Source organism: Nocardia sp. CA-135953 (assembly GCF_050955735.1).
Taxonomy (GTDB): domain Bacteria; phylum Actinomycetota; class Actinomycetes; order Mycobacteriales; family Mycobacteriaceae; genus Nocardia.
On record NZ_CP192082.1, the window covers coordinates 5,812,401 to 5,870,071 of the forward strand.

At 65.3% G+C, this 57,671-nt stretch carries 36 protein-coding genes and 2 pseudogenes (2 of these 38 cut by a window edge); 23 read left to right on the top strand and 15 right to left on the bottom strand.

Translation table 11 applies throughout. The annotated features are described in order from the left end of the window. Both ACQPXH_RS26735 and ACQPXH_RS26740 read right to left on the bottom strand, forming a co-directional pair. Positions 1-140, bottom strand: the 5' end (the start) of a protein-coding gene (locus ACQPXH_RS26735; RefSeq protein ID WP_433599231.1) for a glycosyltransferase. The gene continues 1,108 nt to the left of window position 1, outside the view; 140 of the gene's 1,248 nt are visible here — the first part of the coding sequence; the start codon lies at positions 138-140; its stop codon lies beyond the left edge, outside the window. Positions 141-143: 3 nt separating this feature from the next. After that, the gene (locus ACQPXH_RS26740; protein ID WP_433599232.1) at positions 144-1,433 is read right to left on the bottom strand and encodes a glycosyltransferase; all 1,290 of its coding nucleotides are present in this window, start codon (positions 1,431-1,433) and stop codon (positions 144-146) included. Positions 1,434-1,540: 107 nt separating this feature from the next. Here ACQPXH_RS26740 and ACQPXH_RS26745 point away from each other — a divergent pair, with 107 nt between their 5' ends. Further along, positions 1,541-2,542: a Gfo/Idh/MocA family protein gene (locus ACQPXH_RS26745; protein ID WP_433599233.1), complete on the top strand. Its 1,002-nt coding sequence runs from the start codon at positions 1,541-1,543 to the stop codon at positions 2,540-2,542. Here the strand turns inward: ACQPXH_RS26745 and ACQPXH_RS26750 are convergent. The 4 genes from ACQPXH_RS26750 to ACQPXH_RS26765 all read right to left on the bottom strand — a co-directional run bounded on the left by ACQPXH_RS26750 (position 2,525) and on the right by ACQPXH_RS26765 (position 16,664). After that, entirely contained in the window at positions 2,525-3,601 is a 1,077-nt protein-coding gene (locus tag ACQPXH_RS26750) for an alpha/beta hydrolase (protein WP_433599234.1), read from the bottom strand. The two genes, ACQPXH_RS26745 and ACQPXH_RS26750, sit on opposite strands and share 18 nt — an antisense overlap. Continuing rightward, positions 3,598-5,835, bottom strand: coding sequence for a thioester reductase domain-containing protein (locus tag ACQPXH_RS26755; RefSeq protein ID WP_433599235.1), 2,238 nt, complete (start codon positions 5,833-5,835; stop codon positions 3,598-3,600). Before ACQPXH_RS26755 ends, ACQPXH_RS26750 begins: the two co-directional genes overlap by 4 nt. Then, entirely contained in the window at positions 5,832-15,950 is a 10,119-nt protein-coding gene (locus ACQPXH_RS26760; RefSeq protein ID WP_433599236.1) for an HAD-IIIC family phosphatase, read from the bottom strand. The genes ACQPXH_RS26755 and ACQPXH_RS26760 overlap by 4 nt, the downstream gene beginning before the upstream one ends. A 339-nt stretch (positions 15,951-16,289) precedes the next feature. Then, positions 16,290-16,664 (bottom strand): hypothetical protein, encoded by a 375-nt coding sequence (locus ACQPXH_RS26765; RefSeq protein ID WP_433599237.1) that lies wholly within the window; start codon positions 16,662-16,664, stop codon positions 16,290-16,292. A gap of 230 nt (positions 16,665-16,894) precedes the next feature. On the opposite strand from ACQPXH_RS26765, the gene ACQPXH_RS26770 reads away from it, so the two are divergent. The 6 genes from ACQPXH_RS26770 (at position 16,895) to ACQPXH_RS26795 (ending at position 24,621) form a co-directional block, all read left to right on the top strand. Further along, positions 16,895-18,223 (top strand): cytochrome P450, encoded by a 1,329-nt coding sequence (locus tag ACQPXH_RS26770; RefSeq protein ID WP_433599238.1) that lies wholly within the window; start codon positions 16,895-16,897, stop codon positions 18,221-18,223. Positions 18,224-19,087: 864 nt separating this feature from the next. Continuing rightward, positions 19,088-21,568: a helix-turn-helix transcriptional regulator gene (locus tag ACQPXH_RS26775; RefSeq protein WP_433599239.1), complete on the top strand. Its 2,481-nt coding sequence runs from the start codon at positions 19,088-19,090 to the stop codon at positions 21,566-21,568. 747 nt (positions 21,569-22,315) lie between these two features. Next, positions 22,316-23,326: a sigma-70 family RNA polymerase sigma factor gene (locus ACQPXH_RS26780; protein WP_433599240.1), complete on the top strand. Its 1,011-nt coding sequence runs from the start codon at positions 22,316-22,318 to the stop codon at positions 23,324-23,326. A gap of 33 nt (positions 23,327-23,359) precedes the next feature. Next, positions 23,360-23,671 (top strand): EthD family reductase, encoded by a 312-nt coding sequence (locus ACQPXH_RS26785; RefSeq protein ID WP_433599241.1) that lies wholly within the window; start codon positions 23,360-23,362, stop codon positions 23,669-23,671. Continuing rightward, on the top strand, positions 23,671-24,177 hold the full coding sequence (locus ACQPXH_RS26790; RefSeq protein WP_433599242.1) for an SRPBCC family protein: 507 nt from the start codon (positions 23,671-23,673) through the stop codon (positions 24,175-24,177). Before ACQPXH_RS26785 ends, ACQPXH_RS26790 begins: the two co-directional genes overlap by 1 nt. Before the next feature lie 273 nt (positions 24,178-24,450). Next, complete coding sequence (locus tag ACQPXH_RS26795; protein WP_433599243.1) at positions 24,451-24,621, top strand: transposase; 171 nt, start codon at positions 24,451-24,453, stop codon at positions 24,619-24,621. Between the two features lie 244 nt (positions 24,622-24,865). On the opposite strand, the gene ACQPXH_RS26800 is transcribed toward ACQPXH_RS26795, so the two are convergent. Then, positions 24,866-25,459: an alpha/beta hydrolase gene (locus ACQPXH_RS26800; protein WP_433599244.1), complete on the bottom strand. Its 594-nt coding sequence runs from the start codon at positions 25,457-25,459 to the stop codon at positions 24,866-24,868. A 2,009-nt stretch (positions 25,460-27,468) separates the two neighbouring features. Between ACQPXH_RS26800 and ltrA the strand changes: the two genes are divergently transcribed. Together ltrA and ACQPXH_RS26810 are read left to right on the top strand one after the other, a co-directional pair. Continuing rightward, positions 27,469-28,866 carry a group II intron reverse transcriptase/maturase gene (gene ltrA, locus ACQPXH_RS26805; RefSeq protein ID WP_433599245.1) on the top strand — a complete coding sequence of 466 codons (1,398 nt, stop codon included), beginning with the start codon at positions 27,469-27,471 and terminating at the stop codon, positions 28,864-28,866. Positions 28,867-29,118: 252 nt separating this feature from the next. Further along, entirely contained in the window at positions 29,119-30,387 is a 1,269-nt protein-coding gene (locus ACQPXH_RS26810; protein ID WP_433599246.1) for an ATP-binding protein, read from the top strand. Here the strand turns inward: ACQPXH_RS26810 and ACQPXH_RS26815 are convergent. After that, on the bottom strand, positions 30,305-30,769 hold the full coding sequence (locus ACQPXH_RS26815; protein ID WP_433599247.1) for a hypothetical protein: 465 nt from the start codon (positions 30,767-30,769) through the stop codon (positions 30,305-30,307). The two genes, ACQPXH_RS26810 and ACQPXH_RS26815, sit on opposite strands and share 83 nt — an antisense overlap. A 269-nt stretch (positions 30,770-31,038) precedes the next feature. Between ACQPXH_RS26815 and ACQPXH_RS26820 the strand changes: the two genes are divergently transcribed. Next, entirely contained in the window at positions 31,039-32,175 is a 1,137-nt protein-coding gene (locus ACQPXH_RS26820) for a Fic family protein (protein WP_433599248.1), read from the top strand. Between the two features lie 731 nt (positions 32,176-32,906). Here ACQPXH_RS26820 and ACQPXH_RS26825 read toward each other — a convergent pair. After that, the gene (locus tag ACQPXH_RS26825; RefSeq protein ID WP_433603591.1) at positions 32,907-33,608 is read right to left on the bottom strand and encodes a hypothetical protein; all 702 of its coding nucleotides are present in this window, start codon (positions 33,606-33,608) and stop codon (positions 32,907-32,909) included. 108 nt (positions 33,609-33,716) lie between these two features. Further along, positions 33,717-33,857, bottom strand: coding sequence for a hypothetical protein (locus ACQPXH_RS26830; protein ID WP_433599249.1), 141 nt, complete (start codon positions 33,855-33,857; stop codon positions 33,717-33,719). 431 nt (positions 33,858-34,288) lie between these two features. Here ACQPXH_RS26830 and ACQPXH_RS26835 point away from each other — a divergent pair, with 431 nt between their 5' ends. Beyond that, entirely contained in the window at positions 34,289-35,269 is a 981-nt protein-coding gene (locus tag ACQPXH_RS26835; protein WP_433603592.1) for an MBL fold metallo-hydrolase, read from the top strand. A gap of 24 nt (positions 35,270-35,293) precedes the next feature. Here ACQPXH_RS26835 and ACQPXH_RS26840 read toward each other — a convergent pair whose 3' ends face one another. Beyond that, the gene (locus ACQPXH_RS26840; RefSeq protein WP_433599250.1) at positions 35,294-36,241 is read right to left on the bottom strand and encodes a LysR family transcriptional regulator; all 948 of its coding nucleotides are present in this window, start codon (positions 36,239-36,241) and stop codon (positions 35,294-35,296) included. A 561-nt stretch (positions 36,242-36,802) separates the two neighbouring features. On the opposite strand from ACQPXH_RS26840, the gene ACQPXH_RS26845 reads away from it, so the two are divergent. Genes ACQPXH_RS26845 through surE form a run of 6 tightly spaced genes read left to right on the top strand, consistent with a single transcriptional unit; the run spans position 36,803 to position 42,805 of the window. After that, a complete protein-coding gene (locus tag ACQPXH_RS26845) occupies positions 36,803-38,167 on the top strand; it encodes an ABC transporter substrate-binding protein (RefSeq protein ID WP_433599251.1) in 1,365 nt (454 codons plus the stop codon). Between the two features lie 60 nt (positions 38,168-38,227). Further along, positions 38,228-39,214, top strand: a complete 987-nt coding sequence (locus ACQPXH_RS26850) for a sugar phosphate isomerase/epimerase family protein (RefSeq protein WP_433599252.1) — start codon at positions 38,228-38,230, stop codon at positions 39,212-39,214. Beyond that, positions 39,211-40,122 carry a carbohydrate ABC transporter permease gene (locus ACQPXH_RS26855; protein ID WP_433599253.1) on the top strand — a complete coding sequence of 304 codons (912 nt, stop codon included), beginning with the start codon at positions 39,211-39,213 and terminating at the stop codon, positions 40,120-40,122. Before ACQPXH_RS26850 ends, ACQPXH_RS26855 begins: the two co-directional genes overlap by 4 nt. Further along, on the top strand, positions 40,109-40,924 hold the full coding sequence (locus tag ACQPXH_RS26860; RefSeq protein ID WP_433599254.1) for a carbohydrate ABC transporter permease: 816 nt from the start codon (positions 40,109-40,111) through the stop codon (positions 40,922-40,924). The genes ACQPXH_RS26855 and ACQPXH_RS26860 overlap by 14 nt, the downstream gene beginning before the upstream one ends. Positions 40,925-40,929: 5 nt before the next feature. Beyond that, the gene (locus ACQPXH_RS26865) at positions 40,930-42,120 is read left to right on the top strand and encodes an ABC transporter ATP-binding protein (protein WP_433599255.1); all 1,191 of its coding nucleotides are present in this window, start codon (positions 40,930-40,932) and stop codon (positions 42,118-42,120) included. Beyond that, a complete protein-coding gene (gene surE, locus ACQPXH_RS26870) occupies positions 42,095-42,805 on the top strand; it encodes a 5'/3'-nucleotidase SurE (protein ID WP_433599256.1) in 711 nt (236 codons plus the stop codon). The genes ACQPXH_RS26865 and surE overlap by 26 nt, the downstream gene beginning before the upstream one ends. Before the next feature lie 112 nt (positions 42,806-42,917). On the opposite strand, the pseudogene ACQPXH_RS26875 reads toward surE, so the two are convergent. Then, positions 42,918-43,061 (bottom strand): annotated as a pseudogene (locus ACQPXH_RS26875) (NmrA family transcriptional regulator); the annotation flags it as partial. 66 nt (positions 43,062-43,127) lie between these two features. Beyond that, positions 43,128-43,342: pseudogene (locus ACQPXH_RS26880) on the bottom strand (cupin domain-containing protein); the annotation flags it as partial. A gap of 324 nt (positions 43,343-43,666) precedes the next feature. Between ACQPXH_RS26880 and ACQPXH_RS26885 the strand changes: the two are divergent. The 5 genes from ACQPXH_RS26885 (at position 43,667) to ACQPXH_RS26905 (ending at position 52,348) form a co-directional block, all read left to right on the top strand. Next, entirely contained in the window at positions 43,667-44,059 is a 393-nt protein-coding gene (locus ACQPXH_RS26885; RefSeq protein ID WP_433599257.1) for a hypothetical protein, read from the top strand. Continuing rightward, on the top strand, positions 44,059-48,624 hold the full coding sequence (locus tag ACQPXH_RS26890) for an HAD-IC family P-type ATPase (protein WP_433599258.1): 4,566 nt from the start codon (positions 44,059-44,061) through the stop codon (positions 48,622-48,624). Before ACQPXH_RS26885 ends, ACQPXH_RS26890 begins: the two co-directional genes overlap by 1 nt. Positions 48,625-48,778: 154 nt before the next feature. Next, entirely contained in the window at positions 48,779-49,585 is an 807-nt protein-coding gene (locus ACQPXH_RS26895) for an alpha/beta fold hydrolase (RefSeq protein WP_433599259.1), read from the top strand. Positions 49,586-49,895: 310 nt separating this feature from the next. Beyond that, on the top strand, positions 49,896-50,810 hold the full coding sequence (locus ACQPXH_RS26900; RefSeq protein WP_433599260.1) for an MBL fold metallo-hydrolase: 915 nt from the start codon (positions 49,896-49,898) through the stop codon (positions 50,808-50,810). Positions 50,811-51,280: 470 nt separating this feature from the next. Continuing rightward, on the top strand, positions 51,281-52,348 hold the full coding sequence (locus ACQPXH_RS26905) for an alpha/beta hydrolase (protein ID WP_433599261.1): 1,068 nt from the start codon (positions 51,281-51,283) through the stop codon (positions 52,346-52,348). Between the two features lie 267 nt (positions 52,349-52,615). Here ACQPXH_RS26905 and ACQPXH_RS26910 read toward each other — a convergent pair whose 3' ends face one another. Beyond that, positions 52,616-53,059, bottom strand: a complete 444-nt coding sequence (locus tag ACQPXH_RS26910) for a zinc-binding dehydrogenase (protein ID WP_433599262.1) — start codon at positions 53,057-53,059, stop codon at positions 52,616-52,618. A gap of 341 nt (positions 53,060-53,400) precedes the next feature. Continuing rightward, positions 53,401-54,402: a hypothetical protein gene (locus ACQPXH_RS26915; RefSeq protein ID WP_433599263.1), complete on the bottom strand. Its 1,002-nt coding sequence runs from the start codon at positions 54,400-54,402 to the stop codon at positions 53,401-53,403. A 1,331-nt stretch (positions 54,403-55,733) separates the two neighbouring features. Between ACQPXH_RS26915 and ACQPXH_RS26920 the strand changes: the two genes are divergently transcribed. Continuing rightward, positions 55,734-57,671 carry the 5' end (the start) of an IPT/TIG domain-containing protein gene (locus ACQPXH_RS26920; protein WP_433599264.1) on the top strand. 3,777 nt of this gene lie beyond the right edge of the window, so 1,938 of the gene's 5,715 nt are visible here — the first part of the coding sequence; it begins with the start codon at positions 55,734-55,736; its stop codon lies beyond the right edge, outside the window.

Here is a 57,671-nt window from a genome sequence, read left to right on the forward strand (position 1 = left end):
GGTGCGGGAGGGCAGAATACGGTCACGCGATGACCGAGGCCGCGCAGGCCGTCGCACAGCGACCGCATCGCGGTTTGGACGCCGCCCAGCGTGGCCGGGTGGAAGTCGGTGAAGATCGCGACGTGCATCGAATCGGCCACGGCTCAGGCCGATGTCGAGACGGCGAGGCGTTCCACCGCGTCGACCGTGGCGCGGACACCGTTTTCGGCGGAGACCTTGCGGCCGAGTTTCTCGGCCCGGTCGAGCGCCTCGGGTGTCAACGCCGCAACCAGTGCATCGTGTAGCCGATCCTCGGTCAGCGACGGATAGGGGAAGTCGGCGCCGATCCCGAGCGCCGATATCCGCCAGCCGTAGAAGAATTGATCGCTGTGCACCCCGATCACTACCGCGGGCAGACCTGCCCGCAGCACGTCGTGGGTATTTCCACTGCCGCCATGATGGACGACAGCGCGACACCGCGGCAGGATTCGGTCGTAGTCGAAGGAATCCAGAACGTACAGTCTCCGGTCGTACCCGATACCACGCGGGTAGCCCTCTCCTTTCACGGTCACCAGGGCGCGGGCCCCGAGTCTGCGGCAGACGGCGTCAACCAGATCGCAGCAACCGACGGGATCGAGGATCGGCATGCCGGTCATACAGAAGTAGATCGGCGGCTCGCCTTCGTCGAGCCATTCGGTCAGCGCCGGGTCGACCACTGCCTCGCCCCACGCGTCACGCAGCCGGGCGGGCATGATCGGCGCACCGACGACGGTCGAGCGGTCCGGCCAGTCACCAGGTTTCGGCAACAGCACCGGACTCACCATGTGCACCAGCGGAATACCGTCTTCGCGCATGCGGCGGAACGGATTCCGGGGCGCACCGGGCAACTCCATCATTTCGCGCACCCGCCGGTCCACCCGGCGATAGGCCACACCGTAGGCGACCTCGAACGCCGAGTAACTGGCCAGCCGTAGTCGCCGCGACGACATCATATGCTTGACCATGAACGACGAAGGAAACTCACCGGTGCGCTCGAGCGGATAGGGCAAGCCCCCGATCACGGTCTGCCCGGTCTTCTCCCTGCGCTCCATCGCCCACGGCAGTGTCGAGGCGCACGACACGATCACCTCGGCCGATTCACATGCGTCGCTGAGCACCTGGTGCGTCCACTCACCACGCTCGCCGGCCATGATCTTGACGGTGTCCACCATGATCCGGACGAACGGCAACGTCTTACCAGAGGACAGGGCGCGTTTGGCCGCGGGCGATTCCAGCAGTTCCGCGGAGTTGAACGGAATGACGTGCGGCTCGAAGCCCGAACGTCGCACCACATCGGCGTAGTTCTCGGTGGCGGTCATCGCGACATCGTGTCCGCGCGAACGGAATTCATCGGCCAGGGCGAGATATGGCTGGTGATCGCCCCGGGTTCCCGCCGTCAACAACGCAATACGCATAAACTCTCGACTTCCGTTCGTGATCTGTTGTGAGTCATCCACATTCGGGATCGTCGCACTGTCGGAGCAGCCCAGCCGTGGTACGGCGTCGATGTTAGGGTCTGCTGGTGACCGAAGACACGCGCTCCGGACTCCGTATCGGGATTCTCGGTGCGGCCCGCATCGCCCCGGCGTCCCTGATCAAACCGGCCGAGCGGAATCCGGAGGTCGTCGTCGCGGCGGTAGCGGCCCGGGACCGGTCGGATGCCGAGCGGTTCGCCCGCAAGCACAGCATCGCGCAGGTCTACGACAGCTATCAGGACCTCATCGATGCGCCCGATCTCGACGCGGTCTATGTCCCGCTGCCCAACGGTCTGCACGGTCGCTGGACCCGCGCCGCGGTGGAGGCCGGAAAACATGTGCTGTGCGAGAAGCCGTTCTCCGCCAATGCCGCGGAGGCTCGTGAGATCGCCGCGCTTGCATGCGATTCCGATCGCGTGGTGATGGAGGCATTCCACTACCGCTACCACCCGCTGATGTCGGCCGCCGAACAGGTCATCGCATCCGGCGAATTGGGGACGCTGCTGTGCGTCGAAGCCGCGGTGTGTTTTCCCTTGCCGAAATTCTCCGATATCCGCTACGACTACGCCCTCGCGGGCGGCGCACTGATGGACGCCGGCTGCTACGCCGTGCACATGGCCCGTGTGCTCGGCGGCGAGAACCCGGAAGTGGCGGCGGCCAACGCCAAACTGCGCGAACCTCGGATCGACCGCGCCATGACGGCAGAACTGCGCTTCCCGTCCGGGCACACCGGCCGCATCCGGTGCTCGATGTGGTCGTCGGACCTGCTGCGCATCGGCGCTACTGTCGTCGGCGAACGCGGCCGGATGTGGCTGGTCAATCCGGTGCTGCCGCAGCTGGGTCATGTACTGTCGGTGCGTTCGCAGGACGGCAGGCGATTGCGGCGATTCACCCATCGCAGCTCCTACGACTACCAACTCGACGCCTTCGTTGCTGCGGTGTTGCGCGGCGAGCCGGTGGCCACCGCACCGAGCGATTCCGTCGACACCATGACCGTCATCGATGCCATCTACCAAACCGCCGGCCTGCCCCTACGCCTGCCGAGCTGACGTGTCGTCGAGGAAATCGACGATACGTCCGAACACGTCCAGCGCCGCGCCGCGGCCGATGAAGGTGTCGAGGTGGCCGTAGGAGGGGATTTCGGTGTAGCGGACATCGACTTTCGGATTGCGCGCCGAAAGCACCTCGTAGCACAGCTTATTGGAATCGAGCCAGGCCTTGTTGCGGCTGCCGGACAACAGCAGCACCGGGCAGTCGATGCGATCGGCCTGGTCGAGCGCGTTCTCCGGGAGCACCCGGTAGCGGTCGTCATCGACGTTCCACCGGAGGACGGCGTGCGCCAATTCCATCTGCCGCAAATGTGGCAGCACCGACAGCGGTATCGAGCCGAAGAGTTCGGCCAGCCGATCGTGGGTGCGTGCATCGAGGTGGTCGTGTTCGAACAGTTCGGCGCCCATTCCCCAGCCGTGGTGGACCATCCGGCAGGTCGGGTCGGGGCAGTTGCCCTTGCGTGAGAGCGCGGCGTAGAGCAGAGTGCGCCGGGACCACAGCCCGACCTTGCGGAAGTCGGATTCGACGTGGCTCATGCGCGAGCCGATCAGTTCGCTGCCGAGCAGCACTCGCATCCGCGCGGATGTGCTGACCTTCGGGGTCAGGAAGACGCCCTGCGCGACCACGCCCGCCAATGCGGGCAGCAATCCGGCCGTCATGCTCAGCGACAGAGCCAGCGCGCCGATACAGTGCGCCACGACGAACAGCGGGCGATCCCCGATTTGCGCCCTGATCTGCGCGACCGCCGCGGGGATGTCGTAGAGCGCGACATCGTCGAAGGTGTAGGGCGGGCCGGATTCGTTGTACGGCAGGCGGCAACTGCCGCGCCAGTCGAGCAGCCACGACTGGTAACCCGCATCGGCCAGTACGTCGGTCACATTGCGAATCTCGGGCAGCGCGAACATCTCCGACGACACCCCGTGCCCGTGTACCAGCAGCACCGCGGGCGCGTCTGCGGGCCCGACCCGGCGCAGTGCGAGGTCGACGCCGTCGGCGGTGCGGAAGGAAATCGCCTGTCCGGCACCGAGTTCGGGGCTGGTCGATCGCTTTTCGGTCAACGGCGCTGCTCCTTACGCATTGCTCGGCGCAGATCCAGTAGATCGATACCCACTCGGAGTACGGGTTCCAGCAGGCTTTTGCCGAGTTGACCGCCGAACCAGCTGAGCCACAACAGTTTCGCCAGCCGCCGCTGGCGTTCGGACAGCCGTGGATCGATCTCTATGCCGTCGATCTGGTCGGGCAGGTAGGTGTGCATCGGCACGGCGACCTCACCGCTATAGGAGGCGGGCTCCCCGATGCGTCCGATCTCGATCACCTGGGTTCGAAGCTGACGCACCAGCCGGCGCCGTGCCGCGGCGAATTTGTAGCCCTCCAGCCACCAGGTATCGCCGGACGAATCACGCAGCGTCAGTTGGTAATGCATGATCGGATGTCGTACTTCGTGGCGCAGCGGTGTCCCGTCGTGCGGCCGGATCGTCGCCGTGCCCTCGACCGTGAGGGGCTCGTCGTGCAACCGAGCGCAGGTGAGTTCGCCGCCGACCTCGAGTGTTCGCGCGGTGAACAGCTGCGCGCTGCTCGCGATGGACAGGGTCAGCCGCAGATCGCAGGGGATGTGGGCGCTATGGCCGATCGGGCCGACCGTTCCGGTGAGCGTTTCGTTGAACCGCAGACAAGGTCGGTCGCCAGGCTGCGGTCCGATCCCTGCCATGGCCGCGAGCATTCGGCCGCGTGCCGCCGGACCGGACGTGGCAGGCGCGGGCAGGCCGTTGGCGGATACGAAGGCTTCGGTACGCGCGGCCGATGCGGGCGGCGCGGTCACCATGGCCGCCAACTGACGCCGGGCCACGGGACTCTGCAGGACCTGCGCCAGCGATTCCAGTTCCCGCACCGGTTCCTCCCTGATCGCATGTACCACGTCATCGCACCACTGCTCCCAGTGCTGTACGCGAATCCCCATACCGCCCAGCGTGGTTTCGGCGACCACCTGTTCGAGTGAGGTGGGCTCGCCGGTGAGGTGATAGGTGTGGCCCCAGGCGCTCGGGGTGCCGACGATCTGCGCGGCCACCCGGCTGACCCAATCCACCGGGGCGGCGTTGAGGTACCGGAATCCCGGCGCGGTGCGAAATCGCATCAGCGCCGCGGTGATGCCCGAGTTCAGGTCGCGCGGGTTGTGGGCGCCGGTCTCCGGGTGGCTGCCGATTCCGCCGGGACGAAGGATGGTCACCACGAGTCCGTGTTCGCCTGCCCGGCGCAGTACGGCCTCGGCGGCCCATTTGGATCGGTCGTATCCGATGGGCAGGGCGGCCGCGTTGGCGGTCGGATCGTCCTCGCCCAACGTGGCGGCATCCGATCCGTTGAACACCGCCAGCGACGAGATGTGGTGCACCGGTTTGGGGCGGTCGGTGCAGGCCAACTCCGCAAGGGTCAGCGGGCCGAGTACGTTGGTCGCGCGCAGCGAGCGATAGCCGCGCAGGAAATCCACCGCGGCGCCCGCGTTGACGATCGAATCGACTTCCGCGGCAAGGGTTTCCCACCGCTGGTCGGACAGGCCGAGCCGAGGTCGGCGCAGGTCGCCTGCCAGCGGCGTCACCCGCCGCCGGACCTCGCGCGACCAGGGCAGCGCGAAGCGCCGTACGGCGTGCTCGAGACGTTGTGCGGCGCCATGATCGTCGTCGGCGCGGACCAGGCATACCACGTGGGCCTGGCTGTGCCGCAACAAATCCAGCAGCAGATGACTGCCGAGGAAGCCGGTGGCCCCGGTCAGCAGGATGCGACGGGGCGCGGCCCGCTCCGGCGCCGCCACGAGCGGTAGCCGGTCGGCGCCGGAGAGGTCGGCGAAGAGTTGGGCGAGGTCGTCGGTATCGGCCGTGGATTCCGCGTCCGGCCCAGGCCATGCGGCTTCGGGGTGATCGGCCAGCCAGCGGTGCGCCAGCCTGCGCGGGCGGGCGTCGAAGAACACCGTATCGAGATCCGGGTGGATGTCCAGCTCACGCGACAGTGCGGCGACCAGTTCCACCGCGGCGAGCGAGGTGCCGCCCGCGTCGAAGAAGTCGGTATCGGCGTCGATTGGCGTCTCGGTGAACCGATTTGCCACCGCGGTGACCGCTGCGGCCAAACCGTCGACGTTCCACTGACGCGCGCCGCGCGGTGCCTCGACCGGCGATGCGGTGCCGGTCCGTGCGAGCAGGGCTGCGACGTCCATTCCGGCAGTGCCTCGTTCGAGGCTCTCACCGCGTACGCGACGGTCGGCGGCCGAGTTGCGGACCGATGTCCGCTCGATAGGACCGGTCATGGCGTCACCTCCTCGCCATCCAGCTGAGTCTCCCAGGACCTGAACTCCCGCAGGCGGTCCGGCGTCACCGATACCTCCAGCCGCCGATCGTCGGAGGCACTGCCGCGCAGGCGCGCGGCCAAACGCCGAGCGGGTTCGTTGCGGGCGGTGTGCTCGACCGACATCCGTACCGTCGGACACTCGAGGGCATCGGCCCTATCCGCCGCCAAGCTCAGCAGCCGTTCCTCGACGCCGCGGCCGAGGGCACGGCAGCTGAGCTGCCAGCCGCGAATCCACAGGCTGTTCGCATCCGCCCGCAGTGCGAGCACCGAGATCAGGCCGTAGTCGCCGAAACGGTCACGCGCCGTCGCGGTCCACACCTCGCCCTCCTCGCGCCACCGGTCGAGATCGTCGACGGTGATATCGGCGAGGGTGAACTGAGTCGTCCGCCGCACCAGTTGTCGCGCCCGCTCGATGGTGGCGTCGGTCAGCAGCTCGACATCGACCTCGAGGTTCAACTGGTCGAGGAATTCCGCGAACTCCGCAGCGGCGCGAGCACTGTCGCGCTGGCGCTCCTGATGGTAGAAGTCGGCTCGGGCACGGTCTTCTGCCGTCGCCGCGACCGGCACCATCGGCCACAGTCGCGCGATGAACGATTCGAGTTCGTCAGCGGGGGGACAGGTCACCGACAGCACCTCGGGCAGCAGCGCACGCATGCGCGCCACTTCGACCGGGTTGTCGTCGAGATAGCAGAAGCCGTCGAGTCCCAGCCGCAGGGTGCGTGCGACCTCCTCCAGCCGCTCGGGCTTACCGCCCCAGCCCGCGGAGACGGCGGCGAAATCGTCGTGGCGCAGCGTGCTGTCGGGCCGGTCCAGAATCTCTCGTACGACATCGTTGTCGTTGTTGGTCACCAGTACCAGCAATGTTCCTGCGGCGCGCCACTGCGACAGCCGCCGGGCCAGCACCTTGCGTGGCTCATCGAAAGTCACAGCGGTGGAACCGATTTCGCCCGCCGTGCCGCTCCACAAGGTGTCATCGCCGTCCACGGCGATCACCTTCGGCGCTGGTTCGGTCACCGCGCCCGCGGTCGCGACGAGGGTGAGCGCCACCGCCGCCTGAAATTCGGGGGTGAAGGGCAGATGCGCCAGGATCTCGGTCCGGTCGTCGAAGGGATTGCCTACCGGATGGTGGCGCGTCCATTCGTTCGGTTCCAGCACCGCGACGCCAGGAATCTCGCGCAGGCGTTCGGCGACGAGGCGCTCCCATGCCAGCAACCGTTCCTCCGGCCGGGCCGAAGGCAGGATGCCGACGACGATCGGCCTACGCGTGCGTTCGGCCACATCGCGCATGGCCGCCGGATAGTCCGCGGCGAGCTCGGTGAGCATTTCGTCGGAGATCGCGCCGAACCGTTCCAGATCCGTCGCACGCAGCAGCACGAGGCCCAGGTCTGTCGACGGCTGCGCGAAGACACCCGACGGGTCACGCAGGCATGACAGCGCGTGATGATAGGGCGCCTCCGCGACGGTGATCGCGGTGACATCCGATGCCGCCGTTATCAATTCGGGCAGCCTACCCAGCGCGAATGTCGCACTCAGTGCCGCCCGAACACCGGAAACCGGCTGCTGCCCGGCTATTTCGGGCCGGGCCGGCGCTCCGGGGTCGGCGACCGCGGCCGCGACCGTCTCCAGGTATTCCGCGCCGAACTCCGTACAGGTCCGCGCGTCGATGATGTCACTGTTGTAGGTGAACCACACCTGGCCGGTATCCGGCAGGACCGCCACCATGAGATCGAGATCGGAGTAGCTGGTGCTCACCGGAACGACCTCGGCCCGCGCGACGGCGGAGTTGGCGCGCAGGTAGTTGAAGTACACCTCGATCATCGGCGCGTTGTCGCGGTACAGGTCTTCCCCGGCCAGCGCGGCCAGCGCATCGGCGAAGCCCGCACCGGGCGCGAGCAGATTCCGCAGCCGCTCACCGGTGCGCCGCAGCACGTCGGCGACGAGCTCACCGGCAGTAGCGGCCGCGGGGAAAGGCACGGGCACACCGAAATAGCCGACCGAGGCGGTGGCATCGGCGTGCATGCGTGTATCTACTGGAACCGCCAGGGCGAACCGATCGACCTGTTGGCGCCGTGCGAGTGCAACGGTCAGTGCACCGAGGAAGACTGCGGCGGGCGTGATGCCGAGATCACGCGCCCGGTCCGCGACCCGGTCGTGCAATCCGGCAGGCATGTCGAGCGCAAGCGATCCCGCACCGTAGCTGCGCTGGGCCGGACGCGGATGCGCCAAGGTCAATTCGAGCCGACGAGTTCCGGAGAACGCCTCGCGCCATCGCCTAACCGCGCCTTCGTCACCGTCGCGCCTGCTCGGCTGCGCCGCGAGCAGTTGATGCATGTCACGGTTGGTCACGGCGTCGCCGAGCCGCGCACCGGATAGTTCCGCGGCGAGTTCGCCCGCAACGAGCAGCATCGACTGCACATCGCTCATGCTGTGATGTGCGCCGAAAAGCAGTACCGGATCCGCGGACTCGGCGCTCAGTAGTTCGAAACGCCACAGTGGACCCGTCTCCAGGTCGAACGGCCGCGCCATCAGCTCCCGGAAATGTTCTCCGACGACGGCGTCATCGAGGTGGTCGAGGTCGCGCCAACCGACAAGCGCGCCGGGTTCGCGACGAATCTCGAGCTGCCGTCCGTGCTCCGCACTGGGCCGAATGGTAGTGCGCAGCGCGGCATGTCGACGTGCCAGTCCCGCCAGCGTCTGCTCCAGCAACGGTCGGGTGACCGGCGCGGATAGTCGCACCGCGATACCGCCGGTCTGCGCTGTGCTCGGGATACCGAGTTGTTCGGTTCGCAGCAGACGCATCATGTCCCGGGTCACCGGCAGCACTTCTACCTCGGGCACCTCGGCGTCCGCGGCATTGGAACCGTTGGTTCCGGCCGTCCGCAACACCTCGCCGACGAGATGATCAGCGAGGTCGGTGAGATTCCGCTCGGCGAGGATCGCGCCGAGCGGCACCGAGATGCCGGTGTGCTCGCGCACCTTGTTGCGCAGTTCGACCGCCATCAACGAGTCCAGACCCAGACTCTGGAAAGTCTCCTCGGCCGCGACCGTCTCGGTGACCGCATGACCGAGTACCTCCCCGGTCCACTCGGCCACCGCGGCCATCGCCAAGGCGATCGCCTCCGCTCGCGGTAGGGCCCGCAATTGTTCGGCGAAGCGCGATTCCGCCGCGACGTCGATGGTCGAATGGTCGGCCGCGGCACGGCGCCGCGGGCGGCGGACGAGTCCGCGCAGCAGCGGCGGAACGGCCGGTGCACGCCGCAGCACGTCGATGTCGAGCAGCAACGGAACCAGTACCGGATCGCCGAGCCGCAGGGCGGCATCGAAACAGGCCATCCCTTCCGGCACCGAGAACGCGCGGATACCCGCACGCGAGATACGCCGAATATCGGCCTGCGCCATGTGGTCGTGCACATCGACCTCCCACGCACCCCAGGCCAGCGACTGGGCGGGCAGCCCGAGCGACCGGCGGTGCAGCGCCAGCGCGTCGAGGTAGGCGTTGGCGGCCGCGTAGTTGGCCTGCCCGGGTGTGCCGAACAATGCGCCGGCCGCGGAGAACAGTACGAAGATCGACAGCTCTCGATGTGCCGTCAAAGCGTGCAGATGGTGTGCCGCATCAACTTTCGGGCGCAGCACAGAGCGGAGCTGCTCAGGTGTCAACGAGCCGAGTGTGCTGTCATCGAGCACACACGCCGCGTGCACCACACCGGCCAGCGGCATACCGTCGAGGAGCCGCGCCAGAGCCGACCGGTCGGAGATATCGCAGCAGGCGAATCGCACGAGCACCCCTCGGCTCTCCAGGTCGTCGTGCAACTCACGGCCACCTGGCCCATCGATGCCGCGGCGACTGATCAGCACCAGGTCTCGGGCGCCGTACACGTCGGCCAGATGACGGGCCAGTGCCGAACCGAGCCGACCCGGCGCCCCGGTGATCAGTACGGCGCCGTCACCGAGTGACACCCGGCCTTCCGGCGCTCGGCCCGCGGTTTCCGGCAGCCGAGCCAGACGCGGTACAAACGCCACGCCGTCGCGCACGGCCACCTGCTGTTCACCCGTGGCGAGGACGGCGGCGAAATCGACCTCGGGATCTGCGGTGTCGATCAGGACGATCCGGCCCGGATTCTCCGACTGCGCCGAGCGCACCAGTCCCCAGACCACAGCGCCCGCCGGATCAACGGTGCCCGTACCGGATACGGCCACTGCGCCGTGCGTACGCACAACCAGCGTCGTCTTCTGGAAACGATCGTCGCCGACGAACGTTTGCAGCGCGGCCAGGATCTGCTGGGCCGAGTCGTGTACCTGATCCGGCGAGTCACCTTCGGGCACCACCAGAATGATCGCGTCGGTGATCTCGGGTTCGCCGAGATTCCATTGGCACAGTGTGAGCGTCCGATCAGATGCGGGCAGCGCGAACTCGGACCACTCCATCCGGAACAGGCGACGGTAGTCCGGTGCGGTCGACACGGCATCCCACTGCGCGGCCGCGACCGGTCGCAACAGCACCGAACCCACCGATACCACCGGCCGTCCGGTCCGGTCGGTCGCGGACATGGTGACGGTGTCGGCACCCGACCGGGTGAGCCGAACGCGCAGCGCGGTGGCGCCGGAGGCCCATAGCGTCACATCGGTCCACACGAACGGCAGCAGGGCGTGCACGCCATCGGCGGCGAACATTGTGGTGGCGTGCAGCGCGGCATCCAGCAATGCCGGATGAATACCGAACCGAGCGGCGTCGCCGTCCGCGGATTCGGTGAGTTCAACCTCGACGAAGATTTCGTCGTCGCGCCGCCATGCCGCTCGCATCGCCCGGAATTGCGGACCGTAGTGGTGCCCACGTGCGAACAACGCGGCGTACAGGTCGTCGACATCGACGCGCACCGCCTCGGCAGGCGGCCACAACGACGAATCCGCTTGCGGGGGAAAAGGTCCGGACTCCTCGGCCAGGACGCCGTCGGCATGGAGTGTCCACCGGGCATCCGGATCGTGTTCGTCGCGAGCGTAGACGCGCACCGTCCGGCGGTCATCGACTCCTGCGCCGCCGACCACCGTCTGGATCTGCAAGGCTCCGCGATCGGGAACGAGTATCGGGGTGCGCAACACCAGCTCACGCACCACCGGGCTGTCCACCTCGTCACCGGCCCGGACGGCCAGTTCGACCAACGCGGCACCGGGCAACAACACCGCGTTCGGGCCGGCGTGTTCGGCCAGCCACGGCTGCCGTTGACGCGACAGCCGACCGGTCAACACGACGCCACCCGAATCCGGCTGCGGCACAACAGCGCCCAGCACAGGATGGCCGGCATCCTGGAGGCCGAGCGAGGTGGTGTCGCGGTTGGCTGCGTCGGTCCAGAACCGCCGCTCGTCGAAGGCATAGGTGGGCAGGTCCACTCGCCCGTATTCGGGAACCAGTCTGGTCCAGTCGAGTTCGTGGCCCGCGACATACAGTTCGGCCTGCGCCCTGGCCAGGCAGGTCGGCCCGTCTTGGTCGCGCACCAGCGAACCCACCGCCACCACTTCGCGCGTGAGGTCTTCCGACACCGTCTTCACGGCCGCGGTCAGCGACGGATGCACACCCAGTTCGACGAAATACCGGAATCCATCGGCGATCATGCGCTCGATCGTGGCCGCGAACCGCACGGTTTCGCGCGCGTTACGGTACCAGTAATCGGATCCGATCGGTTCGCTTGTCACCGGTTCACCCGACATCGTTGAATACCATGGCGTCGCAGGCGAATTCGCGGTCATACCGGCCAGCTCGGCCGTCAACGGATCGCGGATGGATTCGATCAACCGGCAGTGCCCGGCGAAACCGGGACCTGCGGCGCCGAGCCGGGTGTATATTCCCGCGCGGCCCAGATCGGCAAGCAGCTCCGCCACCGCGGCCTGCTCACCTGCCACGATCGTCGAACGTCGCACGTTGACCGCCGCGATCGACACCCGGCCGTCGAACTGCGCCAGCCGCCTGCCGACCTCGTCCTCCGGCAGGCCGACCATCGCCATCGCGCCCGGTGCGGTGATGGTCTGCATCAGGCGGCTACGCGCGATGACAATCCGTGCGGCATCGCTCAATTCGATGACACCGGCGCAGTAGGCGGCGGCGATCTCGCCCTGACTGTGGCCGATTACCGCGTCCGGGACGACGCCCGCCGCTCGCCAGGTGGCCGCGAGCGCGGCCATGGTCGCGAACAGAAGTGGCTGCACGGCAGTGAAATCACCGAGGTCCGCAGTGGTCATGGTGGTCAACCTCGCCACCAGCGACCAGCCGAGTCGTGCGCCGAAAGTCTTGTCGCACTGCTCGAATTCGGCACGGAACTCTGCGGAGCCAGCGAGCATATCGCGTGCCATGCCGACCCACTGCGTGCCCTGCCCCGGGAAGACGAACGCGGTCTTGGCGTTGGTAAGCACCGGTCCACTACCGAGGACGGCATTTGCCGACGACCGGCCGTCCACCAACGCACGCAGCGCACCGACCATCAAGTCTCGATCGGCGGCCACCACGACCGCGCGACGCTCGAACTGGGTGCGCTGCAATGCCAGTGCGTGCGAGACCGGCCCCGGTGCCAGTCGCGGATCGGCGACCACTCGGTCGAGCAGCCGCTCGATCTGGCCGTGCAACGAGGCCTGACTGCGAGCCGAAATCGGCAGCAGCGCCACCGCCCGGTCGTCGGTCGACGCGTCTGGCACGGTTGTGAGCTCGGGCTCGAGCGGAGCCTCCTCGAGGATCAGGTGCGCGTTCGTGCCGCTGAGGCCGAAGGCACTCACGCCGGCACGCCGCGGCCGATCGCCTCGCCGCCACGGCCTCGGCTCGGCCTGTACCGCCACACCGCTTCGCGCCCAATCGACCTGTGGTGAGGGCACACTCGCGTTCAAAGTGGCGGGGATCCGCTCGTGTTGCAGTGCGAGCACCAGTTTGACGACGCTGCCCACGCCCGCTGCGGCCTGAGTATGCCCCACATTGGATTTCAGCGACCCGATACTGAGCGGCCGATCCGGGTCACGACCCGGCCCGAACACCCGTGCGAGTGCACGCGCCTCGATCGGATCTCCAAGCGCCGTGCCGGTGCCGTGCGCTTCGACGTAGTCGATATCGTGCGGCGCCAGCCCTGCGGCACGCAGCGCCGAGCGCAGCACCTGCTCCTGGGCCGCGCCGTTGGGGGCGCTCAGGCCCTGGCTGCGGCCGTCTTGATTGACAGCGGAACCGCGAATGACCGCCAGCACCCGGTCTCCATCGCGGCGCGCATCGCCGAGCCGCTTCAACAGCAGCAGACCTGCGCCCTCGGCCCACACCGTCCCGTCCGCATCGGCGGAGAACGGCGCACACCGGCCCGTCGGCGACAGCACACCCAACCGGCACAGTTCGATATGGGCGGTCGGTGACATCAGTAGTGTGGCACCGCCCGCCAAGGCGAGATCGCATTCCCCCGCGCGCAGCGCCTGCATCGCCAGATGCATCGCGACGATCGACGAGGAGCAGGCCGTATCCAGGGTGACGGCCGGACCGTGCAGCCCCAGCGTGTAGCAGATCCGACCGGACGCGACACTCGGCGACAGTCCGGTGCCGACCTGGCCGTTCAGCTGTTCCGGCGCGGGATCGGCCAGATAGCCGGTGCTGTACACACCGAGGTACACGCCCGTCGCACTGCCATGCAGGGTGCGCGGATCGCGCCCTGATCGTTCGATCGCTTCCCAGCTGAGCTGCAACATGATGCGCTGCTGCGGATCCATCACCGCGGCCTCGCGCGGGCCGATACCGAAGAAGGCGGCGTCGAAGTGATCGATGCCGTCGACATATCCGCCGCGGAAGGTGTACGCCTTGCCGGTCGCGGAGGTGTCGGGGTCGTACAGTCCGTCGATGTCCCAGCGGCCCGCAGGAACATCGCTGAGCGCGTCATCGTTGCCGTCCAGCAGCCGCCACAACGCCTCAGGTGAATTCGCAGCGCCAGGGAAACGGCAGGACATCGACAGAATTGCAATCGCGTCGTCGTCGGTGTGGTCGTGGGTGTCCTCGTCCGCGTCGGTGCCCCCGGCCGGCTCGGCATCTGCCGCACCCGACTCGGTCCGCGCGTCGGGGGCCAGCACCGTGGCCACACCGTCGATCGTGGGGTGGTCGAACAACAGGTTGGTGTCGAGGAAATGTCCGACGAAATCCGATAGGTCGACCATCAGCTCGACCAGATCGGCAGAGCCCAAACCGAATTCGACCAACGGCCGATGTACATCGACACGTTCCGGATCCAGCGCCGCATGCCGCGCGACCGCCGTCACCAACCAGGATCGCAGCGCCTCCGCAGACGGCCCTGCTGTGGACCGCTCCGATACATCCTCGGTCGCCATAACCGGTTCGAGTTCATCGAGCTCGTCTTCCGACGACCGTACGGGCCCGGCCCGCAGCGTGAGCAACTCGCCGGACATATACGCCACCCGGCATGCCGAACGCTGAATCTTCCCACTGCTGGTCTTGAATATGGTGCCCGGCCGGATCAGCAACACCGCTGCGAGCGTGAGCCCGTGGCCGGTGGCCACCGCGCCGCGCACGCTGCCCTCGATCTCGGCCAGATCGCCGGGATCCTCGCTGCGCACCTCGGCCACCACGACCGGCTGCTCCCCGTCGAGTCCGATCTCCGCGGAGAAGGCCGCGACACAGCCGGCCCGGATATTGTCGTGCGCGGCCTCGACGGTCGACTCGATGTCCTGCGGATAGTGATTACGACCGTCGATGATCAACAGGTCCTTGTGTCTGCCGGTGACGAATAACTCACCACCGGAGAGGAATCCGAGATCCCCCGTGCGGAGGAAGCGGCGGTCGTCACCGAGCAGCGTCGCCCCGAACACCTCGGCGGTGGCCTGCTCATCACTGAAATATCCGGTGGCGACGCTGTTCCCGGCGACCCAGATTTCGCCTTCGTCTCCGTCAGCGCGTTCGGCGCCATTTTCGGGGTCGACGATCGCGACCGTCATTCCTGCGGCTGGTCGCCCGACACCGACCAGTTCGGCGTGTGCATGATTCCCGGGGGTCTCTGCGCCCGCGACCGCACGCAGCGTCGGTGCCGTGTCGGTGGACGGCGCGGTCACGATCAGGGTCGCTTCGGCCAGACCGTAGACCGGGTGGTGGGATTCGGCGCGGAATCCGGCGCGGCCGAAGGTGTCGGTGAACCGCCGTATCGTCGCCGCCCGCACCGGTTCGGAGCCGTTGAACCCCACCCGCCACCGGCTCAGGTCGAGCCGATCGATCTGTTCCGGTGCGATCCGGCGCACGCACAGTTCGTAGGCGAAATTGGGGCCGCCGCTGGTGTGGGCGCGGAAGGTAGAGATCGCCTGCAGCCACCGCTCGGGACGCTGCAGGAAGTGCCGCGGCGACATCAATACGGAATTGGCGCCGAGATAGATTGTGTGCAGCAGCGGCGCGATGAGTCCCATATCGTGGTACATCGGCAGCCAGCTGGCGAACAGGGCACCGTCCCATGAGTCGGCCAACGAGCGGTCGTGCCCAAGGCCTGCCGCGATCGCCTCCTGGTTGTGCAGCAAGTTTTCATGGGTGAGCAGTACACCGCGCGGCGCGCTGGTCGAGCCGGAGGTGTACTGGATGAACGCGACCGAATCCGGGCCGAGATCCGGCTCCCGCCACCGCGACGCCTGATCGCCCGCGACCTCGTCGGTGGCCAGCCACCGCACACCCGCCAACTCCGGAATTTCCGCACACAGCGCCGCCGAATCCGCGACCACCCGCCGCGGCGCCAGCACCACATCGACCTCGGCGTGCGCCACCATCCGCCGCAGCCGACGCAGCGAGCGGTTCTCCCATTCGGGCAGCGGCGCCGGAACAGCGACCACGCCGGCCGCCAGACATCCCAAGAATGCCTCGGCGAACTCCGGGCCCGCGGGGTACAGCAACAACGCCCGTCGCGGCATCGAATCCTGCAGTCCGGCACCGATCGCCCGAGCACGCAATCCCAGCTCGGCGTACGACATTTCGCGAACAACACCGTCGACGTCACCGCCGTCCAAAAAACGGTACACCAAGTCGGTCGGCCGATTCTCGACCTGAGCGAACAACGTCTCTACGAAAGTGTTGCGCACGGACTACTTCCTCCAACGATGAACCTGAGATTCAGCCGGGCCTGACTTCCCCGATCTGCGAGAAAGGGCACGCGGCACGTTGCGAATGAGCAGCACCCACAGAAACGTCGTCATCACGCATCTTTCCAGATTTAGCGAATCGACACCGTTGTCGTGCACTTCCGAAAGGTAGGGCAGCAGCCCCGACGTCCTTGTCGCAGCGCCTGTCCAGAAACTGCGCATTTCCGCTTGTGGGCGAGACGGCGGGACATCAGCATGATCATCGCCATGTGACCATGGCTTGGAGTGCTGGCTGCCAGTCGCCGCGTAGCTGTTGTCACGGTGACACCGAAAGTCGGTTCACCCGTGAGCGCCGATGTGCCAGCTCACGTTGATGTCGGTCGAGGCCCGGAGAGTCCAACCACGTCCAAGCGAAATCCCGGGTCGGCACGGTCGAGTTCCCGCGAAATGCCCCCATTGATCGAGGGATTCCGTACCACCGCACAGGCCAATGTTTTGCTCGTCTACGGCAAACCAAGAAATACTTCCATTGCTGGTGCCGTTGTTCACGACGATGTCCGCATACCAGGTGTCGCCGTCGAAGACGAAGCCGCTCAATGTGCAATCGCGGGCCCAGCACGAGGTGTCGGCAGCCTGTGCGCTGGCGGGCATCACCAGCATCGCACCCGCCGTCACTCCCAGTGCCAACAGGGCTCGAACTACCGTCGCCTTCATCTGGTTACCCGATCCTCATTATTTCTCGATGCCGGAGTTGTGAAATCCGGTATCGGTTGACATGGTCAGGCATCAACCGCCCGCCGAAATGGTGGCTGTTGACGCCCACCGAACAAGCCAACCAGCACACGGATGCACCCCGCATCGGTATTCCATAGGTACCGTTTACGCCCGCGTTCGGTGACGATTTCGGGTTTGCGAGTCGTTGAGCCACCAGCCAGGATGGCCACGTGTCACACACCCGGGTATCGCTCTGCGAACTTCCACACCTGCGCACCCGCCACCTCACGCAAATCGGTGGCCTGATGCGCCCTGGCACCCACCGCTCCCCCCTGCTGGAATTCGGGAAACGGTTCGTCATCTCGCCGCCAGGATTCCCGACCATGCTGGTCACTCACGACATGGACGATGTGCGAGAACTGTTCGCCAACCACGACGACTTCTCGATCGGGCAGGTGCTGAGCCGATTCAGCAGCCACGACATGATGTTCGGCAAGCAGACGCTGATCTTCCTCGACGGCGACGAGCACCGCCGCGAACGTAGGCTGTTCGCTCCGCCTTTTCAGAGCAAGGCACTGCGGTCCTACGAAGATCTCATGGTGGAGGTGGTCCAGCGCGAACTGCCAAGGTGGCCGATCGGTGAACCATTCGAGTTCTTGAAGGTCGGCTACGACCTCGCCATCGGGGTACTGCTCGGCATCGTCTTCGGTGACGTGGCTCCAGTCCGCCGAGACCGGTTGAAGCAGGCGGTGATCCGGTGGTTCGGGGAGATCGAAAGTCGCGGATTCCTCGCCGTCACCTTGATCACCCCGCTGATCGGCGGCTACACGCTGCCATACCCGCCGCTGCGCCGCCGCCAGTCCGAAGTCGACGCCGTCGTTATCGAGGAGATCACCGCACGCCGGGCCGCACCCAGCGATGGGCACGACCCGAAAGATGTGCTGTCCCGGTACGTCGGCACCGAACTGGATCAGCACGACGACGCCGCCCTGGCCCGCAACATGCGCGGCATACTGCTGGGCGCCTACGAGACCACCGCGATCACGCTCGGCTGGATCGCCGCCATGCTGGCAGGCCACCCGGCGGCCGTGGCCGAACTGGACGCGGCCGCCGACGCGTGCGACCGCGCCCGGCTCGATGCATACCTCGACGCCGTAGTTGCCGAAACAATGCGGCTGCGACCGGTGTCCCCGTTCACCGGACGGCGGGCGCTGCGCAATACCGTGATCAACGGCGTCCACATCCCCAAGGGTGCCATTGTCATCGTCCCGATCCTGCTGATTCATGAATCACCGCAGCATTACCAGGACCCGATGGTCTTCCGCCCCGAACGCTTTCTCGGCGAGCGGCCCAACGGCCAGACCTGGCTGACCTTCGGCGCCGGTTCGCATCGCTGCCTAGGTGCCCAGTTCGCCCTCGCGGAGGCGCGCATCCTCTTCCGCACAGTCCTCGAACATCGGCGTATCCACACGGCCTCCGGCCCGATTGAACCCCCGCGCCGCTACCACACCGGCCTGAGCCCCGCCGACAACGCCCGAATCACCCTCCTTCGCCGCTGACCCAAAAGCCCGAGACGGACCAATGGTGCACGAATCCCCGGCCTTGAATCACGTCGCGCGGCTGCAAGGCCGCCCGACACCAAAATCGACTGTCGCCGCCATCGCGTGCACACAACACACCACCATCTCATCGAGGTCGGGTTGGTCACCTCGTCGATGTGCCGGTCCGGCCACTGCCGTTCCAAGCGGTCGAAATGGGTGCCATGGGTGCGTTTGGTGCCCGCCTCGAGCGTTTCTCGGACCCGGGAGCGATCTCATCGAGATCGGCGGGGGAAGATGCCCATCTGGGTCAGCAGCTGTCGTGCAGCAGCGACGGTTTCCGCGCTGGCGTTCGGTGGGTTCATCGGCGAACCGCCTCGGGCAGCCGCAGGCTAGCTGCGCACAACCCATCGACCGCGGCAGGCGGATGGATAAACAACTGCTTGCGGGCGCGATGCGTGGTTGTCAGAGCGTGATCGGGGGTTGGTTGGTGAGTAGGGGGTGGGGGTTCTTGGGAGTGCTGATAGTGCTGCGGCGGTTTCGTGGAGGTTGGCTTTGTCGACAGGCTTTGACGTAGATGGCGGTGGTGCCGTGGGTTTTTCGGGTGTGGTGGCCTGCGCAGGTGCGGGCGGTGGCGTAGCCGAAGGTTCGTTCGACCCAGGTGGTGGTATGGCGGAGTCAGTGGGTGCTGATGTGTTGGGTGGCGATGAAGGGGTCGACGGAGCGGAGTCCATCACGCGGTCACCAATGCGCGGCGAATTCCCAGCAGTGGTGTGCGGCTACGCTCATCGCATGCCGGGCACGTTCCCGAAACAGCATCAGGCCTCGTCACCGGTGGTTCCTTCCTTTGTTGGCCGCGGGCCCGAGCTCGATACGATCACGACGTTGCTGCTGGGTCCGACTCGGTTGATCACGCTCGTCGGTTCGGGCGGGATCGGCAAAACTACGCTCGCCGGTGAGGTGCTCCGGCGCTTTCAGGCAGCGCGGCGTGTCCCGATCTATTGGGTGCGGCTGGCACGCCTTGCAAAGGGAGCCGATCGTCATGCGATCGAGGAGGAGATCGCGCACTCGATGATCGACATCGATTTCTCGCGGCGATCGACCCGAGAAGTCCTGGCCGACATGCTGACCAGCCAGCAGGAAGCGCATAGCGTACTGGTGCTGGACAACTGTGAGCATGTGATCATCGGTGCCGGCGAGCTGATCGCCGAGTTGCTCGACGCTGTGCCGGGACTGACCATTCTGGCGACCAGTCGAGAGGCGATCGGATGGGTCGACGAACACCGGATATTCGTTCCTCCGCTCACCGGACCAGAGGCACTGGCCCTTTTTCGCATGCGTGCCGAACTTGCCGGCCACCCGCTCGTCGGCAGTGATCAGATCGCCGCGGCCGAGCAGATCTGCCGGCATCTGCACAACAATCCGCTCTACATCCGCCTCGCTTCCGCACGACTGGTGCGTCAGCACCTGGAGATCATCTTGCGTGAGGTCAGCGGTGCGGCCGACGACGACAGGTGGATGCGGTGGACGCGCGGGGCGCGGGTGGGTGCAGATGAACGGCATCGCGGAGTCAGCGATGTCATCACCTGGTCCTATGAACTGTGTTCTGCCGAGGAGCGCCTGCTTTTCGAGCGCCTGTCGGTGTTCGCCGCCGGATACGACCCCAATCCCGAAGAGGGCGGAGACGACGCGAGCAACGATGTCGGAGCCGAGCTGGAGGCCATTGTGACGATCTGCTCCGATGGTCGCGCTGCCGGGCCGGAGGATGGGTCCGACGAGAATCCGAGATTGTCGACAGACAATATCGGGTCGGTGCTCTGGAGGTTGGTCGATCAATCGCTGGTGACCGCGCATTTCACATCGACGACGGTCCGCTATTCCATGCTCGAAAGCCTCCGGTTGTTCGCAGCGCAGCGTCTGCGGGAGCGTTTCACCGCCGAGGTCGACGAATCGGCGCGTCTACGCGCTCGTCATCGGCAGTACTACCGGGACAAGATTGTGTACGCCGCTACGCACTGGTTCGGGCCCAGTGAGAACGGACTGATGGACTGGGTACGAGCGGCATGGGACAACATTCTGATTGCGATCGAATCCAGTCTGGTCGCGCCGAAAGATGCTGTGCTCGGGTTGGAGATCTGTGCCGGATTGCTGTCGCTGAGGTCCCCCTTCTTCAAGGGATCGTTTCGAGAGATCCGACTTCGGACCGAGCGCGCACTCGCCGCAGCTCGGTCGACCGTGCCGCGCCCGCTCGAACTCGAGGTCGTCACCAGCGGCCAACTGGTCTGGATCATGTTCTGCCAGGGGCGAACCGACGATGCCGAGGAATGGCTCGAGAAGTGTGTTGCACTGGCAATCACGGACCCTGCGCGGAGACAGCATTGGCGGGACACCATCGACACCGACATCGGCCTGCCGCCACCGATCGAATTCGCCTGGGGAATCGAACTGATGCTCGCCCACAGCGACGCTCGGTCCGTCACGGTTCTGACGCGTGCGGGTAGGAAATACCAGCAGCTCGGCGACGACGCGATGGCGTCGAGGTGCGAGTTGTATGCCGCTATTTCCGCCTGCCTGCTCGGGCCGGCGCCGCTGGCCATGGAGCTGGCTACCGCGTATGCGGCCCGCGTCGAGGCATCGAATGCATCCTGGGTCATCGCGTGGGCACGGCTGATCCTGGCGCTCGCGTCGACCAAGAACGGCAGACCGGCCGACGCACTGGAGATCGGACGCGCCGCCCTCGCCGATCAGCTGGCCTCGCGGGACCAGTGGGGCAGCCTCTGGGCGGTGATCTTTCGGAGCTGGTCGTTGGCGCAAATCATCATCGACACGATTACTGTGAGGGCCGCCGACGAGGCCAGACTCGTCGCGCTGGCCACCGAAACCGCTCAACTCGCGGGCGGAATAGACGGCCTACGAACAAAATTGGCTCTCGGCATCACCACCGTGGGCCCATTCGTCGACGAGCATGAGCACGCGATGGCAGTCGCCCGGCACGTGCTCGGACCCGATCGGTTCGCCGCGGCGTATGCCCAGGGCACCCGGCTGAGTGAGGTGGCCGGCCAGGTGCAGCAACTCGCGATGGGCACACTGACGTTGGATCCACTCGAACCGGACCATGACAGCAGCAGCGTCACGACATCCTGGTCGAGTCTGTCGAAGTCCGAACGAGAAGTCGCGACGTTGGCCGCCGCCGGGTGGACCAATCCGGCAATTGCCGCGCGACGGGGCAATTCGACTCGAACGATCGACGCGCAGCTGTCGGCGATCCTGCAGAAGCTGTCGATCGCCTCACGCCACGAGATAATCAATTTCGTGCCCGCAGATCACATGACTGGTGCACCGACCACAAGCGACGAAATATCGTAAACGGGAGCACTGTCGGCATCGCCATCAACGGTCGCCGCGGCATCCACCCGATTGGTGCCTGGAGCATAGATATTCGGCGCGGCCGATAGCCGAATGCCTGAGCGACTCGCTTGGGCAGCCGTTCACCCGCCGCCTTGGTCGGCATGGCTCATGGCTTGCCATACGTCTTGCCTGCCATGTGCTGGTCGAGTCGGCGTTCGTAGTCGCGGACGCATCGGCGGTGCTCGAGGATCCAGCTGAAGGTTCTTTCCACAACCCAACGGCGTGGCAGGACATGGAAGACGGACATGTCATCGGTGCGTTTGACCACCTGAATCGTCAGTGCGAGAACATTTCCGGTCCACTCGACCAGGCACCCGGTGCACCGAGCACTACGACGACGACGGCCCGCATACGTTGCACCAGCTGCGAACTTCGCGGCTGCCCCACGCTGGGGCTGGCGGAGCTGTCCCGGGCAGCGGTCGGTGCGCAGCCTGGTTGAATACGCGCAGGTGTCCGACGAAGGACTGCGGGGCTTCCACGCCGACAACGACCCGGCCGCCCGGCGTCGGATCCGTTGAGCAGGAAGCCGGAATTCGGCTCGTCGCGAGTCATCACCCGGAGAGCATCGAAGCCGCCACCTATCCGCAGCATCAGGCCCTGCCGGATGAGGCAGTGCGGTGCGAGATCGGCGCGCCCCGTTTTCTGGGTAGTTGGTGTCTATATACGTGGGAGACGAATAGGCCCGATGATCGTAAGGACGGGATGATGGACGACTTCTTGCTGACGCAAGCGCGGCGGGGCGATGCGCAGGCATTCGGTGAGTTGACCGGCCCATACCGGCAAGAACTGCAGGTGCACTGCTATCGCCTGGTCGGTTCAGTTGCCGAAGCCGAGGATCTCGTTCAGGAGACGCTGTTGGCGGCGTGGCGGGGAATGGACCGTTTCGCGGGGAGTTCCTCGCTGCGTACTTGGCTCTACAAGATCGCCACCAATCGGTGCCTGAACGCCCTGCGCGATCACCGCCGCCGCGCGCAAGAGGTCACCGCGACTTCGTCGACCGAGCTTCCCCAGACGGGCCGGCTGTGCGAGGTTCCGTGGCTGGAGCCCTACCCGGACGCGGCAGAGGGATTTGATGCGCAGCCCGGCCCGGAGGCGCTACTGGAGAGCCGTGAAGCCGTGTCGTTGGCGTTCGTGGCCGCGGTGCAAACGCTGCCGCCTCGTCAACGGGCCATCCTTGTACTGCGCGATGTGCTCGGATTCCGAGGAGACGAGGTCGCGGGCCTGCTTGACACGACGTCGGACGCGGTCGCCAGTGGACTGAAACGAGCCCGACAGACACTCTCGACCCGGCAGTGGGCACCCCAGCGCCCGGTGCTGCCGAATTCTGTTGCCGAGCGGCGCGTCGTCGACGCGTTCGTCGCCGCGTTCGAGCGTTGTGATGTACCAGCGATGGTCGAGCTGCTCACCGACGACGCGATATTCTCGATGCCGCCTTTGACACAGGAATACCAGGGCCGTGACGCCATCGCGGGTTTCTTCACCGAGTGGGGCTTCGCGCACGGCACACGGCGATTCCGGCTCATACCCACCCGAGCCAACGGCCAGCCGGCATTCGCGCGTTATCTGCGAGATCACCACGCAGGCATAGCCCACGCACATGGGATCACGGTGCTGACGCTGGATGGCACCCGAATCGCTCAACTCACCGCCTTCCTCGACACCGGCCTGTTCCCCCGGTTCGGCATGCCCCGAACCCTGCCCATCGAGAGCGTCTGAGACCGATCCACAACCCGAAAGGATGAACGAGACATGGTCCGCTACCTCGTGCTGTACGCAACACCCGAGGACCCCGATGCATTCGAGCGGCACTACCGCGAGTCGCACATTCCGCTGATCAAGGTGCTGCCTGGACTGCGCCGATTCGCCTTCGGTCACTCCCCAACACCGGGTCGTGGTAAGCCGTACTTCTGGGTCTCGTCCTTGGAGTGGGACGACATGGCAGCCCTGAAAGCGGCATTCACCTCGCCCGAAGGTGAGGCGGCCGCGTACGACGTGGCGAACCTGACCAAGCCCGACATGCTTCGCAGCATGATCTTCGAATTCGAGGAAGTAATCCACTGATGGAAATCGACGGCTCACCCGACCACAGCGGAAGCGGCCGAGTAGCACTACACGACTCGATAGAGATATCCGCGCCCGCGCAGCAAGTCTGGGAGCTGATCTGCGATTGGGCCGGTATGTCGCGCTGGTGGCTGCCTGCCGAAGAAGGTGGACTCCAAGGCCCCCGACTGATCAGTTGCGAGTTGGTCGGCGCGCCGGGATCGGTACCCCGTACCCGGCGAATGGTGTTGAGCGATGGCGGAGTCGTCGAGGAAACGATCTTCTACCAGAACGACGAAACACGGCGAATCCACTACATCAAGGCTGACAATCAGCACGTCATAGGATATGTCGCCACCACGTATGTCGACGACCTAGCCGACGGAGGTTGTGTGGTACACATCGCATCGACATTCGACGCCACACAACCGGATGCCAGTTCGGCTGCGGCAGCCTGGTTCGCGGACATCTACCGATCCATGTTCGCGGGATACAGCCGATATTTCACACGACAATCGGCACACTGACATCCGCCGCGGGTGAACCTTCTAGCGTCGACAGCGAGCTGCGCCAAGTCAGAGTGCGACTCGGTGACCGGACAGCACCTCGAGCGTATCGGGCTCTAGTTTGGGGTGGACTCCTGGTACCTGGAAATTACCGAAGTCATGCACTCACCAGGAGTCCGCTGTGTCCTTCTCGCCGATGGCCGCGTGTGCGTCGTGCCCGACTCGCGAGAACGGCCGGGGGCAGCGAATCGGCGCGTATCCGTTGTCGGTCACCGACGATCATCGGGTGTTGCTTTGAGCCGATGCTTCCGCCGCCAAGCAACCGCGGGCGGTCAAGGCGGGCGTGGCGAAAAACATTGCCGGCGTGCGATTGTGGATGCGTTGGCCTATGCCGTGCGCGGCGGGATCGCGTGGGCGATGATACCGGCGGAATCCCCGCCGTACCAGACCGCCTCGGACACATAGTTTCAAACGCCTTCTGAGGGAACAACTGGCGACGGCTGCGGCCATCGCGTCGTAGTGCCGTTGGCCTTGCTGAGACAGCGCTATCGTAGTGGCCCTTGTTCCGGGAGCGGTTGCTGGGGCGTGCCAGGCGGAATTGTTATGGCGCTGTCCGGCGTCGTCAACCACCCCGGTCGACGCCACCGGGACGGAGATCGCTTGATACAGAAGGGGATGACAACATTCCGCACCCCATCACTTGTGGTCGTCACCGATCAGCTTCGGAAACCATCGAAGCGAGGAGGTGGCGGGCAAAGAAACGCTGTGAACTTTCCAACTCGAAGGACGGGGTCTGGCTGTGGAGTCCGGGATTCGCATGGAGAGTCTTCTCCGTGGAGGCAAACGCGTCGAACAGTGCGAAACCTGCATCGCGGGGCACCATTTCGTCGTCCCACTGGAGCAGGAACTCGATCGGTACCGTGATCGAGGCCGCGATATCGAGCAGGGCGTGTCCATGGGCCAAACCGAGGACGGCTGCGCTGATCCGAGGCTCGGCGGCGAGCAGACGGACACCGAGGGACGTCCCCAGCGACACGCCCCAGTAGCCGACCGGCTCGGCGATTTCATCGAGAGTGAGCAGTGCGTCCAGAGCTGCCCGCCATTCGGGGATCACTTGTGCCGCAAGTTCGGTGTTGTAGCGCCGTACATCGCTGGCCATGGGCATGCCGGCGGCGGCGTTCTGCCTTATCACAGCAAGCAGGTGCCGACCTCGCTCGGTCTGCGGGCGGTCGCCGTGGCCAGGCGCGTCAATCGCGGCGACGACGAAACCGCCGTTCGTAACGTAGCGGTGGGCTCGGGCCATCAATGCCTCGGAGGTCTTGTGCTGACCGCCTCCATGGCCGAGCAGAATCAGTGGTCTTGCGCTGGTTGCAGCGGCCGGTGACCAGACAACACCGCAGACATCCCCCACTGTGAACAACCGTTCGGTGACACCGCCCGACATCGTCTCCGAAGTGACATCCATAGCCGCGTTTTACACCATCGGTCGAACACCCCTGCATTCGGGCCAGGGCCTTCAAGCTCTCCGAATCCACCCTCGACCAATAGATTTCAACAATTCCCCAAATGTAGTTCGCCGTATTCTGAATTTGGGCTGGAACAACGGCACGGCCACCGAGAATTAATACAGTGCTGGGTCGAACGAACCTTCGGCTACGCCACCGCCCGCACCTACGCAGGCCACCGCGCCTGAAAAGCCCACGGCACCACCGCCACCTACGTCAAAGCCAACCTCCACGAAACCGCCGCAGCACTATCTGCCCTCACCCAAGTACCCCACCCCCTACTCACCAACCAACCCCACCCCATCACCCTTTAACAACCACGGTGCCGGGTCGCCACGAACACGCGACCGGCACCAGCCAGAGCAGCCTCGACCAACGATTCCACCAGCACCGCAACTCATTTGAAGCCCACAAAAGACCGAAACCGAACCGATTCCACCCCTGCCACAACACATTTGACTCAGACAACAACCCCAAACCGAACCACCCGACAAACCCGACGCCAGCCTCTTCCGCTCAGCTACCTCCGCTGGAATGCCGAAAAGTGTTGCATCTCAATAGAATACCGTCGCCACGACGTGATCACAGATTCTGTGCTACGCTCCAGCGACGCACAATAGAACCTACTCGTGCACACATCTGCACCAATATTGTTGCCTCCGTGTGATCGATTCCCCTCTCGCGCATTACTCGAGCACCGATTTGCGTCAAATATGACGCAAATCGGTGTTCGACCACCCACTCTTTCCCCTCTGAGTCGCTCACGGCCGCTACTGTCGTGGCGCACATGCGCCGAATGCAGCACTCGCACCACACATTGACGTCAGAAATGACCCCTCCCGCGTGTTCGAGTGAATTTCGCTCAGTTCTCTAGCACGCACAATCGGCGCAACTGCGCCATCTGCGTGCACGAGGGCTCCCTCGCGCCCCCGCTGACACGGGTCTCAACGACAATTTGCGCAGGTGAGCCGCGCGGAATGTTTGCTCAACAGCGTCGCCGAACCCCGTAGATCCTGATCAAGTCCCCTCGATCAGCTGGCAGGCCGGCCGCTGGGCTCGAAACACGTTTGGGGCACGTCGAGTGTCACCGACAGTCGAGCGGAGTCTGTCCAGTGAATGGCTCTGGCGCCCTTCCGGTTTGCGCCGTGAGGCGCTGTGATTCGAGTGGAGGTGAGAGACCTTCGCCGCCGTTCTGTCGTAGCAGGTCGGTGGAGCTGAGGGCAGCCTGATCCGGGTGGTGCCGGGGAGGGTGGGAGCAGCCCTGACAACGCCGGGACGTGGCCAGTACTGCCAGATGGTGCGGGTCCGGCAAGCGGGATGAAGAGGAGTACGTCAGGAACCGGCGTTGTTACGTCCCTCAATGCGACACCTGCTCAAACCTGGCGGATCTGGGCAGGATGCGGTGCGTACCAGTCGATTTCGGTCGACTGGGAACTTCCGGGCTGGTTTACCGAAGCCGGTCGGGAGGCCACGGGGAAGGTCTACGGCGTACCCGTTGGCGATGCCGCAGGGACACAGTCGGGCTCCTCCTTCGTCGAGCGAATCACAGTGAACACGGGAACCATCCGGTCCGGTTCCCCGGTGGCGGGCGATCCAGTTGCGCGGCTCGGGGATAGACGCACCGACCGTCGAACGGGCCGGGTGGGGCGGAGCCGCCGTAGTAGTCCGAGACCGGGAAAGCCGGTCACATGGCGAAGGGCGGCAGCGGTTTTCGAGAAAGGCGGAGACTGTAATGCCGAAAGATGCGCCACCGAATGGTGACGCCACGTCGGGTGACCCTGCGGGGCCGCGCCGACGGGTATCGGAGATGCAGGCCAAGCTTCACCGTTGGGCGGCGGCCGATCCCGGCCGTCGGTTCGACGACTTGTTCAATTTGGTGCATGACCCGGCGACGCTAATGGTGGCGTTCGACCGGGTCGCGGGCAACCACGGAGCCCGAACTCCCGGCGTCGACGGGATGACCGCCGCCGATGTCGAGGAGCTCATTGGGGTTCCGGGGTTTCTGGATGATCTGCGGACGTCGTTGAAAGACGGGTCTTTTCGGCCGTTGCCGGTGCGGGAACGTAAGATTCCCAAGCCGGGTGGGTCGGGGAAGGTTCGCCGTCTCGGGATTCCGACGGTGACTGACCGGGTCGTCCAGGCCGCGCTCAAGCTGGTTCTGGAACCGATTTTCGAGGCCGATTTCGAACCGGTCTCCTACGGGTTCCGGCCCAACCGCAGGGCGCAGGACGCGATCGCCGAGATCCACTACTACAGCACCCGAGGCTACCGCTGGGTGCTGGATGCGGATATCGAGGCGTGTTTCGACCGGATCGACCACGTTGCCTTGATGGAGCGGGTTCGATTGCGGGTCAAGGATAAGCGCGTTCTGGCGCTGGTCAAGGCGTTCCTCAAGGCCGGGATCCTCACCGAACTCGGCGACCATCAGGACACCACGACCGGCACGCCTCAAGGAGGCATCCTGTCGCCGCTGTTGGCCAATATCGCGTTGAGCGTGCTCGATGAGCAGGTGATGGCGCCCTGGAAGCCGGGCGGGACGATGGCCAGTGAGAGCAAGCGGGCATATCGTCGCCGCAAAGGAGCACCGACGTGGCGGCTGGTCCGCTACGCCGACGACTTCGTCGTCCTGATCCACGGGACCAGAGACGATGCCGAGGCGATGCGAGAACAAGTCGAGCAGGTGCTTTCACCTCTGGGACTTCGGCTTTCGCCGGAGAAGACCGTGGTGCGGCACTTGTCGGACGGGGTCGATTTCTTGGGATTCCACATCCAGTGGCGTCGCAAGCGGGGCTCGGACAAGCGGTTCGTTTATACCTTTGTCGGTGACCGGCCGATCCGGTCGTTGAAGACGAAAGTCCGTGCCCTGACCCATCGGGGGTCGCAACAGAGTCTGGACTACGTGATCATGCGGCTCAACCAGATTCTGCGCGGCTGGTCCAACTATTTCAAGCATGCCGTGGCCAAGGCCAGGTTCACCTCGTTACAGCACTTCGTCTGGCAGCGGGTGATCCGGATGCTACAAACCCGGCATCGCTGGGGATGGAAGGACATTCGCCGCCGATTCACCACCGCCAGTGGGCGATGGCTACCTATTTCGGCGGCGGACGGGACTGTGTTGTTCGATATGGGCAACGTGACAGTGAGCCGCTACCGATGGCGCGGCCACACGATTCCCAACCGATGGACGACCCTTCAACCAGCCTGACGATAGAAACCGTGGAGAGCCCGTTGCGTCGAGAGGCGCACGGCGGGTTCGGCGAGAGGTTCGGGGAAACGGACCGGGAGCAATCCCGACACCGCGCCCCGGGCCTACTCAGCGGCGGTCGGTGGGGCCATGCCAGGCGAGCGGATCGGCATAAACCGACACGGAATCAGACGGGCGCAGACGCGGAATCAATTCCAGGTAGATACGGAAAAAACGCTGTGAAAATGCGGAAGATCATGCCAAGATCTTCACATGGACGCCACTCTGACCGGTATCGCAAACCGACGACTGACCTCGGTTATCCGGTCTCGGATCACCGAGGAACCTGTCGTGGTGCTGAACGGGCCACGAACGGTCGGAAAGAGCACCCTACTTGCCCACATCGGCGACGCAATGCAGCGACCGGTGATCGACTGCGACGACCCCGCAACACGCGCGGCGGTGCGCAACGATCCTGGCCGCTTCGTCGCTGGGAACAATCTCGTCCTGATCGACGAGTATCAGCACGTGCCGGAACTGCTGGACGCGATCAAAGCCGAGTTGAACCGAGACCTGCGCCCCGGCCGGTACATACTCGCGGGATCGACACGCTACGCGACCCTGCCACAAGCCGGACAGGCATTGACGGGCCGGGTCGACATCGTTCAGGTACTCCCTCTGTCGCAGGGCGAAATCGATGGAACACCAGAATATTTCGTACACAACCTGCTCAACGGCGGACTGCCGCAGGACACCGGAGTTGCTTCTCGAACGGGACGAGACGAATACGCGCGCCGCATCACTGCTGGCGGTATGCCGGTGGCGTTACGCCGCCCTGCGGGGCGCTCACGGTCTCGGTGGTACGCAAACTACCTCGATCTGGTTCTGGAAAGGGACGTGATCGAGATCAGCCGAATCCGGCAGCGCGAAATGCTGCCCCGGCTGCTGAACCAACTGGCAGCGCGGACCGGCCAGGTGCTCAACATCTCCGCCGCGGCACAGGCCATCGGCATGGAGAAATCGAGCGCCGAGAACTACCTGCGGCTGCTGGAGGCGGTCTTCCTCGTCTACCGGCTACCGGCCTGGGGAACAACTCTCGGATCCAGAGTGGCGCGCCAACCGAAACTTCATCTGGTCGACTCCGGGGTCGCCGCGTGGCGCATGGGACTGACCCCCGAAAAGATCGCACTAGCCGATCCCGCGGCACTTTCCGAGTACGGCCACCTCACCGAGACATTCACCGTCGGGGAGATCCTCAAACAGGTCAGCTGGTGGGACGGCCCGGTCTCGTACGGACACTTCCGCACCGGGTCCGGCGACGAAGTCGACCTCGTCCTGGAAAGCGACGACGGACGCGTCATCGCCTTCGAAGTCAAAGCAGGCAGCCGAGTCCACGGCGAAGACCTCCGCGGAATCCGCGCCCTTCGTGACCGCCTCGGCAACCGACTCGCGGCAGCAATCATCCTCTACACCGGCGCGCACATGTACCGACATGACGAAGGCGCGTTTGTCGTGCCCCTGGATGCGCTATGGACCGGGTAGCCGGGTCCGCCGACACCGGCGCGGTCAACGGCGCCTTGTCCTCGTACGGCAGCGCCACCGGCTTGTAGGTGGCATGCGCGAGATCGAACTGCGGCGTGAGCGTCGCGGTGTGATCGGCGATATTCGCCGCGATCGGGAACTCGAAATCGTCGACCCGGAACCGCAATTCGGCGCCCGCGACGACGCTGCCATCGGCCGCCTTGATCTTCAGCGCGCCATCCTCGACAGCCATCGACCCGGCATCGGTGGTAATGATCGTCGACGACTCGGTAGCCCTGGCCGTGAAGCCGACGCCCTCGCTCGGAGCGGCCTGCGCCGGACTCGCGGTGATGCTCAGGGCGGCGATCAGCAGCGCGGTCGGCGCGCCCAATTTCCTCATCATTGCTTGGATTCCTCGATCCTGTGCGTGCGAACGTGTGGCTGCGCAGCCTCGAGGTATTTTAATGAAAATGATTGTCATTTGTATAGTCGGGCGGCCGAGAGTTCGCTCGGCGTTCACTCCGATCGCGGTGCGCAACGCGATCACATCGGGCAGATCCAGGTCGAACCAATGGCATGAACCGCTGTCCAGGCGGTCGAACCGACCACCCAGGCCCGCTATGGAAGGGGCGCATTCTTGACGTAATGATTACGTCACTCTATCATTGTCTTGTGCTATTTTCGACGCCAGCCCTGACCGCCGCCGATATCCATGCCCTCACTGACGTGGACCGGATGCGCGCGGAACTGCGCCATGAACTTCAGGCCAAACCAGGCAAGTGGGCAGGTGGCCTCCGTAAGTTCCTCACCGCGGACGCCGTCGCCGCGTCGAACTCCATCGAAGGCTTCAGGGTCTCGACCGTCGACGTGGAAGATCTGATCGCAGGCGAACGCGACGTCGAGGTCTCCGAGGAAAACAAGGCCGAGACGCTGGCCTACGAGCGAATGATGACCTACATACAAACGCTGCACGATGTAGACGATTTTGCCTACAGCAATGGCTTCCTCAACGCGCTGCATTGGATGCTGCAAGGGCACCGGCACACCGCACGCCGCCCGGCCGGGCAGTGGCGACGCGGCCCCGCGTACGTGACCGACGCCCGCGACCCGAGTATCGCCGCCTACACCGGCCCCGACGCCGATCAAGTGCCAGCTTTGATGGGAGAGCTCGCCGATTGGCTCAACTCCGATGACGACACGCATTTGCTCGTGCGCGCCGCGATGGCGCACCTACACCTCGTTTCCATCCACCCGTGGGCCGACGGCAACGGACGCATGTCACGATCACTGCAAACGCTGATGATCGCGCGGGAAGGTGTTATCGCACCAGAGTTTTCTGCCATCGAAGCGTGGCTGGGCAGACCTGGTAATACGTGGGAGTACTACCAGGTGCTCGGTCGTCGTGGCAGTACCTATCAACCGGATCAGGATGTGTCCGAATGGATTCGGTTCAGCTTGACCGCCTACCACCAGCAAGCCCAAACCGTGCATGCCCGTCGGGTTCGGTCCGGCACGGTGTGGGCGATGCTCGAGGAATACGTCGCGGGTATCCGCCTGGACGAACGAGTCGTCAGCGCATTGCACGATGTCGCGATGTCCGGCCGGGTCCGCCGGACTCGCTACGAACAAGCCGAAGGCCTGAGCCTGCAACAGGCACAACGCGATCTGCGCGACCTCGTCACATTAGGAGTGCTCGAGCCCGTCGGCCGCACCCGAGCGCGCTTCTACACTGCCGGACCGGGCTACCCGGTAGACGCGTTGGAAGTCGCCGGCACCCCGACCAGCCTCGACGACCCGTACCGGCGGTAGCGGCACGCACCTGAAGACCCACTGCAGATATTGATCTGATGCTCGTCTCCCATGAGCCGCCATCCTGTGGCTACGTCGACCATCGTGAGCATTCCGTTTCCACCGCGTGGTCGGCATCTACGTGGGCACGGGTGAGGTGGCGAAGCTGATCATCGTCCGGGAAACCCGGCCTGTCCTGACCGGAGTACGCAGTCGGACTGCGGATCTCGGAAGGTCAGCGAAAGGCGGGACCGCAGTCGGCGAACGGATAGCACGGGGGCGGAAACGGTTTCGAGGGGTGGTCCATGTGGATGTGGCCACGTATGTAGTAAGCCCCGAATTGCGATGCAAGCAGCCGCCAATGGTGCTGGCGTCGCCGAGGTCAGCGCCCTCGAGAAGGTCGTTCACGGATCCGCAAACTGTTCGGCCAGCAACACGGAATGTTCGTCGGGGCCGCGGCGACACCGTGAACATCGATGATGCCTTGCCGGTGCGAGTAGACCGGCAGCATTGATTTGCGTTGTGGGATAGCCTGTTTCATCAAGGTCAGCCAGGAGTAGGGCGCAGGTGCGTATTCACGGGCGCGGGGTTGATTCTGGCTCAGGGCATGAGGGGAGCTTGCCGACGATCTTGCCGACCCGGTTTCCGGGGAGGCGCTTGCGGGACCCTCGACAGCGAAGACCCCGTTCGGCCGGAGGGCCGAACGGGGTCGGGTGTCCCCCAACGAACGCCGCTGGGATCTTCTCCTCTACCTACTTCGCCGGCGTCATGGGCGGCTGGTTGATAGTGGCGAAGTACTGGATGGCCGCTCCGATCGCAACCGGGCCGGTCACGAGCAACTGGCCCGCGACCGTGCCGAGGGCGCCGACCCCGATGATGCCGCCGAGGCAGCCGATCGCCGCGGCGGGGATGAACGCGCCGAACAGGCCGACGATCGCCGCCGCCGCGACAGTTGCACCGGCGATGCCCCCCAGGACACAACCGACTGCGGCGCCGCCGAGGCCACCGATCAGGGTGCCGAGGGTGGCACCCATACTGATGGTGCTGGTCATGCGGGACCACGCGGCCTGCTCACGGTCGTAGTCGGTCTTCCACGGAGCCTTGTCCTCGAACGGGAGCGCCACCGGCTTGTAGGTCGTGTACGCCATGTCGAACTGCGGTGTCAACGTCGCCGTGTGATCGGCGATGTCCACGGCGATCGGGAACTCGAAGTCATCGACCCGGAACTTCAGCGGCATCCCCGCGACCGTGGTGCCATTGGCGGCCTTGATCTTGAAGATGCCCTCTTCGACGACCATGGAGCCCAGATCGGTGGTGACGATGGACTGGGTGTCGGTCGCGTGGGCAGTGAAGGCGACCGCGCCGTCATCACCAGCGGGCTGCGCGACGGCCGAGCCGGACGCGATACCGACTGTGACAGCCAGACCCGCCGCCACAGTTACGAATTTCCTCATCATTGTTTCTTTCTTCTCGGGTTCTCTCATGGGGCGGCAGACGGACGCGGATCGCGCCGGCAGGCCAGAGGTCCAGGACGTACGCGCCCGACATGGCTGCTCGTACCGTTATGTGGTGACCGCGACGAGCGCGATCCCCAATCGGGCCCGCAGGCCGTAGTGGTGGGATTTCATGATCGGCTTTCTCTGGAAAGAGGCATTCGGATCGGGCGGCGGCGGAGTCGGCGACTGTCGTGCGGTGGTCGTCATTTCAGGGTTCCTCTGTCTACCCGAATTCGATCGAAACACCACTGGGCCACATGATTTGCTGTCACCGAAATATTCGGAATTTGCGATGCATGCTTGGACGATGGACAAGGCATCGCCGCTGGTCGGTGTCAGGCCGCCACCTCTCGCGTACGGCACATCGGAGTCTTCCATCAGACCGCCGAGCACAGCAACGTGAAACCAACTATTGATCAAATGCCATTCGAGATGGATCGGACGCCTTTGTGTTCAGGTAGGCCGGTGAGGGCTAACGATTAGGCTGGACGTCATGTCGGCGTCAGGGGTTTCCGCAGCACAATGTTCACGGTGTTGTGGTAGTCGCGGCGAGAAGCGCGGGGATCATTTGGCTTTCGCCTACATAATCGGCGGTGCTCATGGTGCCGTGATCGCGGTAGCCGCGAAGTGAGGTGAATATGCCGGGCGGCGGCAGGAATTCGTCCAACACTCACCTGCCATTCATCGTCACGTACCGCGTCCGTGCACCGAGTATGTCGATCAATGCGGAATTTCTATATATGCATCGGCATTTCCGATACATCTCGGTGCGATACCGCCAGAAGATATCCTTGTCGCAGCAAATCCAGTTGAGAGAGGCGCGTCGAATGCGATTGACAATTGTTGGTAATCGAGCTGCGATGCCTGCGGATGGCGCAGCCAGTTCGGGGTATCTAGTCGAAACCAGTCAGTCGAAAATTCTTCTCGACTGCGGGCCCGGAATCGCCGTAATGCTCAGCAATTACATTCATGCGAGCCGACTCGACGCGATTGTCATCAGCCACATGCACATGGACCACTGCTACGACGTGTTGCCCATCGGAAAGCAAGTGATGCATCACGCCGAGACCCCGGATCGTCGGATCAAGCTCTTCGTTCCGGAAGGTGCCCGCGTGACGCTGGATCGACTGGCAGAACTGTTCCCGGTCAAGACCGTGTCACGCCTGAACAAGGCGTTCGAGCTGGCCTATGAGGTCATCGAGTACCAGCGCGACGGAATTTACGCCCTGGCCGATTGCACCGTCGGCTTGGTGCCGATGGTGCACAGCGAACCCGACTGCGGCGTCCGGATCGACAGTTCCGCCGGCAGCATCGGTTTCACGGGCGATACCGGATGGAACGACAATCTGGTTACCCTCGCCGCCGACGTCGATATCTTTCTTGCCGAAGCCACGCTGGTCGAGTCGGATCAAACCTCGCACGGCCATCTTTCGGCCACCGAGGTCGGGAAGGCGGCCGCTGCTGGGGGCGCACGCTCGGTGGTGCTGACGCATTTCGGCGCACCCCAGGACGAATGGCAACAGGCTCGACTCGCCGAGGCCGCCGCGGAATTCGACGGACCCGTCCACATCAGTCGGCCGGGCATGCGGTTTTGGGCTTCCGCCGAGAGTCCGCAGTAGCAGGTGCAATCCTGGTCGAGGTCTTTATCCAGCGCAGTTTGCCAGCGACTCGCTGCAGACCATGCCCCGGACGGTGCTTTCCAGGTAGTTCGTCGTCGCGTCGAGGCTGTCCAGAAATGCCAGCACCGCCTCGTTCGGGCTGTCAACGCGCCACGCGACCTGCAGCTCTACCACCGGCTCGGGGTCGACCAGCCGGACTACTTTGAGCCCCATCGGTCTCAGCTCGTCGGCACTGATGAACGACGCGAACCCCACGTATGGGCGGGCCGCCACGATGATCTCGGTGGCCGCGGAGTCGTTCAAGTATTCAGCGATTTTCGGAAACGTGCCCGCCTGCTCCGCGGCGGCCATGATGGCGTCGTGCATCGCTGGGCTGGCTCCGCGATTGAACATCACACACGGCATGTCGGCCAGCTCACTGACAGCGATCGACGACCGGTTGGCCCATGGATGCCGGTGACCGACGAGAGCGCCGATGCGCATCGGAAGGAGACGCCGAGACAGCAGCGACGCGCTGTTCGACGAGCTACCGTACAGAAGCCCGACATCCAGCTCGCCAGAGGTGAGTCCCGCGAGCTGGGGTCCGGAGCGACCCGAGCTGAGGTTTGTTGTGATGTTGGGATAGTTCGCGTGGAGCTGGGCTAACGACCTGGGCATGATCAGCTGGCCCGCCCGACCGTTGAAACCGATGCTGATCTTGCCCATGCGCCCCGCCGCGATGTCACGGACAGTGCTCGTCGCAAGGTGTACCTCACTGAGAATTCGCCGTGCGTCGGCACGGAACGCCTCGCCGGCGGGCGTCAGCTGGACGACCCTCGACGTACGCGAAACCAGCTCGACGCCCAAATATTGTTCCAGTCGCTTGAGCTGTTGACTTATAGACGGTTGTGTGAGGTGGAGCCGTGCCGCTGCCCGTCCGAAGTGCAGCTCATCAGCGATCGCGAGGAAAGCCTCGATATGCCTTGTCTCCATGGTGTGCCTCGCGTGATTCGTACGTGACTCGTCTGCGATACCGGCCTGTATAGCGGCATCGCGCATCATCGTGGTACGTGACGATGAATGGCAGGTGAGTGTTGGACGAATTCCTGCCGCCGCCCGGCATATTCACCTCACTTCGCGGCTACCGCGATCACGGCACCATGAGCACCGCCGATTATGTAGGCGAAAGCCAAATGATCCCCGCGCTTCTCGCCGCGACTACCACAACACCGTGAACATTGTGCTGCGGAAACCCCTGACGCCGACATGACGTCCAGCCTAATCGTTAGCCCTCACCGGCCTACCTGAACACAAAGGCGTCCGATCCATCTCGAATGGCATTTGATCAATAGTTGGTTTCACGTTGCTGTGCTCGGCGGTCTGATGGAAGACTCCGATGTGCCGTACGCGAGAGGTGGCGGCCTGACACCGACCAGCGGCGATGCCTTGTCCATCGTCCAAGCATGCATCGCAAATTCCGAATATTTCGGTGACAGCAAATCATGTGGCCCAGTGGTGTTTCGATCGAATTCGGGTAGACAGAGGAACCCTGAAATGACGACCACCGCACGACAGTCGCCGACTCCGCCGCCGCCCGATCCGAATGCCTCTTTCCAGAGAAAGCCGATCATGAAATCCCACCACTACGGCCTGCGGGCCCGATTGGGGATCGCGCTCGTCGCGGTCACCGCACTGCTGGCCGCCTGCGGTCAGAACAACGCCACCACCGCTCCCAGCGGTCCTGTGACCATCACGTTCCTGTCCTACACCTACGGCCAGGCCAATCCCGTCGGTGACGGGCTCAAGAAACTCATCGCCGACTTCGAGGCAGCCAACCCGAACATCACGGTGCACCCGCAATCGGTGCCGGTGGCCGACGCGCTGACCAAACTGCAGAGCGAAGTTGTCGCGGGCAACCCGCCCGACGTCGCGCAGATCGGCTGGAGCAAGGTCGCGCAGGCCTCGAAGACGTTGCCGTTGCGCTCCTTCGAGGACATCACCTCGGCGGATGACTGGCAGACGACCATGGCAGGTTTCGTCCCGTCGGTGCTGAAAGCCACCCCGACCGCCGGTGCGAAGAAGCCGGTCTCGATGCCATTCCTGATGGCAACCCCGGTGATCTTCTACAACGCCGACCTATTCCGCGCCGCGGGCCTGGATCCCAGCCAGCCGCCGAAGACGATGGCGCAACTGAAGCAGGCCGCGCTGGCTATCACGGAAAAGACGGACGCCGAGGGCGTGTATGTCTCCGCTGCTGACCCAGGCAAGTCCGACTATCTGACCCAGTCGCTGGTCAACAGCGCCGGTGGCGCACTGGTTTCGGGCAGCGGCGAGATCACGGTGGACTCAGCACCGGTGATCACTGCTCTGTCCACGGTCCAGGACCTGACCAAGTCCGGTGCGCAGCCCGCTGTTGACTTCGCGTCGGCGCAAAGCGCTTTCAGCTCTGGCAAGCTCGGCATGCTGATCACCACCGCGGGCGGGCTGCTGACGCTCGACCAGGCGGCCAAGGGCAAGTTCGGCCTGCAGGTGGCGCCGTTCCCCACCTTCGACAACCTACCGGCCCGGCCCACCTTCTCCGGCTCCGGCCTGACGATCCTGGCCAAGGACAGCGCCAAGGCGCAAGCCTCGTGGAAGTTCGTGCAGTTCCTCACCAATGACGAGAGCTTCAAGTTGATCGCCTCACAGATGGGCTATCTGCCGCTGCGCACGTCGGCCGCATCCGCTGCGGACCCACGTCTTGGATCGGCCGTGCACCAACTGGCCGATCTCGTCCCGTACACGGCCTTCCCCGGCAAGCAGTCCAACCAGGGCGTGGTTGTCCTCCAGGACGAGGCCGTCGAGCCGATCGTGTTGCGCGGCGCCGACCCGGCGGCAACGCTGCGTGCTGCCGCCGTGAAGATCCGCTCGCTCAACTGAGTCACCAAGCCCCGGCCCCGGGCAGCTCCGAAGATGCGCCCTGCTGCAGAGAGACATCAAATGTCACACCAACTTTCCACCGATACAACACCGTTCAGCGCCCCGAGTGACGGAGAAGTCCCGATCAAGATCGGTTTGACAGTCAACCCATGGGCGGGCAAGCAACTCCTGAAATCCGATTTCGAGGAGATGCGCTGCTACCTCGATGAAGTCGCGGCCGCGGGATTCGACTACGCCGAACTCGGCGGTTGCGGCCTCGGAGTTGTCATCGGCGGAAAGGTACAGCGCGCCCGGGTCGAGGAACTGCGGGACGCGCTGGCCGACTGCCCGCTACGGCTGACCCTGCACAGCTCGTGGCATTCCTCCGGTCGCACCGGCAACCTGCTCGACACCGGATCCGCTGCCACGCAGCGTCAGGGCCTGCTGGCGGATCTGCAGATAGCCGGCGCGATCGGCGCCGAAGTGCTGGTCTATCACGCCGGAGTACTGCCAAACCTGTACAGCGACGGTGACGCACTGACCACCGGCATGGCCACCGAGCGGACAATGCTGCGCGCCCTCGCCGACGAGGCGGGCACCCTTGGGATCATGATCGCGGTCGAGAATCGGGCCCCGACCTCGGCGGTACTCACCCGCCGGTCCTATGGAATGCGGCTAGACCTGGTCGCCGAGCAGGTCCAGGCGATCGACCATCCACAAGTGTCGATGTGCCTCGATGTCGGCCACGCCTATCTAGCAGCGCGCTACCTGCGCTACGACTACCTGGCGGCGGTGCAGGAGGTGGCACCGATCGTCGGGCATGTCCACCTGCACGACAACTTCGGCCGGATGCCGCGCCAGCCCGACGCCAATCCGTACGAACTGGAACTGCTCGGCGAAGGCGACCTGCACCTGCCGCCCGGATGGGGAACGATCCCGCTGGCAGACGTACTCGCCACCCCCTTCCCACGAGACCCGGCGATCATCATCGAAATGCGGCATGCCCGGTACTACGCAGAGGCACTCGCGACTACCCGGGGACTGCTCGAGGTGCGGACCCGGTCATGACGCTCACCGTGCTGTCCACACCGCGGCGCCAGCGCGCGGCCGAGTCGGCCGTGGCCTGGCTGTACTTCTCGCCGACAATGGTTTCGCTCTTGGTCTGGGTCTACGGTCCGCTCGTATTCACCGCGGTGCTCAGCTTGCTGGATTGGAACATGGTCTCCCCCAACATCGAATGGAACGGACTCGACAACTACGAAACCCTGATCACCCAGCCGGAATTCGGCAACGCAGCCTGGAACACCTTTCGATACGCGCTATACATACTGCCGTTCGCCACCGTCGTTCCCTGCGCACTGGCCATCGCGCTATGGAAGCATCCCGGCCGCACCAGCGAGTTCTACCGCACGCTGCTGTTCCTGCCGGTTGTCCTCGCGCCGGTGGCCAATGCGCTCGCCTGGCAGTTCATCCTCGATCCGTTGCACGGGATTTTGAACCAGGTGCTCGAGGGCCTGGGCGCGGAGCGCGTGAACTGGCTCGGTGATCCGGCCACCGCGCTACCAACTGTGGTGGCCGTCACGGTGCCGAAGGTGGTCGCGCTCAACACGCTGCTGTTCGGCGCGGCGTTGGCGAATGTGGACCGCCGGACCGTCGACGCCGCCCGCCTGGACGACGCCACTAAGGGGGAGATCACCCGGGCGATCATCGTCCCCCAACTCCGGCGACCGATCATATTGCTCGGACTGCTGTCCATGGTGGTCGTATGGCCATGGCTGTTCACCAATATCGGTGTCCTCACCAAGGGCGGACCCAGCGGAGCCACCGACAACGTGTACTACCGGCTCTACACCTACGGGTTCACCTTTTTCGACGCAGGCACGGCCTCCGCAGCGGCCATCGTCATCGCGCTCACGTTCGGGTTGCTCCTGACCACCTACTCCCTGCTGTCGAGGAGATTCCGTGCGACGCGATAACGCGGTGGGACGGCAACTACTGCTGATCACAGCAATCGTGCTGATGCTGCTTCCGGTGGCGTTGGCGTTGGCCACGTCGTTCAAACCCATGACGACGATCTTCGACCTGAGTCCGATTCCGTGGCCGGCCAGCCTGGAGAACTACCAGTTGGCGCTGGGCCGGTTCCCGATTGGCCGGTTGCTGCTCAACACATTGCTGATGGCTGCGGGTGTGACCATCGCGACAATGGTGGTGGCGCTGCCCGCGGCCTACGCGCTGGTGCGGTTCGACAAGGCGCGCGGCCGCGGTCTGGTGTTGGCCGCCGTCGGTGTCGCGCTGCTGATCCCGCCGCAGGCGCTGATCATTCCGCAGTTCCTGATGACGGCGCGATTCGGTTGGCAGGGCAGCCCGATCGGCTTGGTTATCCCACAGTTGGGGGTCAGCGCGCTCGCGGTGCTGCTGCTGCGCGACCACATCCGTTCGGTGCCGCCGTCGCTGATCGGCGCGGCGGTTTTGGAGGGCGCGACGTCCTGGGAGATCCTGTGCCACGTCGTGCTCGGGTTGCTGCGCCCGGGCCTGGGTGCCGTCGCGATCCTGCTGTTCATCAACACGTGGAACGAATACCTGTGGCCGCTGCTGGTGATGCCGAATCCCGAGGACACCACCATCCAGCCGGGTCTGGCGCTGTTCGTCGGCCCCGAGAACCCCCAGTTCGGGCCGATGTTGGCGGCCGCGATGCTGGCCTCGCTGCCAGTCGTAGTGATCTATGTTCTGGCGGCGCGACGGATTGCGGACGCCTTCCTTCATTCAGGATTGCGGTGATCGAAATGACCAGTGTCAGTCTGACCGAGCCTCACGTGCCGAGTACCGAGCTCGATCTCTCGGCCGGTGTGGTGCTCGACGGTATTTCCAAGCGATACGGCGACGACCACCCGGCCCTCGCCGTGGATCACCTGCACGTGCCGGGTAAGTCGCTGACCGTGCTGGTTGGCCCATCTGGATGCGGGAAATCGACTGCGCTGGGAATCGTGTCCGGTCTGATCAGTCCCACGACGGGGCGGGTGCTGATCGACGGCACCGACGTCACCGACTACGCGCCGGGGCGCCGCGGTGTCTCGATGGTGTTCCAAGACTTCGCGCTGTACCCGCACATGACGGTCGAGCGCAACATCGCCTTCGGCCTGCGGCTGGAGGCCAAGCACAACCGCAATTCCGGTTTGGACCGGACCGAGATAGAGCGACGCGTGGCGTATGCATGCGAGAGCCTCGGGCTCACCGAACTGCGCCACCGCCGTCCGGCGCAACTATCGGGTGGTCAACGACAGCGCGTCGGTCTGGCCCGAGCGATCGTACGGCAACCGAAGGTGTTGCTGCTCGACGAGCCGCTATCCGCGCTGGACGCCCAGCTTCGCCAGCAGGCGCGGGTGGAATTGGTCCGGCTGCACCGCGAGCTCGGCAATACAGTTGTCCTGGTTACTCATGACCAGCTCGAAGCCTTGTCGATGGCTACTCACCTGGTCGTCATGAACGACGCCCGGGTGCTGCAGGTCGGCAGCCCAGCCGAAGTGTACCGGCGCCCGCTCGATCTTTTTGTCGCGACGTTCCTGGGCAGCCCACCCATGAACGTGGCCGAGGTGACGATGAGCGACACCGGTGACGAGCTGACGGGGCCGGGTCTCGAGGCACGGCTCCTGAGCCCGATACCACATGCGCCGGTCGAAGTACGGCTGGGCTGGCGGCCAGGCGACGGGATGCTCGTGCCTGACGGTGCGAACCGGCAGCCGGGGTTGGTCGTCCACGGCGTGGTCGACCTCGTCGAGTTCACCGGGGACGCAAAAATCGTGCAGTGCACCGGCGCGTCGGGCCGATGGGCTGTGACGGTGCCCGCGACCGGCCCAGCACCTGCCGTCGGGCAGCGGGTCCAGGCGAGTGTTCCGGTGGACCGTCTGCACCTTTTCGATCCGGTGACCGGAGCCCGAGTGGAGGCTAGCGATGCACCTGCTGATCACCAACGATGACGGCTATCGCGCGCCTGGACTACGGGCGTTAGCGGAAAGCGTGCGCGCGCTCGGTCTGGACGCGACTGTGGTTGCACCGAGCGGACCGATGTCGGGCGCCGGACAGTCACGGCGCAGCGGCGTTCCCGTCGATTGGGCGTGGGCCGAACCGGTCGCCGGAATACCCACGATCCACCTGGGGTCTACACCCGCGGCCTGTGTGATCTTCGCGCTGACCTCCGGGGTAGTGCCGCCAGTCGACTTGTGCCTCAGCGGAGTGAACGCGGGTGAGAACCTCGGCGGCACACTGAATGTCAGCGGCACCTACGGCGCCGTGCTCGAAGCGGGAGCGCGTGGCGTATCCGGAATCGCGCTGTCGCGTGAGGTCGGTGGGCCATGGGCCGAGCCGGACAGCTGGGAATGGGCCTGGGTTCCCGACGCGGCCGCTCGGGTTCTCACGACACTGCTGGCAGCCCGGTCGGGTTGGTTCACCGCCAACATAAACCTCTCTGGCACCGACCGCGGCACCAATCCGGCCTACACCCGGGTGAGCCGAGTGCTCTACTACACCGACACTTACGATGTTGTCCGCGGCAGCATCGTCAGTGCGATCGGCTACCGTGCCGAGGAATTGGCCCCCGACGACGACATACAGGCCTTCGCCGAACAAAAGCGGACCAGCATCTCACTCGACCGCCGGATCTGAACAGTTCTGATCGACCTCGCTGATCTCCATCCAGCACAACAACGAAATACAACTGTCGAGCAAGTGTTCCGCGCCTGAAATCCGTTGTAGATATTTGTCGAGGGAGTCGCACTACCACCGACAGCGTGACGTGGTGGCCCGCACCGGCCGCCTTCTCCTCCGCAAGGAGGTTTCGGGTCGAGGTGGTGAAGAATTCGAGCACCGGATCATCGTCGAACGACGGCGAGTTCGATACGTCGACAACCACCTGAGTACCGGTCAGGACCGCCGATAACTACAACTCGGGTCATGGTGTCGGACCTGCCGGTGAGTGTTGATCGAGGTTGTTCCCATCCTGGTAGTGGATGACGTCCCCACCCGGCTCCCAGAATGTTTGACCCGCCTCGATCACCCGCGGAGGCTCGCCTTCCAGCTCGAAGAGCATCTCGCCCTCGATGACGTAGCCGTAGGCCGGACCGGAATGCCGATGCGGTGGTGAACCCTCGCATCGAGGGGGAGAGTATCCAGGATCGTCATAGCTTCAGCGCCATCCGGCATCTTCGGTGCCTCCGTGACGGAGCCGATCACCTCGATGTGGGGCGGGGGCGCCGTCGTGTTCGGGTTGTTAGCAATCTGTTGGCAATTCAGACGGGTTGAGTGGCTGAAACTCCGTCACCGCATCTATAAGACCGTGCCGACGCCGTCGTTTACCTCGCCTTTTCGTCTGCGCCAGCGATGAGAGACTCGAACGCGCGCGTTTCGGTCTCCGCCATGCGGACTGATTCGGCCATCAAGGAAAATGGAATCACGAGTATGCTGGCAACGCACTGGTTTCCGCAGGAGGGAAGTTTACCGCTACCTACTACGACTGAGGTGTGGATGATGAGCGTTGCATCGGGCACCGTGGAAAAGCTGGGGGCTACGGCATCGGCGACTGTCCATGTGGTCGAAGCGGCCGGTGGAGCCGCGGTCGGCGCGGTTACCGGTGCAGCGCGCGGCACGGTCGAGGGCGCTGTCTCCGGCGCTCGTAGTGGGATCGACGTATCGACCGCGACTGTGCTCGGCGTCGTCGCGGCGGGTGTGACGGGGCTGGTCGAATGGCCAGTGGCTGTGGCAGCGAGCGGGATCGCGGGTGCGGCCTACTTGCTGCGGCACACAAGAACCGAATCCGGCAAGCAAGCCGCGGCCAAGAAGCCACAGCCGCGGCGGCGTACAGGTACGCGGCCGAAGAAGACCGCCGCCGCTTCTGCGCGGGCGCGAACCCGCGCGAAGTGATGGGGTCTCTGCAGGGCTTGGCTACTGCGCCGATCCGGCTGCCCCTGGCGGCGACCGCGGCCACGCTGGGATTGCTCCGGCGCCCGGTCGCGGTGGCAGCGCGGCTGACGAACCCAGCAGTCGCCGAAATGGCCGCCGAACTCACCGAGGGCATCGGCCGGGAACTGAGCGCCCTTGTGGATCCGCGACGGATGCGGAGGCAGCGGCGGATCACGGTGCATGCCAACCGTATTCACGCCGAAGTTCGCGGGTTGCAGTCGGCACAGAACGCTCGGGTGGCCGAGTTGGTGCGCAAGCACCTCGAGCAGGAACCGGAAGTGCGCTGGTTCCACGTCAATGCCACCACTGGACGGGTCACGGTGACCGCGGACCCGCAACGGCTGTCCGCGGCACAGCTGGAAACGATCCTGGAACGTGTCGAAGATCTTGCCGGAACCAGTGACACCCCTTGGAACCGCCGGTTCGAGCACCCCTCCGATCGGGAGCCGGTACTGACCTCGGCGCTGCAGCTGGCCGGCGATGTCATCGGCATCGGTGCGGCCGTCACCGGGCGAGTGCTCCCGATGCCTCCGCCGGCGCAAGTGCTCCGGGGCGCGGTGGCATTGGTGGACGGACAGCCGCGGTTGCGCGGCGCCGTGGAAGCTCAGCTCGGCCGCCACCGCGCCGACACTGTGATCGTGGTCGGAAACGCCCTGAGCCAGGCCCTGGACTCGCAAGTGACCGGCCTGTGTGCCGATGCGATGCAGCGGGCGGTGCGGCTGGTCGAGGCCACCGCTCGCTTCGCGCAGTGGCGGCGCTGGGAACAGCTGATCGCCGACCCGGACCTGCCCGACGTCGACGAATACGACCCCCCCGAACCGCGGCCGGTAGCGCTGCCGCATGGACCGATCGAGCGCTGCACCAGCCAGGTCAGCAGCGCGGCAGCACTGGCTTCGGCTGCGACGCTGACCGGCGGCCGCGACGTCGCCGATGCCGCCGACGCCGTGGCGGCGGGCGTGCCGAAGGCGGCGCGAGCTGGTCGCGAGACCTTCGCCGGTGCGCTGTCGACCCTCATGGCCGCGCGCGGGGTGCTGACCCTCGACCCGCTCATGTGGCGCCGCCTGGACCGGGTCACCGCAGTGGTCATCGACCGGGACGCCCTGCGCGGTCGGCAGGCCGTGGTGCTCGACGCCGAATCCCATGACGACAGCTGGCCGGTCGAACACGTATGGAGCGCCGCCCAGCGTCTGCTGTGGTGCAACGGTGAGAAACTGCCCATCCCGCCACCACCTCGGCACCAGCGCGAGGATCTGCACCTGGGCGTCGCTGCCGACGACGCCCCGCAATCACCTGGCACCGATCCCGGCCCCGGAGATGATTTCGGTGGCCCGCGCTGGTACCTGCTGCATGAGGACCGACGTGTGGTCGGGCGGGTGCTGATCGGTAACGAGCCACACCCGGGTGCGGCCGGACTTTTGGCCACCGCCCGACAGGCCGGCCTGCGGGTGGTACTTATCGGCGACGAGGGCACCGGCGAATTACGGCCCAGTGCAGACGAATTCGTGCCCGCGGGCGGGTCGGTGTCCGAGCTGGTACGGCGACTGCAGCAGCAAGGACATGTAGTGGCGGTAGTGAGCACCGACGCACATCGCGCTCTAGGTGCCGCCGATCTGGCGATCGGTATCGCCACCCTGAGCCCCGGCACTCCGGCGCGGATCCCGTGGCAGGCGGATGTGTTGTGCCCGGATCTGAGTTCGGTACGACAGATAATCGCCGCCGCCGGTCCAGCGCGCCACGTCAGTGAGCGCGGCCGGGTCCTGACGCTGTCGGCGGCCACGCTCAGCGGTCTGCTGCTCGCGTCCGGTCCCGCTGAGGCCAGGGCAATGCGCGCCACCGGTCCGGTCGCGGCGGCCACCCTGATGGGGTGGGCCACGGGCCTGAACTCCGCGCGCCGGGCCGCCCGCGTGGCCGGACCGGCCGAGGTGCGGCTGGTGCCGTGGCATGCGCTGGAACCGGACGAGGTGGCCGCTCGACTGCCTGCCCCGCACCGGCCGCCACCGCTGCCTCGCTCGCACGTCACCACCGCCGCCAGCCGCATGTCACAGCGATTGGCCACTCCCGCAAAGACTCTCGCCGATCTGGTCACAGACGTGCGCCGCGAGCTGGCCGATCCGATGACACCGCTGCTGGGTGTCGGCGCGGTCGCCTCCGCGCTGCTGGGCTCGCCCACCGACGCGGTGCTTGTCGGCATGGTGCTGGGGCTCAACGCCACAGCCTCGGCCCTGCAGCGCCGCCGCGCCCGCATGTCGCTGCACAAACTGCTGCTCGGCGAGCGATTGACCGCTCGCCGACTCACCGAAGACGGCGAAATCGAAACTCCCGCAGACGATCTGCTGCCCGGTGATGTGATCGCGCTCGCCACCGGCGAGGTAGTCCCAGCCGATGCCCGGCTACTGGAAACCGACGGGCTCGAGGTGGACGAGTCCGGGCTCACCGGCGAATCGGTGACCGTGGAAAAGCAAACCCCCGCCACACCCGGCGCCGCGCTGGCAGAGCGCACCAGCATGGTGTTCGAGGGCAGCATCGTGGTCAGCGGCGAGGCGCGCGCGGTGGTCGTCGCGGTCGGAAACGGAACCGAGGCCGGCCGTGCCCTCGCCGCCGCCGGGCCACCGCCCAGAGGCGGCGTGCAGGAGCAGTTGCACAGCCTGACCGGACGAGTGCTGCCATTCACCCTCGGTGGTGGAACCGCTGTCACCGTCACCAGTTTCCTGCGTGGACTGGCGCTGCGCCCGGCCCTGGCCGACGGTCTGGCCGTCGCCGTCGCCGCCGTCCCCGAGGGGCTACCACTGGTGGCGACGGTCGCCCAACTGGCCGCCACCCGCCGCCTGTCCCGACGCGGCGTGCTGGTCCGCTCCAGCCGCACCATCGAAGCGCTCGGCCGCATCGACACCATGTGCTTCGACAAGACCGGCACCCTCACCGAAGGCCAGTTACGGCTCGTCGCGCTTGCCGACCTCGACCACCAGTGGGACAGTGACCATTTCGCGAGCACACCGGGGTCGCGGGTGCTGTTGCGCGCCGCCGCCCGCGCCTGCCCCGACCCCGAAGACACCCCACTGGTACACGCCACCGATCAAGCCGTCGTCGAGGCAGCCGATACCCACCTGGGCCGAAGACCACCCCACACCTGGGATCCCATCGACGAAGTGCCGTTCGAAAGCTTCCGCGGCTACTCCGCGACAGTGGGCAACACCGGACGGCACATCCGGCTCGCCGTCAAAGGCGCCCCCGAAGTGCTCCTGCCACATTGTGATCAGATCCTGCGCATCGATGACGAGGACCGCCATCAGGTTTCGCCGTTCACACCCGAGTGTCGCAGCGACGCGGAGACAGCGGTGCGGCGACTGGCCGCCCAAGGGCTGCGGGTCCTGGTGGTCGCACGCCGCGATTTCGCCGCCGCCCCACACGACGTCACCGAGGAAATCGAGCAACTCACCCTCCTCGGCTTCCTCGGCATCGCCGACAGCCCCCGCCCACAGGCCTTGGAACTGCTCGCCGAACTGGCCCGCAACGACATCAGCGTGCGGATGATCACCGGCGATCACCCCATCACCGCGCGCGCGGTCGCCCAACAACTCAACATCCGCGCCGACACAGTGGCCACCGGCGCCGACCTGGACGCGCTCGACGAGGACGGCCAAGCCGAACTGATCGAGCAGGCAACGGTTTTCGCGCGGGTATCACCCGAACACAAGGTACGCATCGTGTCCGCGCTCCAGCGGCGTGGGCACACCGTGGCAATGGCAGGCGACGGCAGCAACGACGCGGCCGCCATCCGCACCGCCGACGTCGGGATCGGGCTGGCCGCCCGAGGATCGGTCTCCGCACGCGAGGCCGCCGACCTGATCCTTACCGAAGGCGTCGACCTCACCGTCCTACAGGAGGCACTGGCGGAGGGCCGCGGCATGTGGCAGCGGGTACGCGACGCGATCGGCGTGCTGGTCGGCGGCAACGCCGGTGAGGTGGCGTTCACCGTCCTGGGCACCCTGCTGTCCGGTCGAGCCCCGATCGGCACCCGGCAATTCCTGGTGGTCAACCTACTCACCGACCTCGGGCCGGCAATGGCGATCACCCTGGCAGACACCCGGCCCGCCGACGACAGCGACACGACCGAGACGACACTCGGGCCACCACCGGGCATCGGCACCGACTTCCTGCAAGCGGTCGCCGTACGCGGCACCTGCACCACCGTCGGCGCCGGCGCGGCCTGGCTGCTCGGCCGCGCCACCGGCCGACGCCGCCGCGCGGAAACCATGGCGCTGGCCGCCCTGGTCGGCACACAGCTCGGACAGACACTGGTGATCGGCCGGCGCAGCCCCCTGGTCTGGACCACCGTGGCAGGCAGCTCCGTACTGCTCGCCACGATCATCATGACCCCCGGAGTGAACCGGTTCTTCGGTTGCGTACCTCTCGGGCCGATAGCCTGGTCGATCGTGATCGGCTGCGCCGCATCCGGCACCACCGCCGCCCTCATCGCCGGCCGCGCACTATCCCAACCACTCCCGCGATCAGACCAGAGCACGTGACACCGAGCCGTACATTCCAACTCCGCCAGCCGATTCAGAATGGCGGGATTTGAAGCTTTACCGATGCAGCAGCATAAAGCGTCGAGACACAATCCGATGATCGCCGCCGGATCCGGCCTGACCACGTCATGCGCATACAGCGAGGGAGCACGCCATGAGCTTTGTTCGATTCGCCCGAGCCGCACTCGTCACGATCGCCCTCGTCGCCGCCTCGGCCGCGACGCTGGCCGGTCCGGCCGCCGCCCAACCATTGCCGACGGTCGTCTTGGTGCACGGCGCTTTCGCCGACACCACCAGTTGGGACCCGGTCGCCGCCGAGTTGCGCGGCCGCGGCTACACCGTCGCCGTCCCCGACAACCCATTGCGCGGACCCAGCTATGACGCGGCCACCGTCGAGAAGACCCTCGCCGGGATCTCCGGGCCGGTGGTGCTCGTCGGCCACTCGTACGGCGGCGCGGTGATCAGCAACACCCACAACCCGAACGTGAAGGCCCTCGTCTATGTCGCCGCCTTCGCGCCGGCACAGGGCGAGCCCGTCCAGCTGGGACTGGATCCGATCCGATTCCCCGGCAGTCAGCTGCTCCCGCCCGTCTTACAGGTCAAGGTCGTCGACGACGCTCACGCGATCGGCGGCACGAACCTCGACGGCTACATCGCCGCCGACGCGTTCCACCGGGTGTTCGCACCCGATGTCAGCGATGCGACGGCCGCCACCATGCTGGCCCACCAGCACTCGACCGCGCTGTGGGCCAACCTCGAGCCGTCCGGGCCGACATCGTGGTCGAACACTCCCAGTTGGTCCCTGATCCCCACCGGCGACAACATCATCCCGCCCGCTTCGCAGCGCTTCATGGCGGACCGCATCGGCGCGCACACCACCGAGATCGCCGCCTCACACGCCGTGCTCGTATCCCAGCCCGTTGCCGTCGCCGACATTATCGCCACCGCAGCGGGCAGCTGACCAGGGACGTCGAACCATGGACCCGCAGCCGAGCGGCACAGCCGCCGGCGTCAGCGCGCGAGCAAGAGCCTCGACCTCGCGATCGCCGAAGCGCTCCTCGGCGCGGGCTGCCCCAACGTTTGGAGCGTCGCGGGAATCAGGTTCCCAACCGGCGACAAACCGGATCTCGATCGTTAGCCGGAGCGTTCAGCGCGACAAGACAGCCACTCCTCTCGAGCCACAACAACTGCAAACACAAATCAGCTACCCCCACCGCCCTGGGCATCCAGGGCACCGACCCCAGATACATACGACCCCAAGGGAGACGATCATGAGCTCGGACAACCCCTCACAGTCCGGCAAGCCGGGACTCGACGAGTTGGTTCCGTCGCGCTACGCGCTGCAGGTCGGCGACATCGAAGTGCTGGTGATCAGCGATGGGGTACTACCGATCGCAGCCGAGACGATCGCCTACAACGCCGACTCGGCAGAGCTGGCGGCGTGGCTGGACGACATGTTCCTGCCACCGGACGTGCTCGAATGGCCGCTGAACGTTGTCGTGGTGCGTAGCGGCGACCAGACCGTGCTCATCGACGCCGGGCTGGGCTCAGAGTTCTCAGACTTCCAGCAAGCCGGGCGATTGGCCATGCGACTGAAGGCCGCCGGCATCGACACCGCATCCGTGACCGACGTGGTACTCACCCACCTGCACATGGACCACATCGGCGGGCTACTCGGCAACGGGCTGGGGCACGGACTACGTCCGGACCTGCGAGTCCACGTGGCCACCGCCGAGGCCGAATTCTGGGAGTCACCCGATTTCTCCCACACCTCCATGCCGGCGGGAGTGCCCGACGCGCTTCGGTCAGCCGCCACCCGGTTCCTCGAGGAGTACCGCAGCCGGCTGCGGCCGTTCGAGACCGAGCACGAGGTGGCGCCAGGGGTCGTCGCCAGTCGCACCGGCGGACACACCCCCGGGCACAGCGTGGTCCGTCTGGCATCCGACGGCGACCGTCTGACATTCGCCGGAGACGCGGTGTTCCAGGTCGCGTTCGACCGCCCCGACTGGTTCAACGGTTTCGAACACGACCCCGAGGAGGCTGCCCGCGTCCGCGTCGGTCTCTTACAAGAGCTGGCGGCCAACCGCGAGGCGCTGGTGGCCACTCACTTGCCGTTCCCGTCCGTCTGCCACGTTGCGACCGCCGGCAACGCCTTTCGCTGCATTCCGGCCGTCTGGGACTACTGACCGCTTCGGCTTCGAACAGGACATCCAGCCCCTGTTCCACCAGCGAGAACGTGACAAGATGCCGTTCCCGGCCGCGCACCGGTGGCGACGACCGCGCACAGCACGGACTTGCGCATCGTGAGACGAGCAGCGGGCCGCCCGCGTCACCGACTTCGGCGGCTCCCAGGGTAACCACGGTGATCCCCGTCGCGGCCGGCCCCAGCCCGGCAGCCATGCCGCTGCGATCGGGCAGACGCACGCGTCACCGGCGTGTGCCGGGTCGGCGACGGTTGTCGAGACCGCACCGGAGTTGTTCGCACACATGCGCCAGCGCGGCAAGGTGTCGTTCAAGGCCACGACAGACCAATGCGAGAATCTCACCGTCTCGAAGAATCTGCCGTCCTTCACGGCTTGGCAGACCTCGGGTGCATATATATGAAGCAGTTGCCGCTCTGAATCTGACTGCGGCGTAGAAGAAGCAGGACTGGAAGTTGCAAGAACTCTCGCTCATCACCCGTGCGGCTTTGGTCAAGGCCGCCGGTATTGCAGTTTTGACCTTGGCGGCGGCAACGTCGATCGTGCCGACCGCCGAGGCCGAGCCGGGGATCGGACTGCCAGCTGCACCCGCTACGTCGATGATGGCGCCGGATGGTTCTCGGATCACCGAAGTTCACATCGTCAACGACCGGCACGTGTTGCTCACCGTGTACTCCTCGGCGATGAACAGCGAATATCGGGTCAAGGTTGATCGTGCAGCCGACAGCTCGGTGCCGCGGCCCGTGCTGTATCTGCTGAGCGGCGGAAGTGGAGGAATCGGTCAGGCGTCGTGGGACCGCGAGACCGGTGCATCCGAGTTCCTGACCGCGAGAAATGTCAATGTGGTGCAGCCTCTGGGCGGCGCGGGCTCTTACTACACGGACTGGCGCATGCCAGATCCACATCTCGGAGTGCAGAAGTGGAGGACGTATCTGACCGAGGAGTTGCCCCCGCTCATCGACAGCGAACTCGGCACCACCGGGGTGAATGCCATTGCCGGAGTGTCGATGTCGGGTACCTCGGTCCTGCAATTGCCCATCGCCAAGCCCGGCTTGTACAAGGCGGTCGCCTCCTACAGTGGCTGCGCGGCGATCTCCGACCCGCTCGGCCAGGCCTATGTCCGTCTCACCTCGGCCTACAGCGGCGGCAACGTGGCGAACATGTACGGCCCGCCCGATGATCCGATGTGGATCGCCAACGATCCCTATGTCAACGCGGCCGGCCTGCGGGGCATGGACATTTATCTCTCGAGCGGCAACGGCACACCCGGCCCCTACGACCACGTCGGCGATCGCCACCTGGTCGGCGGTGGTGGGGAAATCGCCTTGGCGAACCAGATCCTGGTCGGCGGCATCGTCGAACTGGCGGTCGATCAGTGCACCCAGAACTTGGCTGCCCGCCTCGCGGACCTGGGGATACCCGCAACAGTGGAACGCCGCCCCTACGGCACCCACTCCTGGGGGTATTGGGATGACGAACTGAAGGCATCCTGGCCGGTATTGGCGCACGGACTCGGGCTGTAGTCAGCGCACGGCCCGAATTCCAGGGGGCCCGAATTCCAGGGGCCCGAATTCCAGGGGCTCGGATTGCTCAGCTGGCGAGTTTGCTGCGGATCAAATGGTTCGCGCCGCGTCTCCGGCCCACGTGGCTCGGCGTCCGGAGATGTCGCCAACCAAAGGTCAGGTGGTCGCCGCCATGGCCTCGCCCATGGGGGCGGGGGCCGCGACGACCTCGGGATCAAGGTTCAGGGGCATGATTACTTCAGGAGTTGGCGAGTCGAGGCGGGATCGTCAGACGGCGGGTGGGACGGCCACGACCTTGCCGTGGATTTCTCCCGCGTCGGCCTGCTGGTGGATCGCGGGCAGTTCGCTCAGCGGCACGCGCTGGGCGATCTCGACGTGGAGGTCGCCGCTGTCGATGAGGGCGACGAGATGCGAGAGCACGTCCGCGTCGGGGTGGACGAAGATCGTGGCCGCGCGGACGTTTCGCTCCTCGTCGCCCGGTGTCGTCACGGTCGGTGTCGTGGAGACGACCGCGCCGCCATCACGGACCCGTGCGACCAGGGCGGTGAACCCGTCCGGGCTGATCGGGGCCAGGTTGAGCAGTACTCCCGCCCCCGAGGTCGCCGAGCGACGCGCAACCGCGCTGTCGAACCGCCCGAGTAGTACCGAGAGGCAATGCCACACAACGGGATTCCGCAATCCATCCAGTCGGTACTCCCTCGCGAAAAACACAACAGCTAGCCTTCTCTGGTGAGTGCTGCACCGACGACTCGGCGCGAGATGCGGCAGAAGCTATCGGAACTGGTCGCGGTTCGCGCTGGCCTCGCGTTAAACGACAACCCGGATCTCGAGATCCTCACGCGGGCTCCCTTACCGCGACGCGCTCACAATCCGCCCACCGCAGAACGGGCACTGCCGCAGAGATGTGAAGTGGGACCTGGGCGTGTCGGGGTTGCGTCGTCGAGCACGTCGACGGGTCCGATTCCGCGATTATCGCCGACGCATCCATCACGCCAGCGCCCCCTCACCCTGCGGGAAACCGGATGAAGCACAACGACAATCGGGGTTGGGATTCATGGTGCCGATTCGATCAGCAGATGCTCCAAGCGGGCCGTGTCGTCGGAGTCCTCATCGACACCGACCACTGCGACGAACTCGCGATCACCGGCACGTCGCTGCAAATGACTCCAGGAGTTGGCGAGATACCAGCTTGCCCCGGTGGTACCACGCGGGCCTAAACCCGCGCAGAATATCCAGTATCGGTCAGGGTGCAGATCCGGGCTCGGTCGCACTCGCGCGATGACACCGGTACTGCGACCTCCGGTCGAGCCATACCGGCTACCATCGGTCAACTCCAACTGCTCTGAACGGGAATCGCCTTCAGCACCACTTCCATTGAGAGTGAAAAGCGGACGATCGACGCTTTCGAGATACATTCGTGTGCAGTCGTTGCAAGTCAGTCCAAAACTGATATAGGGGCGGTCGCCGTGTGCGACGACTTCCCGGTCGCCTCGGATATCAGTCACAAGACCAGGTTGGCGCCGTAACGCGGAAAACACGTATAGCAGTCCGCGAACTTCCTTCTCCGGTAAGGCAGCCAGCACATCCGAGCGATGATCAGCCGCAACTGCGCGGACCTTCCCGAATTCACTCGGATAGGAGGCCTCGGCCGCATCGAATGCTCGCACAGGCCGCAGTGGTAGTTCGAAGGTCGGGTACACGAGAGTGATCCCGCTGGTGATCATCTCGGCTCCGAGAAATGCTTCGAACTCGATGTCGGTTCCAGGAGAATCCAGCTCGCGCCCGCGAGCTGCGACTGGTGCGGCATCTGCCATCTGAAACAATCTTTCGATCGTCCAGCCAGGGAACATCCTGACCAGCACCCGGCAATGGTAGTCGCGCGGAAGCCCGACCATTCTGCCCGAAAGCCATTGGTAGAACTGTGTCTTCGCTGGCCCGTAACCAGGAGGGATGGGAGGATCGAGTTGCGCGGCGCACCTATCGTACGCGGCCAGGAAATCCGAATGGCTCTTGAGATGCTGCTCCGCCAGCAGCATCTTCAGAACGGTAGCCAATGAAACCCCCTTACCCCTGAAGCCACCACCCTGGTGGCGGCGACTCGATTTACAACCGCAGCTCGCACGTGCCATCAACGCTGTCCGGGGACCGCCCGGACGCAGTATCGCTCGGACATAGCTGTAGGAGACTCTGTTACCGATCCCACCCACCGTGGCTATGGTGAGCTCGACCGTCCCCTCCCGGCCGGGGCGAGCGCAAAGCTGCATGTCCGGGTCGCTGGTTAACGAGGTAGGCGCAACGCTGTCGACGGAAGGATCGCAGTGGCGGTCGACAGGCCGGTCCCGGTGAGGCTAGGCGTAGCGCCAGGCCCTTGGATGGGACTGGTGCTGTTCAACGCAGGTATCGCAACGTAACAGACACTGTTGCTGGGTCCCTCCGACGGGGTGGCACTGACCCGCACCCGGCAGGCGCAGTCGCGGTGACTCGAGTATCCGAATCGACGGTGAAGGTGGTCGCGGCAGAACCGAATCGCACGATCAAAGAACCGGCGAATCCGGTACCCACCGGATAACGTTCGCGTCTCCCGATGCGGAGCACGAGGTCGGAGAGCGGGAGGTGATAGTAGGCATGACGCTGCCTCCTTTGCCGCGATCATGATTCCTCGAATGCACCGGGTGGTTACTTCCAGTAAGCCCCCTTACCCTGTTGCAGAGCAATGCATCTCCGATCCGTTTTCGTTCGTTTTCACACTCAGACCTTGCCTGCCGTCGATGTAATTCATTCCTCCTGTGTCAGGGTCGGTTGTGCTGCCGCACCCTCGTTGGTGCTCGCTGCCGAAATTCCCTTGGACAGAGGGGTTCCCGCCCCCAATTGTTCGCACCGGGATCATGTTGATCGCCACAGTCGATCGAGCCTGGCTGCTAGCTCGCTGCCGCCGATGGTTCGGTCCATCCCGGCGGTGCGGTCGCGACACGAGCCACGCCGTGCCAAAGCAGCGAAGCTGCACCCGGAAAAGGCCGGGCAGCGCGGCGCGGCAGACGACCCCGTCGGGCGCACACCTGCGGCACGGGACCGCAGACTCCGCAATCAGTGACGAAACCCGTTGCGGCGCAAGTCTGGAGATCACCAGTGCGGCGCCATATCCAACGGCCGTGACGTTACTCATGATCACGGCGATCGGACGCAGGGCCGGTAGTTGTTGCCGACCCGACCTGCAGTCTCCAGATCTTCAGCTGGCGGCGGGAATTCGATAACGGACGAAAACGAACCCCTCAGGACAGTCGGTGTCGTGTTTCAGGGACGTTAATGGAAGTTGCGGGCCACCACAGCAACTCGGGCAACCGCCCGGGGCACAAAGGAATTACACAGCAGCAAGGAGGCAAGCATCGTGCCTACCATCACGTCTCTCTCCCCGACCTCGGGACCCACTACGGGTGGAACCAGCGTCACGATCACCGGTACGGGGTTCACCGGTCCGACTACCGTGCGATTCGGTACTACCGCAACGACTTTCACCCTGGATTCACCGACACAGATCACAGCGATCGCGCCCGCCGGCTCAGCCGGTACCGTACAGGTCACTGTGACCACCTCGGCGGGCACCAGCAACGGGGTGCCCTACACCTATCTCGCGGTTCCCGCGCTGAACAGCATCAGTCCCAGCCAAGGATCGACCGCGGGCGGAACGACAGTCACACTCACCGGGTCGGGCCTGACGGGAGTCACCGCGGTGAATTTCGGTGGCACACCCGCGACCTCTTTCACAGTCAATTCCGACACGCAGATCACCGCAGTGACCCCCGCGGGCACTGGGTTCGTCACCGTCACCGTCACCGGACCTGGTGGCACCAGCAACCCGGTTACCTACATCTACGTCGTCGTTCCGACCATCACCTCCATCTCCCCGACCGCCGGACCCACTGCAGGCGGGAACAGCGTGACGATCACCGGCACCGGATTCACCGGCCCGCTGACCGTCCGATTCGGTACGACCGCAACGACATTCACCGTGAACTCCGCTACCCAGATCACCGCCATCGCCCCGGCCCATTCGGCAGGGACGGTGCAGGTGACCGTCACCGGCTCGGGCGGAACCAGTAACGGCGTCAGCTACACCTATGCCGCGGTGCCGACGCTGACCAGCATCACACCCACGGCAGGATCGGTGACCGGGGGAACCACGGTCGTTCTCACCGGAACGAATCTGACGGGCGCGACCGCGGTGAGTTTCGGTGGCACACCGGCGACCTCGTTCACCGTGAACTCCGCCACCCAGATCACCGCCGTCGCTCCGGCCCATTCGGTCGGGACGGTCCAGGTGAGGGTGACGACACCAGGTGGAACCAGCAACGGCGTCTCCTACACCTACGTCGCGGTACCCACCTTGACCACAATCGCCCCCAACACGGGTTCGGTGACCGGCGGGACCACGGTCGTTCTCACCGGCACGAACCTGACCGGTGCGACCGCGGTGAGTTTCGGTGGCACACCAGCGACCTCGTTCACCGTGAACTCCGCCACCCAGATCACCGCCGTCGCCCCAGCAGGAGCCGCCGGAACGGTGCAGGTCACCGTCACGACAGTGGGGGGAACCAGTAACGGCGTCGCCTACACCTACGTCGCGGTACCCACCTTGACCACGATCGCCCCCAACACGGGTCCCGTCGCCGGCGGAACGACGGTCGTTCTCACCGGAACGAATCTGACGGGCGCGACCGCGGTGAGTTTCGGTGGCACACCGGCGACTTCGTTCACCGTGAACTCCGCCACCCAGATCACCGCCGTCGCACCAGCCCATTCGGTCGGGACGGTGCAGGTCACCGTCACTACCGTGGGTGGCACCAGTAACGGCGTTTCCTACACGTACGTCGCGGTACCCACCTTGACCACGATCGTGCCGAACGCGGGTTCGGTGACCGGCGGGACCACGGTCGTTCTCACCGGCACGAACCTGACCGGCGCGACCGCGGTGAGTTTCGGTGGCACACCAGCGACCTCGTTCACCGTGAACTCCGCCACCCAGATCACCGCCGTCGCCCCACCAGGAGCCGCCGGAACGGTGCAGGTCACCGCCACAACAACCGGTGGCACCAGCAACGGCGTCGCCTACACCTACGTCGCGGTACCCACCTTGACCACGATCATGCCCAATGCCGGATCGGTGACCGGCGGAACCACCGTCGTTCTCACCGGCACGAACCTGACCGGCGCGACCGCGGTGAGTTTCGGTGGCACACCAGCGACCTCGTTCACCGTGAACTCCGCCACCCAGATCACCGCCGTCGCCCCACCAGGAGCCGCCGGAACGGTGCAGGTCACCGCCACA

Coding starts and splice junctions, on each gene's coding strand:
- ACQPXH_RS26895 (WP_433599259.1), top strand. CDS start 48,779: ATGAGCTTTGTTCGATTCGCCCGAGCCGCACTCGTCACGATCGCCCTC.
- surE (WP_433599256.1), top strand. CDS start 42,095: ATGCACCTGCTGATCACCAACGATGACGGCTATCGCGCGCCTGGACTA.
- ACQPXH_RS26865 (WP_433599255.1), top strand. CDS start 40,930: ATGACCAGTGTCAGTCTGACCGAGCCTCACGTGCCGAGTACCGAGCTC.
- ACQPXH_RS26780 (WP_433599240.1), top strand. CDS start 22,316: ATGGACGACTTCTTGCTGACGCAAGCGCGGCGGGGCGATGCGCAGGCA.
- ACQPXH_RS26765 (WP_433599237.1), bottom strand. CDS start 16,664: ATGAAGGCGACGGTAGTTCGAGCCCTGTTGGCACTGGGAGTGACGGCG.
- ltrA (WP_433599245.1), top strand. CDS start 27,469: ATGCAGGCCAAGCTTCACCGTTGGGCGGCGGCCGATCCCGGCCGTCGG.
- ACQPXH_RS26755 (WP_433599235.1), bottom strand. CDS start 5,835: ATGACCGGTCCTATCGAGCGGACATCGGTCCGCAACTCGGCCGCCGAC.
- ACQPXH_RS26825 (WP_433603591.1), bottom strand. CDS start 33,608: ATGAGGAAATTCGTAACTGTGGCGGCGGGTCTGGCTGTCACAGTCGGT.
- ACQPXH_RS26815 (WP_433599247.1), bottom strand. CDS start 30,769: ATGATGAGGAAATTGGGCGCGCCGACCGCGCTGCTGATCGCCGCCCTG.
- ACQPXH_RS26800 (WP_433599244.1), bottom strand. CDS start 25,459: ATGGCCCGAGCCCACCGCTACGTTACGAACGGCGGTTTCGTCGTCGCC.
- ACQPXH_RS26885 (WP_433599257.1), top strand. CDS start 43,667: ATGAGCGTTGCATCGGGCACCGTGGAAAAGCTGGGGGCTACGGCATCG.
- ACQPXH_RS26840 (WP_433599250.1), bottom strand. CDS start 36,241: ATGGAGACAAGGCATATCGAGGCTTTCCTCGCGATCGCTGATGAGCTG.
- ACQPXH_RS26740 (WP_433599232.1), bottom strand. CDS start 1,433: ATGCGTATTGCGTTGTTGACGGCGGGAACCCGGGGCGATCACCAGCCA.
- ACQPXH_RS26810 (WP_433599246.1), top strand. CDS start 29,119: ATGGACGCCACTCTGACCGGTATCGCAAACCGACGACTGACCTCGGTT.
- ACQPXH_RS26785 (WP_433599241.1), top strand. CDS start 23,360: ATGGTCCGCTACCTCGTGCTGTACGCAACACCCGAGGACCCCGATGCA.
- ACQPXH_RS26790 (WP_433599242.1), top strand. CDS start 23,671: ATGGAAATCGACGGCTCACCCGACCACAGCGGAAGCGGCCGAGTAGCA.
- ACQPXH_RS26900 (WP_433599260.1), top strand. CDS start 49,896: ATGAGCTCGGACAACCCCTCACAGTCCGGCAAGCCGGGACTCGACGAG.
- ACQPXH_RS26830 (WP_433599249.1), bottom strand. CDS start 33,857: ATGACGACCACCGCACGACAGTCGCCGACTCCGCCGCCGCCCGATCCG.
- ACQPXH_RS26855 (WP_433599253.1), top strand. CDS start 39,211: ATGACGCTCACCGTGCTGTCCACACCGCGGCGCCAGCGCGCGGCCGAG.
- ACQPXH_RS26850 (WP_433599252.1), top strand. CDS start 38,228: ATGTCACACCAACTTTCCACCGATACAACACCGTTCAGCGCCCCGAGT.
- ACQPXH_RS26890 (WP_433599258.1), top strand. CDS start 44,059: ATGGGGTCTCTGCAGGGCTTGGCTACTGCGCCGATCCGGCTGCCCCTG.
- ACQPXH_RS26845 (WP_433599251.1), top strand. CDS start 36,803: ATGACGACCACCGCACGACAGTCGCCGACTCCGCCGCCGCCCGATCCG.
- ACQPXH_RS26835 (WP_433603592.1), top strand. CDS start 34,289: ATGCCGGGCGGCGGCAGGAATTCGTCCAACACTCACCTGCCATTCATC.